The following is a 41,054-nucleotide window of genomic DNA, read 5'->3' as shown; positions in this document are numbered from 1 at the left end:
ATGGGCCATGGATGGCCCTTCGCAGCGGGCCCCTGGAGCGGTGATGGAGCGAGGGAACCCCGGCGCAGCCGGGGCCGTATGCAGGGGTGTGTTTCTTTGCTTACTTTCTTTGCACAAGCAAAGAAAGTGAGTCGCCCGTAAGGGGCGAAACCCATCAGATCAGACGATCTCGCTAACGGAGAGTGCCAAGTCATGTACAGCTGACACGTAATTGCCAGTCCAGTGTCAACCCGGACGTTCCCCAAGCTATGCGAAGAACCAAAAAAAAAGCCGTCAGTCGCCAAAAAAGGGGGAGGGCGACCGACGACTGAGGAGAGGCAAGCGATCAGGACAACAGACTGACCACGCTGGAACGGCTGATATTGGCCTGGGCGACCACGGTCTGGGTCACCGCCGCGTAGCTGCTGGGGCTGCGACGCATCAGGCTGAACACTTCGCCGGCAAACTCCTTGGCCCATTCACGCTCGTTGTGATCGGCATGACGGGCGAGAAACTCGCGAATTTCTTCCTGACGATGGCTGAGTTGCTCACGCAGCGTGCCGATCCGGTCCAGCGCCGCTACCACTTCGTCCAGTGCCCGACGTAGTTCGCGGGCACCATCGAGGCGCGCGGCGTCGGGCAGGCGCAACATCTGCTCCTCGTGGCTGACCACGGCCGCTTGAGCCTGGCTCGCCAGCTTGCCTTCACCCTGCACGCGCAGCTCGCCCTTGAGCTGCTGCCAGTCACTCTCGCGGGCGCTGAATTTCAGCGCCCCGCCATTATCGACTTCAGCGCGGATGCCCGCCGGACCGAGACCGGCGTTGAAACGACGGAGAATCTGTTGCTCGCTCAGGCCCTCGTCGAGCACCACCGCCAGCGGCTCGGCCAGCTTGCGTCCGGCGCTGAACAGCAGGGTTTCCTTGCCGGCCTGCTGCACCGCTGCAATGGAGTCCAGCCCTTGCAGGCTGAAGCGGCTGCGCACCGGCTCGCTGAGACGCAACTTGAAGCTGGCATCCAGCGCTTCGCCGGAGCGCTGGCTGCGTTCGGCGAGCAGCTTGCGTACCTGTTCCAGCTCACGCTTGATGCCGTCGCGCTCACCGGCCTGGGCATTGCTCAGCTCGCGGCTGAGACTGAGCTTGAGCTGACCGAGTCGCCCGGCCAGTTCGCCGAGGTAACTGTCGGCCGCCTGCATCGAGGTCAACTGCTGGTTGAGCTGCAGATTGAAAGTGGCACTCTTGCCACGCGGCGGTGACGCAGGCTCAGCAGGCAACTGCTTGCGCTGGCGCTGCACGGGCTGCTCGCCTTGCACCGGGCGGCGGGCCTGCGGATCGAGCGCCGTGACGACCGGGAGCTGTGTATCGACCTTGATCACCGCAGGCTCCTTACAGCAGGCTGAACAACGACATCTCGTTGATCTTCAGATACGTCTTCTGCGTCGCGCCGAGCGCCAGCTGGTAGTTGTTCAGGTCGATGGTGGCGCCAGCATAGTCCAGCTGCGACAGCTCGCCTTCGATCTTCTGGTTGACCAGCGACACATCCTCGTTGCTGTCGGTCAGAAGGGTCAGTGCGTTCTGCCGACCACCGAGGTCGGTGATCGAGCCCATGACGCGCCCATGAGCGTCATCCAGGGCGCCGAGGGTGTCGGTGATCTGCTGGCGAACGGCCGGATCGGTGGCGTCCAGCGCCGGGTCCTGCAGGGTGTTGATCAGGCCACGCAGCTCATTGAGCATGCCCACCCCGGCGCCGAAGACGCTGGCCGCCGTGACGTTCTCGTCGACCAGCACGCCGTTGGCCACGGCGGCCTGACGGTGCTTGTCGTTGCCGGTGATGCTGTAGGTCTGGGTGGCCGCATCGAAACCCAGCGCCGGGGTGTCACTGAGGGTGCCGGAGAACAGATAGCGCCCCTCCTCGTCACGCACGTTGGCGAAGCTGAAGATGGTGTCTTCGATAATCGACAGCTCACCGGCCATGGCAGCCAGGTCTTCGCTGGTGTTGGAGCCGTTGGCCGCCCACAGCAGCAGATCGCGCACGTTGAGCATCGCGTCGGAAGTGGACTTGAGGTTGGCTTCCTGAGTCGAGAGGCTGCCGGAGACGTTGGCGATGTTCTTGCGGAACTGCTCCAGGCTCGCTTCCTCACGCTCGACACGCAGCACGCGCACGCTGGCGATGGGGTCGTCGGACGGCAGCAGGATGCGCTTGCCGGTGGCCATCTGCTGCATCAGCTTGCCCAACTCGGCAGAACTGCTGTTCATCGAGTTGTGCATCAGCGAGGTGATCTGCGAATTGGTGATGCGCATCATGGCTGAATCTCTCTAAAAGCCGCTTCAGAACGCGGCAAGCATGTCGTCGAACAACTGGTTGGCGGTGTTGATCACCTTCATGTTGGCCTGGTAGGCCTGCTGGTAGGTCATCAGGTTGACCGCCTCCTCGTCCAGGCTCACGGCGCTGACGCTGTCGCGCTGCGACTGCGCCTGCTGGGTCACGGCGGTAGCGGACTTGAAGTCAGCCTGGTTCTGCCGACTGTCGCTGGCGACCCTGCCAAGCAGGCCGGCGTAGGCATCGTTGAGGGTGACCTGGCTGCCGTCCAGGGTAATGGTCTGGTTCTTCAGGTCGAGCAGATCCAGCAGCACTTCGTTGTTGCCGGTCTCCCCCGCCACCGAAGAGAACGCCAGCTGTTCGGCGGTCAGCGGTTCGATACGCAGCAAGGCGGTGGTGCTGGCGGGGTCATAGACGAACAGCGGCTGGCCGGGGTTGCCGTTGAGATCGAAGCCTGTGGCGAGCACGTCGTTGACCATCTGCGCCAGCTGGCTGGCCATGTCGTGCAGGGCGTCCAGATTCGGCCGCAGGCTGTTGTACTCGACATCGTAGAGGCCGCCGAACGCGCCGCCGAAACCATCCTGACGCAGCGGGAAGCTGGTGCCGGCGAAGGCCAGGCTGACTTCCTGCTCACCCGTGGCGGTCATCGCCACCTTGAGCTGGCCGGCGGTCGGACCGGCCACCAGCGGCTGACCGTTGGCCAGGGCGACGCTGACCGAGCCGTCCGGGGTCTCGTTGACGCGCAGCTTGGCGAACTGGCTGAGTTCGCCGATCAGGCTTTCACGGTGATCACGCAGTGCGGTGCTGTCACCCTTGACCGACTCGGTCTCGACGATCTTCTTGTTCAGCAGCGCGATGTTCTCGGTCAGGCCGTTGATCTCGGTGGCCATGGCGGTGCGCTGTTCCTGCAGCGCCTTGACCTGCGCATCGATGTTGCTGCTCAGGCCGTTGAAGCGCTGCGCCAGGTTGCCGGCCTCACTGATGATCTGCTGACGCAAGGCAATGGAGCCCGGCGTGGCACTGGCTTCACTGAGCGCGGCGAAGAACTGGTCGAGGCCGGCGCTGATGCTCGAACCGGTGCCGGACATCAGCGCTTCCAGCGCGGTCAGGTACTGCTGCGAGGCACCGTAGAAGTTCTCCTCGGTGGTCGCGCGCCACAACTGCTGGTTGTGAAATTCGTTGGTCATGCGGCGAATGCTGATCACCTCGACACCGCCGCCGACGCTCAAGCCACCCTGCCCGGCCAGCGACCCGGTGATGGTCTGCAAGCGGCTGAAACCGGGCGTATTGACGTTGGCGATGTTCTGCCCGGTAGTGGCCAGGGCCACCTGGCTGGCACGCACACCGCTGTAGGCGATCTGGTTGAGGATGCTCACGACTTAGGACTCCTGACGCTCGAAGCGCATCGGCTGAGCGAAGGCCGCCAGACGCGGCGCACGGGCATCGTCGGCAGCGGATTGGGCTGTTACTGAAGACAGGGCGACGGAATCTGCGGTGGACTTAAATCCGTCGCGCGTCAGCACCTGCTTGCTGGCAACAGCACCGAGCAACAGGCCACTGTCGGCACTCAGCGCACTGGCCAGTTGCTGGCGGGTCTGCGCACTGAGCGAGGTCTGCTGCTGTACTTCGTTCTTGACTGGCGTTTCGCGGCTGGCCAGATCGCCGAGAATCTTGCGTGTGTAATCGCGGGTTTCCTGGAAGGGAATGCGCTCGATCCAGGCACCAGTGGCGATCTCGCCACTGCGCGGATCGCCGTTGACCTTCAGCCATTCGTCGACGCGGCCAGGGCCGGCGTTATAGGCAGCCAGCGCCAGCGCCTGATGGCCGTCGTAACGCTGCAGCATCTTGTCGAGGTAGGCGCTGCCCAGGCGTTTGTTGTAGTCGGCATCGCTGGTCAGGCGCGCTTCGCTGAACGGCAGACCGAGTTCGGCGGCCATCTCCCGCGCAGTGTCCGGCATCAGCTGCATCAGACCGCGTGCACCCTTGGGCGATACAGCGTCGACACGACCGGCAGACTCCTGCTGGATGACGCGATCGACCAGCGCAAGAAAGCCTGCCGAGCCCTTGTCCCAGGCCTTGCCCAGCTCATCGACGCCGCGCTGCCAGGTCGCGCGCAGCGGCTCCAGCAGGCTACTGGAAGCACGCTGCGGCAGTTCCGCCGAACGGGCAGTGGCGGCGGCCGCGTCCAGATCCACTGCGCCATCGCCACCGCCGGAGAGCTGCTTGACCAGCATGTCGGCGATGCCGGTCTGTTTACGCCCGGCCAGGGTCTCGGCCAGCACCTCGTCGTAGAAGTCGCGCATGGTGTCCATCTCGCGACTGCGCATCGGGTTGCCTTCGGCGAGCACGTCGCTGGCCTTGCGCATCTGCTTGAGGATCTGTTGCAGGAACAGCGCCTCGAACTGCTCGGCCGCGGCCTGCAACTGCTGCTCACGAGCAGTGCCGATGCCATCGGCGCTGCCACGGCGGCTGTTCATGTGTTGGGCGAGGGATACGATGCTCATGGCTCAGATCACGATCAGTTCAGCGTTGAGGGCACCGGCCTGTTCCAGCGCCTGGAGGATGCTCATGACATCGTCCGGGGTGGCGCCGAGGCTGTTCACGGTGTTGATGATGCTGTCCAGGCTGGCGCCGTCGGGCCACTTGAACATGGCGTTCTTGTCCTGGCTGACGGCCACATCGGAGCGCGGCACCACGGCGGTCTGGCCACCGGAGAAGGCATTGGGCTGACTGACCTGGGGGTTCTCGCTGATGGTCACGGTCAGCGTGCCATGGGCCACGGCGGCGGCCTTGACGCGTACGCCCTGGCCAACCACCACGGTGCCGGTGCGGCTGTTGAACACCACACGCGGCCGTTCGCGGCCCTCTTCCACTTCCAGGCCTTCGAGCATGGCCATGAAGCCGATGCGCTGGGTGCTGGTAATGGGTGCGCGAATGGAAATCTTGGTCGAGTTCAGGGCGCTGGCGGTGCCGCTGCCGAAGCGGCCGTTGACCGCTTCGACCACCCGCGCGGCGGTCTGGAAGCTGGGCTGGCGCAGGTTGAGCATGACGTCGTCGCGGGTGCTGAAGTCGCTGGGGATCATGCGCTCGACGGTGGCGCCATTGGGTACACGGCCACTGTTGGCGGAGTTGATCGCCACGCTGGAGCCGCTCTGCCCAGTGGCATTGAGGCCGCCAACGACGATGGCACCCTGGGCCAGGGCATAGGTTTCACCGTCGACGCCCTGCAGCGGGGTCATCAGCAACTGGCCGCCACGCAGGCTCTTGGCATCGCCCAGCGAGGCGACGGTGATATCCACGGTCTGCCCCGGGCTGTAGGACGGCGGAATTTCTGCGGTCACGGTTACCGCCGCGACGTTCTTCAGCTTGGGATCGACGTTCGGCGGCAGGTTGATGCCGAACTGCTTGATCATGTTCGCCACCGACTGGCTGGTGAAGCGCACCTGGTTCTTGTCGCCGGTGCCGTCGAGGCCTACCACCAGGCCATAGCCGATCAGCTGGTTGCCGCGAATGCCTTCGATGTCCACCAGGTCCATCAGCGGCACGGCCTTGGCCAATAGTGGCCAGCTCAGGACACAGGCGACGAGAATACGTTTGATCATGGTCTGGGCCTCAGAGCGGGAACAGCGGGCTGGTGAAGAAGCGCGTCAGCCAACCGGCCGAATTGCTGTCGCTGAGCACGCCGCGCCCGGCGTACGAGATGCGCGCGTTGGCCACGTTCTGCGAGGACACCTGGTTGGTGCGGTTGATGTCGTCCATGCGCACCAGGCCGACCAGGCGGATGTATTCGTCGCCCTGGTTCAGGCGCAGGGCCTTCTCGCCCTTGATCAGCAGCGTGCCGTTGGGCAGCACCTGATGCACGGTCACCGCGATGGAGCCGCGCAGGGTGTTCTGCTGCGAACTGCGCGCCGAGCCATTGAAGTCGCGCTCGGCCTCGGCGGAGCTTTCCAGACGGTCGTAGGTATTGCCCAGCACCGTGGGAATACCGACGGACACGCCCGAGCTTTTGCCGAAGCTGGTGCCGGCACTTTTGCTCGACTGGGTGGACTCGTCGAGTACCACGGTGAGGATGTCGCCGACCCGCACCGCACGCTTGTCGCCGGTCAGCGAACCGCTGTAGCCGCTGCGAAACAGCCCGCCACCGGTGCTCGGTGGCACGCTGTAGTCCAGTTGCAAGGGTTCGTACTGGCTCGAGTCTTCGTCGGGCAGCATCTCGTTGAAGCTGGCGCAGCCACCCAGGGTCAGGAGCAGGGCGAGCGGGATCAGGCGCTTCATGGCAATCACACGGTCTGGTTGAGGAACTGCTGCATGCCCGACGCGGCGTCGAGCACCTTGGCGTTGGCCTCGTAGGCGCGCTGGATGGAGATCATCGCCACCATCGCCTCGACCACCTGCACGTTGGAGCCTTCCAGCACGCCCTGCTTGAGGTTGCCCAGGCCTTCTTCGCCGGGCACGCCCTCGACCGGCTCGCCGCTGGCCACGGTTTCGCGGTAGAGGTTGCCGCCGAGCGCTTCGAGGCCACTCGGATTGGTGAAGCTGACCAGGGTGATCTGGCCCAGCTCCGAAGGCAGGGTATCGCCGGCCAGCACGGCGGTGACGATGCCGTCGCTGCCCACGGTGAAGCGGCTGCTACCGGCCGGCACTTCGATGGCCGGCGTCAGCGGCAGGCCCTGGGAGTTGACGATCATGCCTTCGGCATTGAGCTGCAGTTGGCCGTTCTCGGTGTAGTAGATGTCGCCGTTGGGCGCTTCCACCTGGAAGAAGCCGGCGCCGATGATGGCCAGATCCATCGGCTGGCCGGTGGTCTGGATGCTGCCTTCGGTGAACACCTTCTGCGTGCCGGCCACGCGCACACCGCTGCCAAGCTGGATGCCCGAAGGCACGGTGTTGACCTCATCGGCCTGCGCACCCGGCTGCAGTTCAATGGCGTAGAACAGGTCCTCGAACACCACGCGGTCGCTCTTGAAGCCATTGGTGTTGACGTTGGCCAGGTTGTTGGCCACGGCGCTCATGGCCTTGTCCTGAGCAGCCAGGCCGGTCTTGCTGACCCAAAGTGCGGAACTCATGTCGTGTCTCCTCTATACCTGTAGCCCGGATGCAATCCGGGGAAATCGTCGTGTTCCGTCACACCGGAGGTGTGGACCGGGCTTCAGTGTGTAGGGTGGGCTTCAGCCCACCTGACTACCGTGCAATGGTGGGCTGAAGCCCACCCTACGGCCCTACGAACCGCGAATCATCCGGTTGCCGGCTTCGGACAGGTCCTCGGCGGCCTTCATCATCTTCACCTGGGTCTCGAACAGGCGGTTCAGGCTCATGGTCGCCACCAACTGATCGATGGCGCCGACGTTGCTGGCCTCCAGGTAACCGGAGACCAGCACCGGCGTTTCCATGTCCTCGGCCGGCTGACCGTCGGTGCGCGCCAGCAGGCCGCTGGCATCCTTGGTCAGGTCGGCGGCGTCGACATCCACCACGCGGATGCGATCAACCTCGGCGGTTACGAAATCACCACGCGGGATCACCGAAACAGTGCCGTCACGACCAATGTGCAGGCTGTCGTACTCGGGCAGCACGATGGGGCCGCCCTCGCCCAGCACGGCGCGGCCGTTCAGGGTCAGGCGCAGCTCGGCATCGACCTGCAGCGCGCCGTTGCGCGTGTAGCGCTCAGCGCCGCCATCACCTTCGACGGTGAACAGGCCACGGCCCTGGATCGCCACGTCGAGATCACGGCCGGTCGCCATCAACTCACCGGGGGCGAGGTTGACGCCGTTGTTCTTCACCCGCACCAGGTGCCGGCTGTCGTAGCCGTAGCCTTCCACGGCGACGGCCTGGGCTTGCTCCAGGTCGGCACGAAAGCCGGGTGTGTTGACGTTGGCCAGGTTGTTGGCGCGCACCGTGAGCGAGCTCATGGTGCGGCTGGCGGCAGTCATTGCGGTATAACCGAGACGGTCCATGGGTCAGCCTCAGATCGCGCCGAACAGCACTTGGGTGAGTTCCTTGTTGGTGGTCAGCACCTTGGTGTTGGCCTGGTAGTTGCGCTGGCCCTCCATCAAACCGACCAGTTGCTGGGTCAGGTCGACGTTGGAGTTCTCCAGCGAACCGGCCACCAGCTCGCCGAACGGACCGACACCCGGCACGCCGATCAGTGCAGCGCCGGAATCGGCGGTCTCCACCCAGGCGGTGCCGCTGATGTTCTTCAGGCCGCCGGCATTGGCGAAGGTGGCCAGCGCCACCTGGCCCTGGAGCATGCGCTGGCCGTTGCTGTAGTTGGCGTAGACCATGCCGTCCTTCTCCACCGCCAGACCGGTCTGCTCGCCTGCGGCATAGCCGCTGGCGCGGTTGCTGGTGACGACGAAGTCGGAGCCGTACTGGCTGGAGTTGCTGTAGTCGATGGCGATGTTCATCGGGTCGACGCCCGGCAGGGCGAAGCCGACGTTGACCGGGCCAACCGGCGCGGTGAGCGTGCCGTTGGTGCCGAAAGTCAGTGCCTGCGGGCCGCCGACAGCGGTGTTGCCCTGGTAGTAGTGGGCATCCCAGGTGTTGGCGCCAGTCTTCACGAAGTACTGGGTCAGGGTGTGTTCCTTGCCCTGGGAGTCGAACACCTTGGTGGTGTAGGTGGAGTTGTAGGTATTCACGTCCGCCGGGTCGAACGGTGCAGTGGCCGGCACGGTCTGGTTGGAGTCCAGGTTCATGACGAAGGCCAGGGTATCGGTGGCGCGGGCCGGCAGGTTGGCGTTCTGCAGTTGCAGGTCGCCCATGGCGCCGACCAGCAGGTTGCCGGCGGCGTCCACTGGATAACCCTGCAGGGTCTGCCCGGCAGCGTTGACGATGTTGTTGTCCTTGTCGGCGCCGAACACGCCGGCGCGGGTGTAGCTCAGGTCGCCATTGGTATCACGGGTGACGAAGAAGCCACCGCCGGAGATGGCCAGGTCCAGGCTGCGCCCGGTGGTCACCAGGGACCCGCCCTGGCTGATGCTCTGGGTGGTGGCCAGCACTTCCACGCCCATCGCCTGGCTGTCGGCGTAGATGCTGCCGAACTCGGTACGCGAGGACTTGAAGCCGGTGGTGCCGGCGTTGGCGATGTTGTGGCTGATGGTGTTGAGCTGTTCGTTGACGGCGCTGAGGCCGGTCATGGCGATGTTGAAACTCATGGCGACTGGACCTTTGAATTGAACGAGTAGGAGGGTTCAGAGCAGACCGGCGGTCTGCGTCTGGCCGAATTCGGTGATGTTGTAGAAGGGCACGGTGCCAACGCCGACGACTTCCAGCACCGGGCCTTCGGCGCTGACGCGTACCTGGGTGACGCGGCCGGCCACCTCGACCTTGGGGTACTCGCCGCTGTCGCTCTTGACCTCGACCTTGTAGCTGCCCGGCGCCAGGCCAAGAGCCTCGGGGTCCAGCTCGAAGGGCACGCGCCCCGGCGCCTGGCTGCCAAGCGCGATTTCCTTCTTCACGCCATTGCTGTCGGTGACCACCAGGGCCAGCGTGCCGGCGGCATGCTCCAGGTTGATCTCACCCTTGACCTTGTCCGCACCCAGCTCCAGTTGCTCGGTCGCCACCTTCACTTCCTGGCCGACCAGGCCAGCGGCGGTGAGGGTCTGCAGGTTGTCCAGCAGCACCAGGTTGCTCTTGCTCAGCGAGGCCATGTTTTCCAGGCTCTTGACCTGGCTCATGGCGGCGAACTGATTGAGGAACTCAGTGCTGTCCACCGGTTTGGTCGGGTCCTGGTTCTGGATCTGCGCGACCATCAGGGTGAGAAAGTTGTTTTCCAGCTGGGTCGCGTCGCTGACGTTGACCGACTGCTTCACCGCCTCGTCGATGCTGTAAGCGGGATTGTTCTGGCTGTTATTACTGACCGTGGTCATCAGGATTCTCCGAGCTTGAGCAGGCCCTGCTGCATGCTTTTCAGGCGATTGAGCACTTCGACGCTGGTCTCGAAGCTGCGGGTGGCCGACATCATGTCGGTCATCTCTTCGATCTGATCGATGTCGGCGTAGAACACGTAGCCCTGGTCATCGGCCAGGGGATTGTCCGGCTCATAGCGGCGCACCGGTTCACGACCGGCAGTGACCACATCGAGCACCTGCACATGGGCGCCGCCCATGCCCACGCTGCGGGTCAGCTGGTCGTTGTTGTAGACGGCCGCGAACACCGGCTTGCGTGCCTGGTACACGTCCTCGGCGCTGGCAGCGGCCGAATCGGCGTTGGCCAGGTTGCTGGCCACCGTGTTGAGGCGCACGGTCTGCGCGTTCATCGACGAGCCGGCGATGCGGTAGATGGAGTCGAAAGCCATGATCAACGCCCCTCGATGGCCTGTTTCAGGCCACGGAATTTCATGCTGAGAAAGGTCAGGCTGGTCTGGAAGTCCATGCTGTTCTTGGAGAACGCGGCCTGCTCCACACTCAGCTCGACGCTGTTGCCGTCCTGCGACGGCTGGGTCGGTACGCGGTACTTGAGATCGGCGCTGCTGGCGGCGAATGCCGGCTGCGAGTCGAGCTGCCGCATCTCGCCAGCAAAATCGATGTCACGGGCGAGAAAGCCCGGGGTGTCTTCGTTGGCCAGGTTGGCAGCGAGGATTTCGCTGCGCTGCATACGCAGTTCGATCGCTCGCGAATGCAGGCCCACCACGTCATCAATCCGTATACTCATTTACCGGTACCCTTAACCCAAGGTTGTGCCCAGGTGCCTTCAGCACAAAGCGTGCCCAACCCAGTAGAGAGCCGTATCACATTGATTTTAAAGGCATTTAAAAGACATAGAGACGACTTCCACGTCGCCTTCCTTCCGCATCGAAGCGCGGCCTGGAGGAAAAGCGGAAAGGGCTTTTCCGCCTGGGTGTCGACGTTTTTCCTCCTTGCCCTGCTGCCGCTGAGCGCTGCGTACGGCGAGACCGATGCCACCAGCCAGATCGACCAGGCCGTGACCGCACACATGCAGCAGATGCTGACTGAGGAAGCCAGGCGTCAGGCCTGGCAAGGGCAGCGCCACAGCCTCGATATCACCCTGCTCAATAGCGCCGAACGCCTGCCTGCCTGTACCCAGGCGCTGAGCGTGACAGTCAGCAGCGACGATCCCTCTCCCCTGTCACGTCAACGCCTGGACCTGAGCTGCGCCGATACGCCCGGCTGGAGCGTCACGGCCCTGGTGCAAGCCAGCGTGTTCCTGCCGGCCGTGCATGCCGCCCGCGTGATCGAACGCGGCCAGACCATCACCGCCGAACAGCTGCAACTGCAGGAAGTGAACGTCGGCAGAGCCTCACGCGGCTTCTATAACAGCGTCGACGAGGTGATCGGCCAGGGCGCCAAGCGTCGCCTGCGCGCCGGCCAGTTGATCGCGCCGAATCTGCTCGCTGCGCCCCTGCTGATCCGTCGCGGCCAGCAGGTGACCATCATCGCCAGCCAGGACGGTATCTCCGCGTCGGCCACCGGCGAAGCCCTGGCCAATGGCCGCGAAGGCGAGGTGATCCGCGTGCGCAACCTCGGCAGCCAGAAGGTGATCGAAGCGCAGGTGGTGGAAGAAGGAGTGGTGACCAGCATCTTCAGGTAACGCCGATGCGTAGGGTGGGTTAGCCGCCTGTCGTGCGCTCTTGAAATGTCCGCTGTGCTTGCTGCGGCGTAACCCACCATAGGCGCAACACCATCCATCGCCTGGTGGGTTACGCGGCGCACGACTTTCACCGGGCCTGAAACACCAGCGCCCGGCGCCGCTAACCCACCCTACGGGAGTCGCGGCGCGGCTCTGGCTTCTACTTGGCGTTGAAGCACGTAGGGCGGGTGCAACCCGCCGGCCCCTTGTGGCGGGTTTCACCCGCCCTACGCCCAGCCTTCCAGACGCATGGTCGCGCGCACCAGGCGCTGCTCTTCCTGCTCGATCTCCTGCAGGTTGTCGCGGATGCTGTTGATGTGGTCGCGCGCGGCGCGCTGGGCCTGTTCCGGCAAGCGCTCGATCACCGCGTGATACAGCCGCGAATGCTGGCGATCGATCTGCCGCTTCTGCGCCGGGCGGTGGTAAAGGTTGTTCACCGAGGCGAACACGGTGCTGAGCATCAGGTCGGTCAGCGACTGCAGGGTGTGCACCAGCACCGGGTTGTGCGAGGCCTCGCAGATGGCCAGGTGGAAGGCGTGGTCGAGACGCGCATGTTCGCGCGGGTCGACCGGATTTTCCTGCGCATGGGCCGCCAGCATCTCTTCGTACCGCCGGGTCAGCAGGACGAAATCCGCCTCGGTGCCGCGCAGTGCAGCCAGGCGCGCCGACTCGCCTTCGAGCAGACCGCGCACCTCCAGCAGGTCGTACAGGGTGCGCGGTTGCGAGTTGAACAGGTGCATCAGCGGGCTGGCGTCGCGCTCGCCGCTGAGCTTGGCCACCCGCGAATCACGGCCCTGAGCGGTGTCGATGATGCCGCGACCGCGCAGCACCTTGAGCCCTTCACGAAGCGCCGAACGGGAGATACCCAGTTTCTCGCACAGGCGCCGCTCCGACGGCAGTGGCTGCCCCACCTTGAGCACGCCGTCCACGATCAACCGCTCGATACGCTCGGCCACCACATCGCTGACCTGTCGCCGTGCGACGCCTTGTTGCCCGTCCATTCGCCACCTCCGAAGAACTGGTCGTACCAATTTTTAAGGACCACCTTAGACCCTGTGGATGCCGACAGGCAAGCCACGCGGGATAAGACCTTAGCCCCATCCATGGTGAAAGCCTGACGAAAGAAACTGGTCCTACCAGCATCAAAGAGGATGGACGTAAAAATGCAGGCGGCCTAAACATGCGGCTCAAGGTCGCGGCATGACCGCCAATAACAACAACGTCCACGATTGAGCCTGCCATGAGCATTCTGTACGACGAGCGCGTCGACGGCGCGCTACCCACGGTCGACAAGGCCGCCCTGCTGGCGGAGTTGCGCCAGCGCCTGCCCGACCTCGACATCCTGCACACCCAGGAAGACCTCAAGCCCTACGAGTGCGACGGCCTGTCCGCCTACCGCACCACGCCGATGCTGGTGGTGCTGCCCGAGCGCATCGAGCAGGTGCAGCAGTTACTCAAGCTCTGCCACGCCCGTGGCGTGCCGGTGGTGGCGCGCGGCGCCGGTACCGGCCTGTCCGGCGGCGCACTGCCGCTGGAAAAGGGCATCCTGCTGGTGATGGCGCGCTTCAACCAGATTCTCGAGATCAACCGCGAAGGTCGCTTCGCCCGGGTCCAGCCCGGCGTACGCAACCTGGCGATTTCCCAGGCCGCCGCGCCCTTCGACCTGTATTACGCCCCCGACCCTTCCTCGCAGATCGCCTGTTCCATCGGCGGCAACGTCGCCGAGAATGCCGGCGGCGTGCACTGCCTGAAGTACGGCCTGACCGTGCACAACCTGCTCAAGGTCGACATCCTCACCGTCGAGGGCGAGTTCATGACCCTCGGCAGCGAAGCTCTGGACGCCCCCGGTTTCGACCTGCTGGCGCTGTTCACCGGCTCCGAGGGCATGCTCGGCATCGTCACCGAGGTCACCGTCAAGCTGCTGCCCAAGCCGCAGGTGGCCAAGGTGCTGCTGGCGGCCTTCGACTCGGTGGAAAAGGCCGGGCGCGCGGTCGGCGACATCATCGCTGCCGGCATCATTCCTGGTGGCCTGGAGATGATGGACAACCTGGCCATCCGCGCCGCCGAGGACTTCATCCACGCCGGCTACCCGGTAGAGGCCGAAGCCATCCTGCTGTGCGAACTGGACGGCGTGGAAGCCGACGTGGCCGACGACTGCGAGCGGGTGCGTGAGGTGCTGGAAAAGGCCGGCGCCACCGAAGTGCGCCTGGCCCGCGACGAGGCCGAGCGGGTGAAGTTCTGGGCCGGACGCAAGAACGCCTTCCCGGCGGTCGGGCGCATCTCGCCCGATTACTACTGCATGGACGGCACCATCCCGCGCCGCGAGCTGCCTGGTGTGCTGCGCGGCATCGCCGAGCTGTCCGAAGAGTACGGCCTGCGCGTGGCCAACGTGTTCCATGCCGGCGACGGCAACATGCACCCGTTGATTCTTTTCGATGCCAACGTGCCTGGCGAGCTGGAGCGCGCCGAGGCCATCGGCGGCAAGATCCTCGAACTCTGCGTCAAGGTCGGCGGTAGCATCACCGGCGAACACGGCGTCGGCCGCGAGAAGATCAACCAGATGTGCGCGCAGTTCAACAGCGACGAAATCACCCTGTTCCACGCAGTGAAGGCGGCGTTCGACCCGAGCGGCCTGCTCAATCCAGGCAAGAACATTCCCACCCTGCACCGCTGCGCCGAGTTCGGCGCCATGCACGTGCACCACGGCCAACTGCCCTTCCCGGAACTGGAGCGTTTCTGATGTCGCATGATTTCGACGCCAGCGCCGCGTTGCTGGAACAGGTAAACCACGCGCTCAACAGCGCCACGCCGCTGCGCATCCAGGGCAGCGGCAGCAAGGCCCACCTGGGCCGCGCCACCAGCGGCGAGGTGCTCGACACCCGGCTGCACCGTGGCATCGTCAGCTACGACCCGACCGAGCTGGTACTCACCGCTCGTGCCGGCACGCCACTCACCGAAATCGAGGCGGCGCTGGAAGCCAACGACCAGATGCTGCCGTGCGAGCCGCCGCATCTGGGCGATGGCGCCACCCTCGGTGGCATGGTCGCTGCGGGGCTGTCCGGCCCGCGCCGGCCCTGGGCCGGATCGGTGCGCGACCAGGTGCTCGGCACCCGTGTGATCACCGGCCAGGGCAAGCTGCTGCGCTTCGGCGGCGAGGTGATGAAGAACGTCGCCGGCTACGATCTGTCGCGCCTGATGGCCGGCAGCTTCGGCTGCCTCGGCCTGCTCGCCGAAGTGTCGCTCAAGGTGCTGCCCAAGCCGCGCCAGGTGCTCAGCCTGCGCCTGGAAGTGGACGCCCTGCATGCACTGAACAAGCTCGCCGAATGGGGCCAGCAGCCGCTGCCGATCAGCGCGGCCAGCCACGACGGCGCGGCGCTGCACCTGCGCCTGGAAGGTGGCGAGGGCTCGGTACAGGCCGCACGCCAGCGTCTCGGTGGCGAAGAGATAGACAGCGGTTACTGGCAGCAGCTGCGCGAACAGCGCCTGCCGTTCTTCAGCGCCAGCGGCACGCTCTGGCGCCTGTCGCTGCCGGCCAACAGTGGTCTGCTCGACCTGCCCGGTCGCCAGTTTATCGACTGGGGCGGCGCGCAGCGCTGGCTGAAGACGGACGCCGATGGCGAGCTGATCCAGCGCGTGACGGCCAAACTCGGCGGCCATGCCACCTGCTTCGCTACCGGCCAGGCGCAACCTTTCCAGCCGCTGGCTGCACCGCTGCTGCGCTACCAGCGCCAGTTGAAGAACCAGCTCGACCCCCAGGGTATTTTCAACCCTGGCCGCATGTACGCCGAGGTATAAGACGTGCAGACCAATTTGAGTGAACAGGCCAAACGCCTGCCGCGCGCCGAGGAAGCTGAACGCATCCTGCGCTCCTGCGTGCATTGCGGCTTCTGCAACGCCACCTGCCCGACCTATCAGTTGCTCGGCGACGAGCTGGACGGCCCACGCGGGCGCATCTATCTGATCAAGCAGATGCTCGAGGGCAACGAAGTCACGGCCAAGACCCAGCAGCATCTGGATCGCTGCCTGACCTGCCGCAACTGCGAAACCACCTGCCCGTCCGGTGTGCAGTACCACAACCTGCTGGATATCGGTCGCGAAGTGGTCGAGCAGGCGGTACCGCGAGCGCTGAACGAACGCCTGCTGCGTCAGGGCCTGCGCGCCGTAGTGCCACGACCGGCGCTGTTCAGGACGCTGACCCAGACCGGCCTGGCCCTGCGTCCGCTGCTGCCGGCCGCGCTCAAGGCCAAGCTGCCGCGCGAGATTCGCCCAGCCAAGCCGCGCCCGACGCAGCAGCACACGCGCCGCGTGTTGATGCTCGAAGGCTGCGTGCAGCCGGGGCTTTCACCCAACACCAATGCTGCTACCGCGCGCGTGCTGGATCGCCTCGGCATCAGCGTCACGCCGATTCGCGAAGCGGGCTGCTGCGGCGCCGTGGATTATCACCTCAACGCCCAGGAAGCCGGCCTGCAACGCGCGCGGCAGAACATCGATGCCTGGTGGCCGGCCATCGAGGCTGGTGCCGAAGCCATCGTGCAGACCGCCAGCGGCTGCGGCGCCTTCGTCAAGGACTACGGTCACCTGCTCGCCGGCGATTCGGCCTATGCCGCCAAGGCGGCGCGGGTCAGCGCCCTGGCCAAGGACCTGGTCGAGGTGCTGCAAAGCGAGGCGCTGGAGAAACTGCAGGTGCGCGCCGAGCAGCGCCTGGCCTTCCATTGCCCCTGCACCCTGCAGCATGCGCAGAAGCTCGGCGGCGCAGTGGAAGGCGTTCTGACGCGACTCGGTTTCGGCCTGACCGCCGTGCCGGATGGCCACCTGTGCTGCGGCTCGGCCGGCACCTATTCGCTGACCCAGCCGGAGCTGTCGCGGCAGTTGCGCGACAACAAGCTGAACGCCCTGGAAAGCGGCAAACCAGACGCCATCGTCACCGCCAATATCGGCTGCCAGACCCATCTGGACGGTGCCGGACGTACTCCGGTTAGGCACTGGATCGAGATAATCGAGGAGGCGATGGAGTGATCACGCCGATCAGGGCGTAACCCTGCCCGTCGAACGCTAACCGTAGGGTGGATCCCGCTTCACCGATCCACCAAAGCGGTGGATGTAAAAAGCGACATCCACCCTACAACTGAACCCTCGTGAGAGGGGAGAGAAACCACGAACACGAGGTATGCCATGCAACACAAAGCCGTACTCAGCCAGAACGAAGTTGCCCAGATCCTCCAGGCGGCCCGCAGCGAAGCGCAGCAGCAGGGCTGGGCTGTGGCCATCGCCGTGGTCGATGACGGCGGTCACCCGCTGGCCCTGGAACGCCTCGACGGCTGCGCGCCGATCGGCGCCTACATCGCCACCGAGAAAGCGCGCAGCGCCGCCATTGGCCGCCGCGAAACCAAGGGTTACGAGGACATGGTCAACGGCGGCCGTACGGCCTTTATCAGCGCACCGCTGGTTACTTCATTGGAAGGTGGCGTGCCGGTGCTGGTGGACGGCCAGGTGGTGGGCGCCGTCGGCGTGTCCGGGGTCAAGGCCGAGCAGGACGCGCAGGTGGCCAAGGCAGGTATTGCGGCCCTTCAAACATGCGGCGCAGCCGCCAACTGATGCCCTTCTCCCCTGGGAGAAGGTGGCACGAAGTGCCGGATGAGGGGCTTTTGCAACGCAGCCGCCAACTGATGCCCTTCTCCCTCTGGGAGAAGGTGGCACGAARTACCGGATGAGGGGCATTTGCAGCGCACCGCCATAACCCCTCACCCCCAGCCCCTCTCCCAAAGAGAGAGGGGAGCGAATAGACAGGAGAACAGAAAATGACCGAACGCGTGCAATGTCAGCGCCTGCAGGTAGCCGCCGAGCTCAAGCAGTTCATCGAACACGAAGTGCTGCCCGGCAGCGGTATCGAGGCTGCGGCCTTCTGGAGCGGTTTCGACGCGCTGGTGCACGATCTGGCGCCACGCAACCGTGCACTGCTGGCCGAGCGCGACCGCCTGCAGACCGAGCTGGATGCATGGCATCGCGCCAATCCCGGCCCGATCCGCGACATGAACGCTTACCGTGCCTTCCTCGGCACCATCGGCTATCTGCTGCCACAGCCGGAGAAGGTCAAGGCAACCACCGCCAACGTCGACAGCGAAATCGCCACCCAGGCCGGCCCGCAGTTGGTAGTGCCGGTTATGAATGCACGTTACGCACTCAACGCTGCCAACGCTCGCTGGGGCTCGCTGTACGACGCGCTGTATGGCACCGATGCGATCAGTGAAGAGGGAGGCGCCAGCAAGGGGCCCGGCTATAACGAAGTGCGCGGCGCCAAGGTGATCGCCTTCGCCCGCGCCTTCCTCGATCAGGCGGCGCCGCTGGCCAAGGGCTCGCACGCCGACGCCAGCGCCTATGCCGTAGTCGCCGGCCAGTTGCAGGTCACCCTGAGCAGCGGCGCGCAGACCTCCCTGGCGCAGCCAGAGAAATTCGTCGGCTTACTGGGCGATGCGGCCGCACCGAGCGCGGTGCTGCTGAAGAACAACGGCCTGCACTTCGAGATCCAGATCGACGCGAGCAGCCCCATCGGCCGCACCGACGCAGCGGGCGTCAAGGACGTGCTGATGGAAGCGGCGTTGTCGACCATCATGGACTGCGAGGATTCGGTGGCCGCCGTCGACGCCGCTGACAAGGTGGTGATCTACCGCAACTGGCTGGGCCTGATGAAAGGTGACCTGGCCGAGGAGCTGGACAAGGGCGGCAAGCGCATCACCCGCCGCCTCAACCCGGATCGCACTTACACCGGCGCCGACGGCAGCGAACTGACCCTGCACGGTCGCTCGCTGCTGTTCGTGCGCAACGTCGGCCACCTGATGAGCAACCCGGCCATCATCGATGGCGAAGGCCATGAGATTCCCGAAGGCATCCTCGATGCCGTGGTCACCAGCCTGATCGCCCTGCATGACCTCAAGCGTCGTGGCAACTCGCGCACCGGCAGCGTCTATATCGTCAAACCAAAAATGCACGGCCCGTTCGAAGTGGCCTTCGCCAACGAGCTGTTCGGTCGCGTCGAACAGTTGCTGGGCATGCCGGCCAACACGCTGAAGATGGGCATCATGGACGAGGAGCGGCGCACCAGCGTCAACCTCAAGGCCTGCATCGAGGCCGCCAGCGCGCGCGTGGCCTTCATCAACACCGGTTTTCTCGACCGCACCGGTGACGAGATGCACACCGCCATGGAGGCCGGCGCCATGCTGCGCAAGGGCGATATGAAATCCAGCGCCTGGATCCAGGCTTACGAGCGCAACAACGTGCTGGTCGGCCTGGCCTGCGGGCTAAGGGGCAGGGCGCAAATCGGCAAGGGTATGTGGGCCATGCCGGACCTGATGGCGGCCATGCTCGAACAGAAGATCGGCCATCCGAAAGCCGGCGCCAACACTGCCTGGGTGCCCTCGCCGACCGCTGCCGTGCTGCACGCCCTGCACTACCACAAGATCGACGTGCAGGCGGTGCAGAGCGAGCTGGAGCTGATCGACCTGGCCAGTCAGCGCGACAGCCTGCTGAATGACCTGCTCAGCGTACCGGTCAGCGCCGAACGGCCCTGGAACGCCAGCGATATCCAGCAGGAACTGGACAACAACTGCCAGGGCATCCTCGGTTACGTGGTGCGCTGGGTCGAGCAGGGCGTGGGCTGCTCCAAGGTGCCGGATATCCACAACGTCGGCCTGATGGAAGACCGCGCCACATTGCGGATTTCGGCTCAGCACATCGCCAACTGGCTGCACCATGGCGTGGTCAGCGAGGCCCAAGTGCGCGAGACGCTGCAACGCATGGCGCAGGTGGTCGACGGACAAAATGCCGGCGATCCGGCCTACCGGCCAATGGCACCGGGCTTCGAGAAATCCCATGCCTTCCGTGCCGCCAGTGACCTGGTGTTCAAGGGCCGCGAGCAGCCGTCCGGCTACACCGAGCCGCTGTTGCATGCCTGGCGTTTGCGTTTCAAAGAGGAGGTTTGAGCATCTCACCGATCATGTAGGAGCGGCGCCCCGCCGCGAAGCAGGAGAAAAGCTTCGCCCCGGGCGGGGCTCCTACACAAGGGGGTTAACAACCGTGGATGGCTCTTGACGCCTCCACGGAGCAGTAGCAAGCCCTGACGGTTTCTGACCGTCGGGGCTTTCGAGCATGAGCGCGACGATGGGGGCTCCCTGCCGTCGTAGCTCGCGGAAAGGTCGGTGCCGTGGCGCCCGGCCCTTCCAGATGCGTGGCGCCGGGTGTCCCCGGAAAATTGTGGTTCACAAGAAAAAGAAGGAACCAACCCATGAGTCAAACGCTGCTGTCCATCCTGGCCTTCGTGCCACTGGTGCTAGCGGGTGTACTGCTGATCGGCTTTCGCTGGCCAGCCAAGTACGCGATGCCGCTGGTGTTCGTCCTCACCGCCGTGATCGGCCTGCTGGCCTGGGACATGTCCCTCAACCGGGTCATTGCCTCCAGCCTGCAGGGGCTGATTCTCACAGCCTCGATCCTGTGGATCATCTTCGGCGCGATCCTGCTGCTGAACACCCTCAAGCACTCCGGAGGTATCTCGGCGATCCGCCGGGGCTTCTCCAATGTCAGCCCGGATCGCCGCGTGCAGGCGCTGATCGTCGCCTGGCTGTTCGGTTGCTTCATCGAGGGCGCTTCCGGTTTCGGCACCCCGGCTGCCGTGGCCGCACCGCTGCTGGTAGCCCTGGGCTTCCCGGCACTGGCCGCGGTGGTGCTGGGGATGATGGTGCAGTCCACACCTGTCTCCTTCGGTGCGGTCGGTACGCCGATTCTGGTGGGTGTCGGCGCCGGCCTGGATAGAACCGGCATCACCGAACAACTGGTGGCCACCGGCAGCACCTGGGAAACCTTCTTCCACCTGATCTACTCGCGAGTGGCCATCACCCACGGCCTGATCGGTCTGCTGATGCCGTTGATCATGGTGATGATCATGACGCGCTTCTTCGGCAAGAATCAGAGCTGGAAGGAAGGCCTGGCCGTCGCACCGTTCGCCATCTTCACCGCCTTTGCCTTCTCCCTGCCGTACATGGCTGCCGGCGTGTTCCTCGGCCCGGAATTCCCCTCGATGATCGGCGCTCTGGTCGGCCTGGCCATCGTGGTGCCGGCCGCCAAGGCCGGCTTCCTGCTGCCGAAGGAAACCTGGGACTTCGCTGATCCCAAGGACTGGCCGTCCGACTGGATGGGCAAGATCGAGATGAAGCTCGACGAGGTGGCCGGCAAGGCGCCGATCTCCGTCCCCATGGCCTGGGCGCCCTACCTGTTGCTCGCCGTGTTCCTGGTGATCTCGCGTACCTTCCCTGAGGTGAAGGCAGCCCTGATGAGCCTGAGTTTCGGCTGGAAGGATATCCTCGGTGAAACCGGCGTATCCGGCACCATCGAGCCGCTTTTCCTGCCGGGTGGCATCCTGTGCATGGTGGTGCTGGTGACCTTCTTCCTGCACCGCATGCGCTTGCCCGAGCTCAAGGCGGCAGTGAGCGAGTCGAGCAAAACCCTGCTCGGCGCCGGCTTCGTGTTGATCTTCACCATTCCCATGGTGCGTATCCTGATCAACTCGGGCGTCAACGGCAGCGACCTGATGTCGATGCCCGTGGCCATGGCGCAACTGGTGGCCGACAGCGTCGGCGGCGTGTATCCATTCTTCGCGCCGGCGGTCGGCGCACTGGGCGCCTTCATCGCCGGCTCCAACACTGTGTCCAACCTGATGCTGTCGCAGTTCCAGCTCAACGCGGCGGAGCTGATCGGCGTGTCCGGGGCGATGATGGTGGCGGTGCAGTCGGTCGGTGCAGCGGCGGGCAACATGATCGCCATCCACAACGTGGTGGCGGCATCAGCGACCGTTGGCCTGCTCGGACGCGAAGGCATCACCCTGCGCAAGACCATCCTGCCGACGCTCTACTATCTCGCCATGGCCGGCGTGATCGCGCTGGTGGCGATGTATGGCATGGCGCTGACCGATCCACTGATGAGCAGTCGCTGACGTCTGGCGGGTCGCGCACTGCACGACCCGCCTTTGGTTGGCCACTGGCTGGCGGCGATTGCCGCCGGCCGGCTTGGCGCATCAGTGCAATTGCGGTAGCTTGCGTCGCGCAACACCGTGAGATTGGCCTGAGGTTTTTATGAAAAAGTGGCAATGCGTGGTCTGTGGACTGATTTACGACGAGAGCCAGGGCTGGCCGGATGACGGCATCGCTCCCGGCACCCGCTGGGAAGACGTGCCAGAAGACTGGCTATGCCCTGACTGCGGCGTCGGCAAGATGGATTTCGAGATGATCGAGATCGGCTGATCACGCCTGGTTTTCACAAAACGGCGACCCGAGGGTCGCCGTTTTCGTTTGCCGCGACGCCCCGCAGGGTGCGCCGCGCGCACCTCGAGTCGCCAGCACAACAGCCGGTGCGCACAGCACACCCTACGCAGGACAGCCCGTACCCAGCCGCAGGTGCACAGGTGCAGAAAAAATCGCCAGCGCCATTTAATTAGCGCCATAAGCCGGTCGCCCTTCACTTACAGCAGGCAATCACAGCCAGCTTCACTCAACTGAAGGAATTATCATCATGGCTCTGTCGATTCATACCAACTACTCCTCGCTGATCACCCAGACCAACCTGGGCAAGACCAACAACGCCCTGAGCACCAACCAGCAGCGTCTGGGCACTGGCCTGCGCATCAACTCCGCTGCCGACGACGCCGCCGGCCTGCAGATCGCTACCCGTCTGAACGCCCAGTCGCGCGGCATGGACGTGGCCATGCGCAACACCAGCGACGCGGTATCGCTGCTGCAGACCGCCGAAGGCGCCTTCAGCGAAATGACCGATATCGTTCAGCGCATGAAAGACCTCGCCACCCAGTCCTCCAACGGCACCAACGCCCAGGCTGACCGTGACGCCCTGCAAGCCGAATACGACGAGCTGGGTAAAGAGCTGGCCAACATCATGACCAACACCAGCTACGCTGGCGATGCCCTGTTCGGTCTTGACGGTGCTACCGGCAAGTTCGGTGCCGCCGCCGTGACCTTCCAGATCGGCGCCACCACTGCCGAAACGCTGGAACTGGACGCTACGACTCAGTCCGCTGCCCTGGGTACCGCCCTGGACGGCCTGTCCAGCAACTACACCACCCCAGGCACTGCCGGTACCGAAATCGCCACCGCCGCTGGCGCCAACACCATGATCGACACCATCAACACCGCTCTGGACGACATTGGCGCCATGCGTGCTGCCTTCGGTGCCAACATCAACCGCCTGAACCACACTGCCAACAACCTGGCCAACATGAAGGACAACACCGACATGGCCAAGGGTCGCATCATGGACGCCGACTTCGCCAAGGAAAGCGCCAACATGAGCAAGAACTCCATGCTGATGCAGTCGGGCATCTCCATGCTCAAGCAAGCCGGCCAGATGCCGGGCATGGTCATGTCCCTGCTGGGCTGATCCCGCGTCATCCAGGCGCAAGGGATTGCGCCGCTTCCCCCCCAACGCCCCGCTCCAGCGGGGCGTTTCTTGTTGCCTCCGGCCACCGCTCCATCCCGTCTTATCAGGCACGTTGATCAACTGTCATCAAACCGAGACATGATCGATGCGGCTTCGGCGAATCTCGGCGATATCGTCGACTTCACCCACAGACTGGCTAGTATTGAGCAAGCGCCCCCAGCGAACGGCAACCTGCCTCCAGCAACAAGCAGCTGGCACAAGACTTGCCAGTGCATTTCCCTGGCGCCAGAATGCCGACCGTCTGTCGCCGGGAAATTTCCCGCATGGAATTGCCGCTCGTCTCAAGGACCGCATGAACACCAGCCCCGAAACCCCGCTAGCCGAGCCGGAAAGCAACATTACGTGCCTGATAATCAAGACCGGGCGCAGCGATTGTTACGCGCACTTCTATCCGGCGCTGTATCAGCTGACCCTGGTAAAGAGCGGCATCGAAGAGAAGATCGATCTTGGCTATTCCGGTAGCCGCCTGCTCGAGCGTTTGCTGCAGGAGCCCGGCGAAGTGGTTTCGCGCGAGGAACTGATGAGCCATGCCTGGGCCGATCGGGTTGTCGGCCAGGGCAGCCTCAACCAGCAGATCTACACCCTGCGCCAGGTGCTGGGCGACGAAAAGAGCCGCGAGATCATCCAGACCCTGCCGCGCCGCGGTTATCTGCTAAACCCCAACTATCTGGTCTATCCGCCGAGCATTGACGACATCGGCGCTGTCAGCGAACCCCTCGACACGCCGGCGCCGCAGCCAGCGTTTCTGCGCCGCCACAGCCGTCAGCGGGCATCCTGGCTGATGCTGCTGAGCCTGTTCAGCATCGTCGGTATCGCCTTGTTCGCGGCGCTGTACACGATCAGCCAGCCCGAAGATCTGCACAGCAGCGAAATGAACCTGGGCCCACTTCAGGTGCGCTACATCGATCAGGACCCGCACAGACTGCAGCAGCTGATTCTGCAGACTCACGGCCTGACCAGCAGGCTTACGGTACTGGCCAGCAAACCGGCCAACCTGGTGCTGAGCCTGCGCGGCGGTTTCTATGAACTGCTGTGCTTGCAGGCCAACGGTGGTGCACGCTCGCTGATGTTGCACGAAAGCCAGCTGAATCAGGTGGCCGATGCCCAACTGAGCAGGTGCCTGCCATGAGCCAGGGCAAACAGTGCGGTATCAGCGGCGGCTGGTTGCTGACCATGCTCGCCACGGCCCTGGCGATGCTGCTGAGCATGCTCGTGCTGTGGCTGAACTTCATCTCCAGCGCCGAACTCGACGGTCGTTACCAGTCCACCGGCCAGGTGCATCTGAGCAACGGTCAGGTCCTGGAGATCAGCCACAGCCTGCAGGTCAACCATGGTCGTTTCTATGCCATGACCCGGCAGGGCGACAGCATCCTGGAGACCTCGGGCGTGGTGGAGTACGGCTTCCTCGGCAACTACCGGCTGCGCGTCGAAGACGGCCAGGTCACCGGGCTGGCCAGCGAAATCGACGACGAACTGGTGTTCAACCTGCTCTATGGCCGACACAAGGGTTCGACCATTCGCCTGACCAGCTTCGACGGCTGTCTCTATGCGCTGGAGACTCGGCAGATCTACTGCCCGGCACGTAATCTGTAGAGCGAGGCGGGTCACGACTCAGGACTCCGGCGCGCTGAGCTGCGCACCCTCGGCGCGGTACTCCACGCGCACCTGGGCCTCGCCGAACAACTCGCGGTACAGGCCTTCGGCCTGACTGGTCAGCAACAGCAGCTCGATACGTCGATTGGCACCGTTCTCCGGATCCTTCGGCAACAAGGGCATGCCATCCGCTTGAGCGGTGACCTGCAACACGGTGCCGGGCGGCAGACCGGCCTCGACCATCACGTTGCGTGCACGCAGTGCGCGATCGCCGGACAGGTTCCAGTTGTTATAGCCACCGACGACACCACGATAGGGCGTGGCATCGGTGTGGCCGCTGATGATCAGGTGATTGTCGACCTTGGCCAGAATGGCGGCCAGACGCTCGAGCAGTCTGGCGAAATGCGGGTCCAGCCGTGCACTGCCGCGGCTGAACATGAAGCGCTGGGCATCGTCCTTGATCAGGATACGCAACCCCTGCGGCACCACCTGCACTTCGATATTGGCCTCGGCATCCAGTTGCAGCGCCAGCGCCTCCATCAGCTTGGCCAGATCCTGCATCTGCTGCGACTCGGCATAGTGCGGTCGACGGGCGGGCCCAGGCTGGCCATCACCGAGTTCAGCCCCCGGATCCTCCTGGGGAGTGCGCGCCTGGTTTTCCCGGTCCTGGCGTGGGCTGACCTGCACCGGCACACCATCGAGGTCCAGCGGCGTGGTGCTGGTGCCATCGAAGATGCCGGCACCACCATCGACCAACGGGTTGTTCAGCATGTCGGCATTGGCACGACTGGCGTCCTGGGTCTGCGGCTGGATGATCCACAGCACCATGAACAGCGCCATCATGGCCATGGTGAAATCGGCGAAGGCTACCTTCCAGGCACCGCCATGCCCGTCGTGGCCACCCTTCTTGCTACGACGTTTGATGATGATTTCATGGCCTTCACCGGCACGCGGTTTCATGCCGCATCCCTTTCATCTTCGTAACGGTTGACCCAGATCTCCAGCTGCTTGAACGCCGGCTTGACGTCCTGTTCGATCAGCTTGCGCCCGGCGTCCACCGCCAGCAGCGTGGGCTTGCCGGCAACGTGAGCGACCAGGGTGGTGCGCACGCATTCGAGTGCCGACATCTCGGTCTTGATGCACTGGCCCATGGCGCTGGACAGTGGATCCATCACGCAGTAGCACATGAAGATGCCGAGGAAGGTGCCCACCAGCGCCGCCGCCACGTGGGCACCGATTTCGGCCACCGAACCGCCGATGTTGCCCATGGTGATGACGATGCCGAGGATCGCCGCGAGAATGCCGAAGCCCGGCATGGCCTCGCCGATCTTGTGCAGCGAGCGCGACGGCTGCATCAGCACATGCTCCATCGCCTCCAGCTCCTGCTCGAGGAAGCCTTCGAGCTCGTGGGCGCTGATCTTGCCCATGGCCATCAGCCGGAAGTTGTCGGCGATGAAGGCCATCAGGTTCTTCTCCTGACGGATCAGCGGGTACTTGGCGAACAGTTCGCTCTGCTCGGGCTCCTCGATATGCGCGTCGAGCACCTTGAGGCCGCCGACATCGACCATCTCCAGCAGCTCATAGAGCATCATCAGCAACTGGCGCTGGAATTCCTCGCCGCGCTTCTTGTAGACGAACACGCCTTTGATCTGATGCAGCATCTCGATCAGCACGTCCTTGGGATTGGCCACCACCAAGGCGCCAAAGCCCGCGCCGATGATGATGATCACCTCGGCCGGCTGCCAGAGCATGGCCAGCTCGCCATGGGCCATGACGTAGCCACCGAGCACGCAGGCGACGATGATCAATGCACCTAATAACTTCTGCACCCTAGCCTCTCTCGTTCAGGTAGCGACTGGCCTTGGCGATCGCCTGCTTGCTCAGCTGGCAGACGCGCGCGTCGCTCAGCTCCAGCACCAGGGCGATTTCCTTGAGGCTCAGCTCATGTTGGTAGTAAAGGGTCAGCACCAGTCGTTCGCGCTCGCTGAGCTGGCTCAGCGCCTGAGTCAGCAGGCGCTCCTTGAGCACGCGGTCCTCGACCGCACTGCTGCCACAGGCAAAGCCCTCGTGACCGTTCTGCAGCAACTCATCGAGGCTTTCGATCGCTTCGCAGGCATCGGCCTGGAGAAACTCCTGGTAATCCTTGCTACTGATCCCGGTCGCCTGGAGGATTTCCTCCTCCTGCGGCACACGACCCAGTTGCCGCGCCAACTGGCGAATGGCGTCGCGAATCCTGTGGGTCTGCTGGCGTACCTGGCGCGGGCGCCAGTCCTGGCGGCGCAGTTCATCGAGAATCGCGCCACGTATGCGCAGCGCGGCGAAACGACCGAACTGCTCGTCCGGCGTGCCGTAGCGGCGCAGGCATTCGAGCAAGCCCATCAGGCCGATCTGTTCCATATCTTCGCGGTCGAGTACCTGGTTGGCCTGCAACGCCAGCTGACTGACGATGCGCTTGACCAGCGGCAGGTACTGCAACAGCCACTTCTGCTCGGCCCCTGGGGCGAACAGCGCAGCCCCGCCCTGTTCGGCGGCGTAGCGGTAGTCAATGGCGCAGTTGGCGTTCATGGCGACGGTACCTACTGGACGATCAGTTTGCTGACCAGCACGTTGGCGAACGGCATCGCCAGCTTCTTGCTGGCGAAGTCATCGAACAGCGCGCTTTCCAGCGTGCTCTGCAACTCTGGAATGGGCATGCCACGCAGCTTCTCGAAGGTCATGGCAGAGAGGTGGGCGACCACCGAGTTGCGCACCATCGGGTCGATCTGCTCGAGCTTCTTCGGATCGGTTTCGAGGTCGGCCTGCAGCACCAGATCGAGCACGAAGTAATGCTCGCGGTTCTCCCCCTTCAGGCTGACGATGACCTTCTCGATGGGAAAGAAACGGTACTCGCTGGTCGCCTCTTCCGCCGCAGCGCCACCGGCAGACAGGCCGAGCACAGGCTGGCCCGATTGCATCGAGCGCAGCGTGGCGTAGTTGAAGACGGTGCCGCCGATCACCACCAGGGTGTTGAAGATAAGCAGCAGCAGGATGATGCGCGGCATGGTCATGGTTGGTTCTCGATCCACTTGCAAAGGGTTAAACGGTGACCAGCACGTCGCTGGTGGAATCCGGGTTGCCGCGTTCGCGGGTCGGCGTGGTGAGGCTGGCGGCCTGCACCGGCTCTTCGCCCTGCCAGGCCTGGCGTGGCTGGCCTTGCTGACGACCGCCCTGAGCATCGGCGGAGACCTGCACGTTGACTTGCACGAAGTTCTGCCCGACCAGCTCCTGACGCAGACGCTCGCTGGTCTGCTGCAACAGGCGGGCGACATCGGCGTTGGCAGCCGAGAGCTGCACACTGAGGCGGCCCGATTCATGGCTGAGGAAAATTTCCAGGCTACCCAGCTCCAGCGGGTCGAGGCGGATGGTGGCGTTCTGTATGCGCTGGTTGATCTGCAGCTCCACATGCTCGCGCAGGCTGGCCAACATCTGCTCGCCCCACTGCGTCTGCGGCGCATGCGGCTTGAGCGGCCGCTCGGCAGTCATTGGCGTAGCAGTCGCGGCAGAGGAAGTGGCGGTGCCGGGAATCGCTCTATCTGCATCCGTGCTGACACTGGCCAGGCGTTCGAGATCGGTCGTCTCGATGACTTCACTCGCCATCGCCGGCGCTGCCGTCTGTATCGCAATCTCGGCTGCCATCTGCGGCACGGGCGCAGCTACCTGGGACGACAACGCTTGCTGGCTGAGCGCGGCAGCGCTGGCGCTGTGCGACGGCTGGGCTGGCAACTGCTCACGCGGTTGCAGCTGCGCCTGGCTGAGGAACTCGGCCGGCAACGCCACGGGCTGCTCGAGCGGCTCCGGGCCGTCCTGCAGCGATTGCTCAGGTGCTTCACGCGCCTCGATACGCACCGTCTGCTGGTCCAGTACGCTGGCCAGCCACTGCTCGGCATCCGCTTCGCTGAGGGTGAACTTCACCGCAGTAGCGTCTTCATCCAGTGGCGCCTGTCGCTCGGCGGCGGTGAACGCCTGCACGGCCATCTGCAGATCGAACGGCGGAGTCTCACCGCCAGCGCTCCGAGCCTGGGCAAACCCGGCCGGCAGGTTTTGCCCGACGGAGTCACTCAGGTTGACCTGAGCATTGGCATTGATCAGTTGCAGCACCTTTTATCTCCCACCTTGATACAGATCGACGCGCATGTAAGCGCTGCGCCCTTCGGCGTATTCCAGGTGCATCAGCAGTAGCCGACGCACCCGTTCGCACTCTTCGGCGCAGGCGATACGCGCCTGTCCGTGCAACTGCTGCAATTGCCCTTTGGCCTCACGCACCTCGTCGCTCAAGCTGGGCATCCCGGCCAGCAGCTGCAGGCAGGAACGGATCACCGCATCGATCTCGCCGATCCGCGTCCAGTCAGCCTGCTCCAACGCCTGCGCCAACTGCGCGTGCAGTTGCTGCAGCGCGCGCAGTTCACTTGCGTGTTGCATTCACGCCTTCCCAGCCTTCGCGCAGCACACCGAGCAGGCCGACCACTTCGTCCAAGCCTTCCAGCGAGAGGCTGACGCTGACATCGGAGAGGCGATAGATGCAGTAGTCGTAGAGCCGCGCCAGGCCCTGCACCAGCTCGCCGCCGTTCTCGTAATCGAGGGCACCATTGAGGCCGCCCAGGATGTTCAGGCATTTCTCCAGGGACTGGCCCTTCTGCTGGTAACGCTTGCCTTCGATATGGCCACGGGCACGCGCCAGCTCATCGAGCAGACCGTCGAACAGCACCAGCACCAGTTCGTAGGGAGAGGCCGCAGCGGCGCGCGCCTCGAGGTCCACGGTGCGATAGCTGTCGTAACTTTCGTTGAGGTTGTAGGCACTCATCAGAACATTCCGTAGGTCTGCTCCATCGCCGCCATGGTCTGCATGAGACCGGTGTACTGACGGAGATAGCGGCTGTAGTGGGAGTCGTACTGCTTCTGGATGGTGTCGAACTGCTGATCGACACGGCGCAGCTGGGTATTGAGGGTGTCCTTGCGATTGGTCAGCAGGCCGCCGGCGCTGCTGGTGTAGAGCGCCAGGTTCTTGTCCAGGGTGTCGAGCAGGTTGCCCTTGTCGGTGAACAGCTTCTCGAAGCCTTCCGGGTTGGCCGCAATGGCCTTCTCGAAGCGGGCGTTGTCGATGCTCAGCTTGCCGTTGCGGTCGGCGGCGATACCGAACTCGGTAAGGCTCACGCCGCCGAAGGAGGTGCGCACCAACTGGTTGAGCATGCCCTCGATGGCGCGCACGCTGGCATCACCGGCCAGAGGCCCGCGACCGCCACTCTCGCCACCGCTGGAGGTGAGCGAGTCGAAGCTGCTCATCAGGGCGTTGAAGGCGCTGACGAAGGCCTGTGCCTTCTCCTTGGTGGCTTTCTGGTCCTGACCGACCTCCATGGTCAGCGGCGCGTCACCGCTCTTGTGCGCCTTCGTGAAGGTCAGGCTGACGCCATCGATGACGTTGTCGAAGGTGTTACTGGTGCTGGTCAGTTCGATACCGCTCTCGCCGCCCAGGCGCACGATGGCATCCTTGGCGACCGACAGCTCCTGACGACCCGCCACCGCCCCCTCGAAGGCGGCGTTGCCAGTGGCGCTCAGGCTGATGGCCTGGTCGGCGCCGGTCTTCTCGCTGGTCAGCACCAGGTTGACCTGGCCATTGCTGCGCACCAGGGTCGCCTTGACGCCATTGTTGTCGGTCGCGCCGTTGATGGCTGCGGCCAGTTCGTCGAGCGTGGCGGCGGCGCTGAGGTCGATATTGAACGCGTCACCGCCCTGACCGATGGTCAGGCTGCCGCTACCGAGGTCGCTGTCCTGCAGCCCTTGCAGGGCAACCTGGCTCTTGCTGGCCAATTGCTGAACGAAAAAATCGTAACTGCCGGCCACGGCCTTGGAGCCCACCGTAGCGCTGGCATAACCCTCCTGGCTGAAGCTCGCACTGTTGACCAGCATGCTGCTGCCGGCCAGCTTGAGGCCGCTGGCAGCCGTCTTGAAGGCCTTGAGCGCGGTATCCAGGCTGGTCAGGGCACCAAGCTGCGCCTTATAGGCGGCCTGGTTGCGGTTGGCCTTGGCCAACTGGCCCTGAACTTCGTATTGGGCCAGTTGGGTCGCCATGCTTTGAACGTAATCTGAATCGATAGCCATAGTCGGACACCCGTTTTCCTGTGAGATAGCAATAGCGGTGCCAACAGCTGAAACCCCTGATTTAGAGGGCTTTAGGCGTTCCGCCAGGTGAAAGATCCTTTCCGCTTGCACACTGCTGAACGACGAGCGGAAGGCCAACTTCCGCCTGCGTCACGCAGACGGCGGACGTACCGATTACAAAGGCGACAGCACAGGGGTGTGACTTAAGGAAAACGCCGCAGAGCGTCTGGTGCATCAATGGCAAACCACAGCCTCAGCCGCAGTCGTGGTGCGCGCGGCGCACCCTACCGATACCGATGAGCCCCAAGGTGCGCACATACCCCGTAGGGTGCGCCATGCGCACCGGCGGCACGGCGCAACAACGGAAACCCCAGCAATGCGCGAGCGCGCGACAGGGTTGCGCCGGGATTTTCGGGGAAGAGTGCAGCCGGCTGGCTTTACCGCGCTATTCGCCGCCGACGGCGAAGTTCGGCAGGCTGTTGACCGGCTGACGGAAGTTGAAGGGAATGGACTCGACGGCCAGACCGACATTGCGCTGCACCACGAAATGCAGGTGCGGGCCGGTGCTGTTGCCGGTATTGCCGGAGCGCGCCAAGCGGCTGCCGGTTTCCACCCGCTGGCCTTCACGCACGGCGACCGAACCCTTCATCAGGTGCAGGTAAACGCCCATGGTGCCGTCGTCATGCAGAATGCGCACGAAGTTGCCGGCCGGATTATTGCCGCGGCCGCTCTGCTGGTTCTCGGTCTTCACCACCACACCACCGCGCGCGGCGACGATGGGCGTTCCCTCGGGCATGGCGATGTCCACCGCATAGCGGCCCTTGGGTGTGAAATGGCTGTAGGTGCCATTGGCGCCCTGGGTCTGACGGAACGGACCGCCACGCCAGGGCAGCGGATAACGGTGGATGCTCGGCTGCAGACGCGGATCACCGAGGGCGTAGCGCAACCTCGGCTTGTAGCGCAGCGGCTTGGATACATCTTGTGGGGCGAGGGTGGCCAGGCGGATATTGCTACGCGGTGGCAGCACCCAGCGAATCGGTTTGTCCGGCGCACCGACGGCGTTCTGTACCTGCTCCAGCTTCAGTTCGATTTCAACCGGGGCGTACAGGTCATTGCGAATCAGCAGGGTCTCACCGGCTTCGTGCTTCTTGGTTTCCAGCTTCACCTGATTGTCCAGGCGCTCGACCATGCGGTCGTTGAACACGAACACCTGCGCGCCAGGCGCAGCCTGGTCGCTATAGGTCACCACGCCGTTCTTGTCGACGTACTTGTAGATGGTCAGCGCAGCGGCCTGGCCGTGAAAGGCCAACAGACTGCAGAGAATAATCAGACGCCCTAGCATAACGACTCGGATCTTATGGCTTTTTGATATCCGGGTTAGCAAGACTAGCAGCGCAACACGGTGCGCGCGAGAGACCGACCGTCAGGCTGTGAACCGGCTCACCGCCGCCGGTCGGGTAGCCACCGTCGACGCTGCGAATTCTGTGGCGGGCTGCCGGGCGGATGAAAACCAACGCGCACGTGCCGTTCAGGCACCGGGACTGAAATGCTTCTGCGCGGTGCCACGGGCGATCAGCCGCGACAGGTAGTCGAGCTTCTGCGGGTCGCGGTCGACGAAGCGAAAAGTCAGTTGCAGCCATTCGCTGTCGGGCTTGGGTTCGAATGCCGCCACCGCGTGCAGGTAACCATTGAGCCGCGCGGTTTCCGCGGCTTCGCCCTGTTCCAGGTCGAGCACCGCACTCTCCAGCACCTGCGGCAGCTGCTCGGTGCGCTTGACCACCAGCAATGCCTCCTTGAGGCTCAGCGCCTTGATCACGCAGGCCATGCTACCTACCGGTAAACGCAGCTGCCCCTGACCACGACCGGCCGGCGACTTGCTTGCGGCGGCCGGGGCAGGTGCCGCACTCGGCGCGGCAGGGGCCGGCGTGGGCGCACTGGGCTTTACCACCTCCGCCTTGCCGCCGGTGAGTGCGGCCAGCGAGTCGTTGGCGAAGCCACCCGTGCTCAGCATCTTCGGCGGCGCACTGGACATCAGCGCCTGCAGCTTGCCAGCCCGTTGCAGGGCCTTTTTGACCTTGGTCACCAGCTGTTCGTTGGAGAATGGCTTGCCGATGTAGTCGGAAACACCGGCCTGGATCGCCTGCACCACGTTCTCCTTGTCACCACGGCTGGTCACCATGATGAAGGGCGTGGTTTTCAGGTTGTCCTGCTCGCGGCACCAGGTCAGCAGTTCGAGGCCGGACATCTCCGGCATTTCCCAGTCGCAGAGGATCAGGTCGACCACCTGACGGTTCAACATCTGCTGGGCCTTGCGGCCATTGATCGCTTCCTCGATCTGTACGCCGGGGAAATTATCGCGCAGCCCTTTCTTGACCAGATCACGGATAAAGGTCGCGTCATCCACCACCAGCACACTGACTTTGCTCATCGGCCACTCCTGTACGAATGGCAGTAAGCATAGTCATGGCCAGTGGCCTAAGGCCAACGGAAAACGCCAGACACGCAACAAATCGCGCTAACGAAACGGCCCGGGAAGTCCCGGGCCGTCAGCACGAAGCAGGCGTCAGTCGTTGGACTTGCCCTCGACCTCTTCACGCATGCGGGTCAGGCCGATATGGCGCACATCGGTGCCACGCACCAGATAGATCACCAGTTCGGCGATGTTGCGCGCATGATCGCCGATGCGCTCCAGCGAGCGCAGCGCCCAGATCACGTTGAGCACGCGGGAGATCGAACGCGGATCTTCCATCATGTAGGTGACCAGCTCGCGCAACGCGGTCTTGTACTCGCGGTCGACGGTCTTGTCGTACTGCGCCACCGACAGGGCCAGGTCGGCATCAAAACGAGCGAAGGCGTCCAGCGCCTCCTGCACCATCTTGCGCACCTGATCGCCGATATGACGAACCTCGACATAGCCACGCGGCGACTCACCCTCTTCACACAGCTGGATGGCGCGCTTGGCGATCTTGGTGGATTCGTCACCGATGCGCTCGAGGTCGATCACCGACTTGGAGATGCTGATGATCAGACGCAGATCGGAAGCCGCCGGCTGACGACGGGCGAGGATGCGCACGCATTCCTCGTCGATGTTGCGCTCCATCTGGTTGATCTGGTCGTCGATCTCACGGACCTGCTGGGCCAGGCCGGAGTCGGCCTCGATCAGCGCGGTGACGGCGTCGTTGACCTGCTTTTCCACCAGGCCGCCCATGGCCAGCAGGTGGCTACGCACTTCTTCCAGCTCGGCGTTGAACTGCTGGGAGATGTGCTGGGTAAGGTTGTCTTTGTTGATCATGTTTCGCTCCGCGAAAGCTGCCAGCTTGGGTGGCCATGGTGCGCACAGCGCACCCTACACGTTGAGTTTCAGCTCTAAGGCCCTTGGAAAATGCTCTCTGGCGCGAAGGGCGCGCGCTGACAGTACGGCGCCCGACAAAGCCAGGGAGTATTTGCCATGGCCTTAGCCATAACGACCGGTGATGTAGTCTTCTGTCTGCTTCTTGGCCGGGTTGGTGAACAGCGTGTCGGTGTCACCGAACTCGATCAGCTTGCCCATGTACATGAACGCGGTGTAGTCGGAGACACGCGCCGCCTGTTGCATGTTGTGGGTGACGATGACGATGGTGTACTTGCTCTTGAGCTCGTAGATCAGCTCTTCGACCTTCAGCGTGGAGATCGGGTCGAGTGCCGAGCAGGGTTCGTCGAGCAGCAGCACTTCCGGCTGCACCGCCACGGTACGGGCGATCACCAGACGCTGCTGCTGACCGCCGGACAGACCGAGTGCCGAGTCATGCAGACGGTCCTTGACCTCATCCCACAGCGCCGCACTCTTCAGTGCCCACTCCACCGCCTCGTCGAGCACGCGCTTGCTGTTGATGCCCTGGATGCGCAGGCCATACACCACGTTCTCGTAGATGCTCTTGGGGAAGGGGTTGGGCTTCTGGAACACCATGCCCACGCGGCGACGCAGCTCGGCCACGTCCTCGCCCTTGCGGTAGATGTTGCGCCCGTCGATGTTGATCTCACCTTCCACGCGGCAACCGTCGACCAGGTCGTTCATGCGGTTGAACGTGCGCAGCAGGGTCGACTTGCCGCAGCCGGACGGGCCGATGAAGGCCGTCACGCGCTGACGCGGGATGTCCATCTTGACGTCGAACAGCGCCTGCTTCTCGCCGTAATACAGGTTCAGACCCGGCACTTCGATAGCCGTGGTCTCGTTGGCCAGGCTGAGGCTCTGCTTGTCGCGGCCGAGGGCGGCCATATCGATGCCGTGGGTATGGGTTTCGTGTTGCATAAACTCACTCCGTTCGTAGCTACAAGCTGCAAGCTGCGCGCCGGCGGCGCGCGACTCGTAGCTGCGTTAGTGATCCAGCGCCTTGTACTTCTCGCGCAGGTGGTTACGGATATAGACCGCAGTCAGGTTGAGCAGGGCGATAACGATCACCAGCAGCAGCGCCGTGGCGTACACCAGCGGACGCGCGGCCTCGACGTTGGGGCTCTGGAAGCCGACGTCGTAGATGTGGAAGCCCAGGTGCATGATCTTCTGGTCCAGGTGCAGGTAAGGGTAGTTACCGTTGAGCGGCAGGGTCGGCGCCAGTTTCACCACACCCACCAGCATCAGCGGCGCCACCTCACCGGCGGCACGTGCCACGGCGAGAATCAGGCCGGTCATCATCGCCGGGCTGGCCATCGGGATGACCACCTTCCACAGCGTCTCGGCCTTGGTCGCGCCGAGCGCCAGCGAACCTTCGCGCACTGCACGCGGAATCCGCGCCAGGCCTTCCTCGGTAGCGACGATCACCACTGGCAGGGTCAGGATCGCCAGGGTCAGCGAGGCCCACATCAGGCCTGGCGTGCCGAAGGTCGGCGCCGGCGCGGACTCGGGGAAGAACAGGCTGTCGATCGAACCGCCCAGCACATAGACGAAGAAGCCCAGGCCGAACACGCCGTAGACGATCGAAGGTACGCCGGCCAGGTTATTCACCGCGATGCGGATCACCCGGGTCAGTGCGCCCTGATGCGCGTATTCACGCAGGTAGACCGCCGCGATCACGCCGAACGGGGTAACGATCACCGCCATCAGCATGACCATCAGCACGGTGCCAAAGATCGCCGGGAAGATCCCGCCTTCAGTGTTGGCCTCACGCGGCTCGTCGCTGACGAACTCCCACAGTTTCATGGCGTAGAAACCGAGCTTGTCGAAAGTACCCATGGCATTCGGGCGGAAGGCCCGCACCACCTTGCCCAGAACGATATCGCTCTCGCGGCCGTCGCTGACACGCACGGTCATGCTGTCGCGGTTGAACTGCTGATAGAGCTCGACAATCTGCGCTTCCAGCACCTTGTAGTCGGCATCCAGTGCGGCACGGCGCTGATCCAGGGCGGCCTGGGCGGCGGCATCCAGCTTGCCCTGCAACTCCAGCTTGCGCCCCTCCAGACGGATTCGCTCGATGCCGTGATTGATCCGGCCAATGTCCTTCTTCTCCAGACGCGACAACTGAGCATGCAACTGATCAACACGCTCGATGCGCTTCTGCAGTTCGGTCCAGGCCGCTTCACCTTCGGCGACTATCTGGCCGTTCTCTTTGACGTTGACCAGGTAGCCATACATGTTGCCCCACTCACGGCGCTCCACCACCATCAGCTCGGCCGGCGTGCGCGGGTTGCTCAGCCACTCACCGATCACCCAGCTAAAGTCGGCACCAAACAGTTCACGGTTGCCCACCTTGAGCAACTCGCGAGTCATGAACTCGCCGCCTTCCTCGGCCACCGGCATACCGGCAGCGGCCAGGCGCGCGCGCGGCACTTCCTCGATCTGGGTGATCTCACCAGCCATCACCCGGGCTTCCTGGCCAGGCACTTGGTAGTCGGCCTCGATCACGTCGGCCGGCCAGAAGTGGCCCAGGCCACGGGTGGCGATGACCATCAGCAGGCCCAGGGTCATGATGATGGCGATGGCAACCGCGCCACCACTCATCCATACGCCCGGGGCGCCGCTCTTGTACCAGGACTTCAGGTTGTTCTGTTTCACGGCATCACACCTTGAATGAAATCATTCTTTACCTCCCCTCCCCCGCAAGCGGGAGAGGGGCCGGGGCAGAGGGTCCGTGCTGTTCACGCTACCCTCTCCCGCCCTGCGGGCACCCTCTCCCGGAGGGAGAGAGTCATCAGTTGGCCTGCTGCGCAGGCATGTCTTACAGGCTCGAGTACTTGACTCGCAGTCGCTGGCGAATCAGCTCGGCCAGAGTGTTCATCACGAAAGTGAACATCAGTAGCACCAGCGCGGCGAGGAACAGCACGCGGTAGTGGGTTCCGCCGACTTCCGACTCGGGCATTTCCACAGCGACGTTAGCGGCCAGGGTACGCATGCCCTCGAAGATGTTGATATCCATGATCGGCGTATTGCCGGTGGCCATCAGCACGATCATGGTCTCGCCCACCGCACGGCCCATGCCGATCATCAGCGCCGAGAAGATACCGGGGCTGGCAGTCAGGATCACCACGCGGGTCAGGGTCTGCCAGGGCGTCGCGCCGAGCGCCAGGGAGCCGAAGGTCAGGCTCTTCGGCACGCTGAACACGGCATCCTCGGCAATCGAGTAGATGTTCGGGATCACCGCGAAGCCCATGGCCAGACCGACCACCAGTGCGTTGCGCTGGTCGAACGGAATACCCAGGTCATTGGTCAGCCACAGGCGCATGTTGCCATCGAACAGCCAATTTTCCAGGTGACCGCTCATGTTCAAGGAAATCCAGCCCACAGCGATCACCACCGGGATCAGCAGCGCAGCCTCCCAGCCTTCGGGCACGCGGTGGCGAATGCTCTCGGGCAGCTTGGTCCACAGAAAGCCGGTGAGCAGAATGCCGACAGGTGTCAGCAACAACAGGCTGAAGATGCCGGGTAAGTGGTTTTCCAGGAACGGCGCGAGGAACAGGCCGGCGAAGAAACCGAGAATTACCGTCGGCAGGGCCTCCATCAGCTCGATCACCGGCTTGACTTTGGTGCGCATGCGCGGCGCCATGAAGTAGGCGGTGTAGATCGCCGCGGCGATGGCCAACGGAGCGGCCAGCAGCATGGCGTAGAACGCCGCCTTGAGAGTACCGAAGGCCAGCGGCGAGAGGCTCAGCTTGGATTCGAAGTCGGTGTTGGCGGAGGTCGACTGCCAGACGTAATCCGGCTCCGGGTAGCTTTCATACCAGACCTTGCCCCACAGCGAACTCCAGGAAATTTCCGGGTGCGGGTTATCCACCACGAAACGCTGCAGCGTGCCGTCCGACTCGACCAGCACACGACTGGCGCGCGGCGACAGGGCGGCAATGGCGCTGCCTTCGGCGACCTGCTGCTTGAGCAGGGTGCGGTGCGCGGTGCTGTGGAAAATGCCCAGCTGGCCGTCGGCATCCAGCGCCATGAAGCCCTTGCGACGCTCCTCGGGGAGGATCTGGGTGATGGCGCTGTTGCCCAGCTGGAAGCTGCGCACCGGCTGGAAGGTCGATTTACCGTCTGCATCGCGCACCATGAACCACTGCTGGATACCGCCCTTGGCGTCGCCCAGCATGATGGAGATGCCGCCCAGCAGGCTGGTGGCGCTGGTGATGCGATTGGAGGCGTCCTTGAGCAGTTCGTAGCGACCGTTGAGGCTGCGCTTGCGCAGATCGAAGACGTCGGCGGTGGACTCGCCATTGATCACGTACAGCCACAGCTGGCGCGGATCGAGGATCAGCTCCTGGATGGGGTCGGCGATCTGCGGCAGGTTGATGCGATCTTCGCCGAGGCTGACCTCGCCGGTGAACAGGTTCTCTTCGCGGCTCAGCGCGATCAGGTGCAACTCGCTGCCGGTAGAGCCGGCCAGCATCAGGGTGCCACTGTTGAGGTTCAGCGCCACATGTTCCAGAGGACGGCCCTGCGGGTCCAGCTGGATCGGCTGCTCACCGTAGGGAAAGTCGATCTGCGGCGCGATGATGCGCACGTTGTCCGGGTAGGTCACCTTGTAGTTGTGTTGCAGCACCAGTACCTGGCCGTTGGACAGGCCAAGGGCGACGCGGCGACTGCCCGGCTGGTCCTGGCTGACAGAGGCGACGCTGACGCCTTCGGCCAGCGGCAACTGCACGCGGCTCATCGCCTCGCCGTTTTTCAGGTTGAAGAACTGTACGCCACCTGCACGGTCCAGGCGCATGGCCACCTGGTTCTGCTCTTCCATGGCCAGCAGCAGCGGCGCCTGCGCCTCGGCCAGCCAGGCCGGTTGCTGGGCCTTGCGCGGGCTCATCTCGGCGCCCTGGAACATCGGCATCACCACATGGGCCAGGTAGAAGAAGATCAGGGTGATGGCGCCGAGCACAGCCAGACCACCGATGGAGACGTACCAGCGCGCCAGGCGATCCTTCAGCGCACGCAGGCGGCGCTTGCGTTGCAGGGCGGGGGTATTGAAGTCGATACCCAGGGGATTCTGTGATCGGTTCACGGATTCGTTTGCCAAGTCGTTCATGCGAGAAGTCTCTGCGCGGGCTTGATTGCAGCGCATGCGGCTGCCCAGGCTTGTCAATCTAACGGGCTTGTATGACAGAAAGGTTACAGCCAGCTGACATGACGAAGCCCGCCACTCCAAGGAGGGCGGGCCGCGTCGTTTACATCCTCTAGCGCGAAGCCAGGCTTACAGACCCAGTTCCTTCAGGGTCTTCTCGGCCACCTTGGCCGGCAGCGGGATGTAACCGTCCTTCATCACCACTTCCTGACCCTGCTTGGACAGCATCAGCTTGATGAATTCGGCGTCCAGCGGGCTCAGGGCCTGGTTCGGCGCCTTGTTGACATAGACGTAGAAGAAGCGAGCCAGCGGGAACTTGCCAGCCAGAGCGTTCTCTTCGTTGGCCTCGAAGGCTTCGCCACCCTTGGAAAGCGGTACGGCGCGGACGCTGGAGGTCTTGTAACCAATGCCCGAGTAACCGATGGCATTCAGGGTGCTGGAGATCGACTGCACCACCGAGGCCGAACCCGGCTGCTCGTTGACGTTGGACTTGAAGTCACCTTTGCACAGGGCTTCTTCCTTGAAGTAGCCGTAGGTGCCGGATACCGAGTTACGACCGAACAGCTGGATCGGCTTGCCAGCCCATTCGCCGGTCATGCCCAGATCACCCCAGGTGGTGATGTCCTTGGCGCCACCGCACAGACGGGTGCTGGAGAAGATCGCGTCAACCTGCTCGATGGACAGCGACTTGATCGGGTTGTCCTTGTGCACGAAAACAGCCAGGGCGTCGATGGCAACCGGCACGGCGGTCGGCTTGTAGCCGTACTTCTCTTCGAAGGCCTGGATTTCGCTGTCCTTCATCGGACGGCTCATCGGGCCCATGTTGGCAGTGCCTTCGGTCATTGCGGGTGGCGCAGTGGAAGAACCGGCGGCCTGGATCTGGATGTTGACGTTGGGGTAGTTCTTCTTGAACTCTTCTGCCCACAGGGTCATCAGGTTGGCCAGCGAATCGGAACCGACGCTGGACAGGTTGCCCGACACACCGGAAGTCTTTTCATAGGTCGGCAGAGCCGGGTCGACGGCGGCTACAGCAGATACGGCGCTTACGCCAGCGGCGGCGAAAGTCAGGGCCGCCATCAAACGCTTCAGTTTCATGCCTTGCTCCTAGCAGGATAGTGTTGGATGGAACGGGCCCAAGTATCTGCAGGCCACGTGACCACTCTATGAAACGAATGTGACAGTTAGATGAACGTCGACGCGTTTCGCTTTGGCAGAGAAAGGCACTTCGGTGAAAGGCAGGTTGATACCGGACTGGCAAGTTTGTGTGTTCTTTTTGCGCTATTTATATCCGGGCCAAGATCATTGGCGTGTCGATCTTTCGTCTTGGTTTCGCCCCTCACGGGCGAGCAACCGTGTTCAGCGTCAAGCCACTTGAGGCCTGAAATGAGCCTGATCACGGAGCATCGCATTGAGGATGGTAAGCAATTTCCGCATGCAGGCGACGAC

General features: G+C 63.8%; 39 protein-coding genes. 11 read left to right on the top strand and 28 right to left on the bottom strand.

Annotation, left to right across the window (positions count from 1 at the left end; translation table 11 throughout):
• Positions 1-325: 325 nt before the first annotated feature.
• From INS93_RS23860 to flgB, 12 genes are all read right to left on the bottom strand, one after another.
• Positions 326-1,348 (bottom strand): hypothetical protein, encoded by a 1,023-nt coding sequence (locus INS93_RS23860; protein ID WP_192985785.1) that lies wholly within the window; start codon positions 1,346-1,348, stop codon positions 326-328.
• Positions 1,349-1,361: 13 nt separating this feature from the next.
• The gene (flgL, locus tag INS93_RS23855) at positions 1,362-2,279 is read right to left on the bottom strand and encodes a flagellar hook-associated protein FlgL (RefSeq protein WP_196474207.1); all 918 of its coding nucleotides are present in this window, start codon (positions 2,277-2,279) and stop codon (positions 1,362-1,364) included.
• 24 nt (positions 2,280-2,303) lie between these two features.
• Entirely contained in the window at positions 2,304-3,671 is a 1,368-nt protein-coding gene (flgK, locus tag INS93_RS23850) for a flagellar hook-associated protein FlgK (protein WP_160016926.1), read from the bottom strand.
• Positions 3,672-3,674: 3 nt separating this feature from the next.
• Positions 3,675-4,799, bottom strand: a complete 1,125-nt coding sequence (locus INS93_RS23845; RefSeq protein ID WP_192985781.1) for a transglycosylase SLT domain-containing protein — start codon at positions 4,797-4,799, stop codon at positions 3,675-3,677.
• Between the two features lie 3 nt (positions 4,800-4,802).
• Complete coding sequence (locus INS93_RS23840; protein ID WP_160016928.1) at positions 4,803-5,897, bottom strand: flagellar basal body P-ring protein FlgI; 1,095 nt, start codon at positions 5,895-5,897, stop codon at positions 4,803-4,805.
• A gap of 10 nt (positions 5,898-5,907) precedes the next feature.
• On the bottom strand, positions 5,908-6,570 hold the full coding sequence (gene flgH / locus INS93_RS23835; protein WP_192985780.1) for a flagellar basal body L-ring protein FlgH: 663 nt from the start codon (positions 6,568-6,570) through the stop codon (positions 5,908-5,910).
• 5 nt (positions 6,571-6,575) lie between these two features.
• Positions 6,576-7,361 (bottom strand): flagellar basal-body rod protein FlgG, encoded by a 786-nt coding sequence (gene flgG / locus INS93_RS23830; RefSeq protein ID WP_072423629.1) that lies wholly within the window; start codon positions 7,359-7,361, stop codon positions 6,576-6,578.
• A 153-nt stretch (positions 7,362-7,514) separates the two neighbouring features.
• Complete coding sequence (locus INS93_RS23825) at positions 7,515-8,246, bottom strand: flagellar basal body rod protein FlgF (RefSeq protein WP_160016930.1); 732 nt, start codon at positions 8,244-8,246, stop codon at positions 7,515-7,517.
• A 9-nt stretch (positions 8,247-8,255) separates the two neighbouring features.
• The gene (flgE, locus tag INS93_RS23820) at positions 8,256-9,443 is read right to left on the bottom strand and encodes a flagellar hook protein FlgE (protein ID WP_160016931.1); all 1,188 of its coding nucleotides are present in this window, start codon (positions 9,441-9,443) and stop codon (positions 8,256-8,258) included.
• A gap of 36 nt (positions 9,444-9,479) precedes the next feature.
• Positions 9,480-10,157, bottom strand: a complete 678-nt coding sequence (gene flgD, locus INS93_RS23815; RefSeq protein ID WP_160016932.1) for a flagellar hook assembly protein FlgD — start codon at positions 10,155-10,157, stop codon at positions 9,480-9,482.
• On the bottom strand, positions 10,157-10,585 hold the full coding sequence (flgC, locus tag INS93_RS23810; protein WP_179543345.1) for a flagellar basal body rod protein FlgC: 429 nt from the start codon (positions 10,583-10,585) through the stop codon (positions 10,157-10,159). The genes flgD and flgC overlap by 1 nt, the downstream gene beginning before the upstream one ends.
• A 2-nt stretch (positions 10,586-10,587) precedes the next feature.
• Positions 10,588-10,941: a flagellar basal body rod protein FlgB gene (gene flgB, locus INS93_RS23805; RefSeq protein WP_160016934.1), complete on the bottom strand. Its 354-nt coding sequence runs from the start codon at positions 10,939-10,941 to the stop codon at positions 10,588-10,590.
• 186 nt (positions 10,942-11,127) lie between these two features.
• On the opposite strand from flgB, the gene flgA reads away from it, so the two are divergent.
• On the top strand, positions 11,128-11,838 hold the full coding sequence (gene flgA, locus INS93_RS23800) for a flagellar basal body P-ring formation chaperone FlgA (protein ID WP_319017572.1): 711 nt from the start codon (positions 11,128-11,130) through the stop codon (positions 11,836-11,838).
• 266 nt (positions 11,839-12,104) lie between these two features.
• On the opposite strand, the gene glcC is transcribed toward flgA, so the two are convergent.
• Positions 12,105-12,878 carry a transcriptional regulator GlcC gene (glcC, locus tag INS93_RS23795; RefSeq protein ID WP_072423634.1) on the bottom strand — a complete coding sequence of 258 codons (774 nt, stop codon included), beginning with the start codon at positions 12,876-12,878 and terminating at the stop codon, positions 12,105-12,107.
• A 239-nt stretch (positions 12,879-13,117) separates the two neighbouring features.
• On the opposite strand from glcC, the gene glcD reads away from it, so the two are divergent.
• The 10 genes from glcD (at position 13,118) to INS93_RS23745 (ending at position 24,963) form a co-directional block, all read left to right on the top strand.
• Complete coding sequence (gene glcD, locus INS93_RS23790; protein WP_160016935.1) at positions 13,118-14,617, top strand: glycolate oxidase subunit GlcD; 1,500 nt, start codon at positions 13,118-13,120, stop codon at positions 14,615-14,617.
• Positions 14,617-15,672: a glycolate oxidase subunit GlcE gene (glcE, locus tag INS93_RS23785; protein WP_192985779.1), complete on the top strand. Its 1,056-nt coding sequence runs from the start codon at positions 14,617-14,619 to the stop codon at positions 15,670-15,672. The genes glcD and glcE overlap by 1 nt, the downstream gene beginning before the upstream one ends.
• Positions 15,673-15,675: 3 nt before the next feature.
• The gene (gene glcF / locus INS93_RS23780; protein WP_192985778.1) at positions 15,676-16,893 is read left to right on the top strand and encodes a glycolate oxidase subunit GlcF; all 1,218 of its coding nucleotides are present in this window, start codon (positions 15,676-15,678) and stop codon (positions 16,891-16,893) included.
• A 156-nt stretch (positions 16,894-17,049) separates the two neighbouring features.
• Complete coding sequence (locus tag INS93_RS23775) at positions 17,050-17,472, top strand: heme-binding protein (RefSeq protein ID WP_192985777.1); 423 nt, start codon at positions 17,050-17,052, stop codon at positions 17,470-17,472.
• 203 nt (positions 17,473-17,675) lie between these two features.
• The gene (locus INS93_RS23770; protein ID WP_192985776.1) at positions 17,676-19,853 is read left to right on the top strand and encodes a malate synthase G; all 2,178 of its coding nucleotides are present in this window, start codon (positions 17,676-17,678) and stop codon (positions 19,851-19,853) included.
• A gap of 302 nt (positions 19,854-20,155) precedes the next feature.
• Positions 20,156-21,856 (top strand): L-lactate permease, encoded by a 1,701-nt coding sequence (locus INS93_RS23765; protein ID WP_192985775.1) that lies wholly within the window; start codon positions 20,156-20,158, stop codon positions 21,854-21,856.
• Positions 21,857-21,995: 139 nt separating this feature from the next.
• Positions 21,996-22,163, top strand: coding sequence for a rubredoxin (locus tag INS93_RS23760; RefSeq protein WP_003242223.1), 168 nt, complete (start codon positions 21,996-21,998; stop codon positions 22,161-22,163).
• Positions 22,164-22,431: 268 nt separating this feature from the next.
• The gene (gene lafA, locus INS93_RS23755; protein ID WP_160016941.1) at positions 22,432-23,310 is read left to right on the top strand and encodes a lateral flagellin LafA; all 879 of its coding nucleotides are present in this window, start codon (positions 22,432-22,434) and stop codon (positions 23,308-23,310) included.
• A gap of 352 nt (positions 23,311-23,662) precedes the next feature.
• A complete protein-coding gene (locus INS93_RS23750) occupies positions 23,663-24,499 on the top strand; it encodes a winged helix-turn-helix domain-containing protein (protein ID WP_192985774.1) in 837 nt (278 codons plus the stop codon).
• Positions 24,496-24,963, top strand: a complete 468-nt coding sequence (locus INS93_RS23745) for a hypothetical protein (RefSeq protein WP_074677664.1) — start codon at positions 24,496-24,498, stop codon at positions 24,961-24,963. Before INS93_RS23750 ends, INS93_RS23745 begins: the two co-directional genes overlap by 4 nt.
• 18 nt (positions 24,964-24,981) lie before the next feature.
• Here the strand turns inward: INS93_RS23745 and INS93_RS23740 are convergent, their stop codons facing one another.
• The 15 genes from INS93_RS23740 to INS93_RS23670 form a co-directional block, all read right to left on the bottom strand.
• Positions 24,982-25,923, bottom strand: coding sequence for a flagellar motor protein MotB (locus tag INS93_RS23740; protein WP_192985773.1), 942 nt, complete (start codon positions 25,921-25,923; stop codon positions 24,982-24,984).
• A complete protein-coding gene (motA, locus tag INS93_RS23735; RefSeq protein ID WP_074677660.1) occupies positions 25,920-26,792 on the bottom strand; it encodes a flagellar motor stator protein MotA in 873 nt (290 codons plus the stop codon). The genes INS93_RS23740 and motA overlap by 4 nt, the downstream gene beginning before the upstream one ends.
• Position 26,793: 1 nt before the next feature.
• A complete protein-coding gene (locus INS93_RS23730) occupies positions 26,794-27,528 on the bottom strand; it encodes a FliA/WhiG family RNA polymerase sigma factor (RefSeq protein WP_074677658.1) in 735 nt (244 codons plus the stop codon).
• Positions 27,529-27,539: 11 nt separating this feature from the next.
• Positions 27,540-28,010: a flagellar basal body-associated FliL family protein gene (locus INS93_RS23725; protein WP_074677656.1), complete on the bottom strand. Its 471-nt coding sequence runs from the start codon at positions 28,008-28,010 to the stop codon at positions 27,540-27,542.
• 28 nt (positions 28,011-28,038) lie between these two features.
• A complete protein-coding gene (locus INS93_RS23720) occupies positions 28,039-29,100 on the bottom strand; it encodes a flagellar hook-length control protein FliK (RefSeq protein WP_192985772.1) in 1,062 nt (353 codons plus the stop codon).
• Between the two features lie 3 nt (positions 29,101-29,103).
• Entirely contained in the window at positions 29,104-29,421 is a 318-nt protein-coding gene (locus INS93_RS23715) for a hypothetical protein (RefSeq protein ID WP_192985771.1), read from the bottom strand.
• On the bottom strand, positions 29,405-29,803 hold the full coding sequence (gene fliS, locus INS93_RS23710) for a flagellar export chaperone FliS (RefSeq protein WP_192985770.1): 399 nt from the start codon (positions 29,801-29,803) through the stop codon (positions 29,405-29,407). Before fliS ends, INS93_RS23715 begins: the two co-directional genes overlap by 17 nt.
• On the bottom strand, positions 29,803-31,098 hold the full coding sequence (fliD, locus tag INS93_RS23705; protein ID WP_192985769.1) for a flagellar filament capping protein FliD: 1,296 nt from the start codon (positions 31,096-31,098) through the stop codon (positions 29,803-29,805). Before fliD ends, fliS begins: the two co-directional genes overlap by 1 nt.
• Positions 31,099-31,543: 445 nt before the next feature.
• Entirely contained in the window at positions 31,544-32,440 is an 897-nt protein-coding gene (locus INS93_RS23700) for a peptidoglycan DD-metalloendopeptidase family protein (protein WP_192985768.1), read from the bottom strand.
• A gap of 186 nt (positions 32,441-32,626) precedes the next feature.
• Positions 32,627-33,526 carry a response regulator gene (locus INS93_RS23695; RefSeq protein ID WP_192985767.1) on the bottom strand — a complete coding sequence of 300 codons (900 nt, stop codon included), beginning with the start codon at positions 33,524-33,526 and terminating at the stop codon, positions 32,627-32,629.
• Between the two features lie 135 nt (positions 33,527-33,661).
• A complete protein-coding gene (phoU, locus tag INS93_RS23690) occupies positions 33,662-34,390 on the bottom strand; it encodes a phosphate signaling complex protein PhoU (protein WP_072423651.1) in 729 nt (242 codons plus the stop codon).
• Between the two features lie 162 nt (positions 34,391-34,552).
• Entirely contained in the window at positions 34,553-35,386 is an 834-nt protein-coding gene (gene pstB, locus INS93_RS23685) for a phosphate ABC transporter ATP-binding protein PstB (RefSeq protein WP_160018524.1), read from the bottom strand.
• A gap of 66 nt (positions 35,387-35,452) precedes the next feature.
• Positions 35,453-37,069 carry a phosphate ABC transporter permease PstA gene (pstA, locus tag INS93_RS23680; protein WP_192985782.1) on the bottom strand — a complete coding sequence of 539 codons (1,617 nt, stop codon included), beginning with the start codon at positions 37,067-37,069 and terminating at the stop codon, positions 35,453-35,455.
• 217 nt (positions 37,070-37,286) lie between these two features.
• Complete coding sequence (locus INS93_RS23675; protein WP_192985766.1) at positions 37,287-39,572, bottom strand: ABC transporter permease subunit; 2,286 nt, start codon at positions 39,570-39,572, stop codon at positions 37,287-37,289.
• 165 nt (positions 39,573-39,737) lie between these two features.
• A complete protein-coding gene (locus INS93_RS23670) occupies positions 39,738-40,703 on the bottom strand; it encodes a PstS family phosphate ABC transporter substrate-binding protein (RefSeq protein ID WP_160018527.1) in 966 nt (321 codons plus the stop codon).
• Positions 40,704-41,054 lie beyond the last annotated feature (351 nt).

The organism is Pseudomonas sp. EggHat1 (assembly GCF_014892995.1).
Taxonomy (GTDB): Bacteria; Pseudomonadota; Gammaproteobacteria; order Pseudomonadales; family Pseudomonadaceae; genus Aquipseudomonas; species Aquipseudomonas chaetocerotis.
The sequence above is the reverse complement of the archived record's forward strand: the minus strand, read 5'-3'. Positions and strand labels throughout refer to the sequence as shown.

What these genes read in the sequence shown, in the direction of transcription:
- glcE (WP_192985779.1), top strand. Translation starts at nt 14,617, where the DNA reads ATGTCGCATGATTTCGACGCCAGCGCCGCGTTGCTGGAACAGGTAAAC.
- INS93_RS23745 (WP_074677664.1), top strand. Translation starts at nt 24,496, where the DNA reads ATGAGCCAGGGCAAACAGTGCGGTATCAGCGGCGGCTGGTTGCTGACC.
- fliS (WP_192985770.1), bottom strand. Translation starts at nt 29,803, where the DNA reads ATGAGTGCCTACAACCTCAACGAAAGTTACGACAGCTATCGCACCGTG.
- INS93_RS23775 (WP_192985777.1), top strand. Translation starts at nt 17,050, where the DNA reads ATGCAACACAAAGCCGTACTCAGCCAGAACGAAGTTGCCCAGATCCTC.
- INS93_RS23750 (WP_192985774.1), top strand. Translation starts at nt 23,663, where the DNA reads ATGAACACCAGCCCCGAAACCCCGCTAGCCGAGCCGGAAAGCAACATT.
- INS93_RS23695 (WP_192985767.1), bottom strand. Translation starts at nt 33,526, where the DNA reads ATGAGCAAAGTCAGTGTGCTGGTGGTGGATGACGCGACCTTTATCCGT.
- fliD (WP_192985769.1), bottom strand. Translation starts at nt 31,098, where the DNA reads ATGGCTATCGATTCAGATTACGTTCAAAGCATGGCGACCCAACTGGCC.
- glcC (WP_072423634.1), bottom strand. Translation starts at nt 12,878, where the DNA reads ATGGACGGGCAACAAGGCGTCGCACGGCGACAGGTCAGCGATGTGGTG.
- INS93_RS23770 (WP_192985776.1), top strand. Translation starts at nt 17,676, where the DNA reads ATGACCGAACGCGTGCAATGTCAGCGCCTGCAGGTAGCCGCCGAGCTC.
- INS93_RS23700 (WP_192985768.1), bottom strand. Translation starts at nt 32,440, where the DNA reads ATGCTAGGGCGTCTGATTATTCTCTGCAGTCTGTTGGCCTTTCACGGC.
- phoU (WP_072423651.1), bottom strand. Translation starts at nt 34,390, where the DNA reads ATGATCAACAAAGACAACCTTACCCAGCACATCTCCCAGCAGTTCAAC.
- INS93_RS23730 (WP_074677658.1), bottom strand. Translation starts at nt 27,528, where the DNA reads ATGAACGCCAACTGCGCCATTGACTACCGCTACGCCGCCGAACAGGGC.
- INS93_RS23725 (WP_074677656.1), bottom strand. Translation starts at nt 28,010, where the DNA reads ATGACCATGCCGCGCATCATCCTGCTGCTGCTTATCTTCAACACCCTG.
- flgE (WP_160016931.1), bottom strand. Translation starts at nt 9,443, where the DNA reads ATGAGTTTCAACATCGCCATGACCGGCCTCAGCGCCGTCAACGAACAG.
- flgH (WP_192985780.1), bottom strand. Translation starts at nt 6,570, where the DNA reads ATGAAGCGCCTGATCCCGCTCGCCCTGCTCCTGACCCTGGGTGGCTGC.
- INS93_RS23840 (WP_160016928.1), bottom strand. Translation starts at nt 5,897, where the DNA reads ATGATCAAACGTATTCTCGTCGCCTGTGTCCTGAGCTGGCCACTATTG.
- flgB (WP_160016934.1), bottom strand. Translation starts at nt 10,941, where the DNA reads ATGAGTATACGGATTGATGACGTGGTGGGCCTGCATTCGCGAGCGATC.
- flgG (WP_072423629.1), bottom strand. Translation starts at nt 7,361, where the DNA reads ATGAGTTCCGCACTTTGGGTCAGCAAGACCGGCCTGGCTGCTCAGGAC.
- glcD (WP_160016935.1), top strand. Translation starts at nt 13,118, where the DNA reads ATGAGCATTCTGTACGACGAGCGCGTCGACGGCGCGCTACCCACGGTC.
- INS93_RS23845 (WP_192985781.1), bottom strand. Translation starts at nt 4,799, where the DNA reads ATGAGCATCGTATCCCTCGCCCAACACATGAACAGCCGCCGTGGCAGC.
- INS93_RS23670 (WP_160018527.1), bottom strand. Translation starts at nt 40,703, where the DNA reads ATGAAACTGAAGCGTTTGATGGCGGCCCTGACTTTCGCCGCCGCTGGC.
- INS93_RS23715 (WP_192985771.1), bottom strand. Translation starts at nt 29,421, where the DNA reads ATGCAACACGCAAGTGAACTGCGCGCGCTGCAGCAACTGCACGCGCAG.
- pstB (WP_160018524.1), bottom strand. Translation starts at nt 35,386, where the DNA reads ATGCAACACGAAACCCATACCCACGGCATCGATATGGCCGCCCTCGGC.
- INS93_RS23760 (WP_003242223.1), top strand. Translation starts at nt 21,996, where the DNA reads ATGAAAAAGTGGCAATGCGTGGTCTGTGGACTGATTTACGACGAGAGC.
- INS93_RS23765 (WP_192985775.1), top strand. Translation starts at nt 20,156, where the DNA reads ATGAGTCAAACGCTGCTGTCCATCCTGGCCTTCGTGCCACTGGTGCTA.
- pstA (WP_192985782.1), bottom strand. Translation starts at nt 37,069, where the DNA reads ATGAGTGGTGGCGCGGTTGCCATCGCCATCATCATGACCCTGGGCCTG.
- INS93_RS23740 (WP_192985773.1), bottom strand. Translation starts at nt 25,923, where the DNA reads ATGAAACCGCGTGCCGGTGAAGGCCATGAAATCATCATCAAACGTCGT.
- flgC (WP_179543345.1), bottom strand. Translation starts at nt 10,585, where the DNA reads ATGGCTTTCGACTCCATCTACCGCATCGCCGGCTCGTCGATGAACGCG.
- flgD (WP_160016932.1), bottom strand. Translation starts at nt 10,157, where the DNA reads ATGACCACGGTCAGTAATAACAGCCAGAACAATCCCGCTTACAGCATC.
- INS93_RS23825 (WP_160016930.1), bottom strand. Translation starts at nt 8,246, where the DNA reads ATGGACCGTCTCGGTTATACCGCAATGACTGCCGCCAGCCGCACCATG.
- INS93_RS23675 (WP_192985766.1), bottom strand. Translation starts at nt 39,572, where the DNA reads ATGAACGACTTGGCAAACGAATCCGTGAACCGATCACAGAATCCCCTG.
- lafA (WP_160016941.1), top strand. Translation starts at nt 22,432, where the DNA reads ATGGCTCTGTCGATTCATACCAACTACTCCTCGCTGATCACCCAGACC.
- flgL (WP_196474207.1), bottom strand. Translation starts at nt 2,279, where the DNA reads ATGATGCGCATCACCAATTCGCAGATCACCTCGCTGATGCACAACTCG.